General features: G+C 58.6%; 52 protein-coding genes (2 of these 52 running past the window's edge). 34 read left to right on the top strand and 18 right to left on the bottom strand.

The genetic code is table 11. From position 1 onward, the window contains the following. The 3 genes in view from katB to radA are tightly spaced (at most 59 nt apart) and all read left to right on the top strand, a layout consistent with a single transcriptional unit that may run on beyond the window. Positions 1-1288: the 3' portion of a catalase KatB gene (gene katB, locus AC1D2P_RS01160; RefSeq protein WP_477757938.1), read on the top strand. 254 nt of this gene lie to the left of the window's left edge; the window shows 1288 of its 1542 coding nt (coding positions 255-1542); its start codon lies beyond the left edge, outside the window; the stop codon is at positions 1286-1288. A 59-nt stretch (positions 1289-1347) separates the two neighbouring features. Next, positions 1348-1890: an ankyrin repeat domain-containing protein gene (locus AC1D2P_RS01155; RefSeq protein WP_109786312.1), complete on the top strand. Its 543-nt coding sequence runs from the start codon at positions 1348-1350 to the stop codon at positions 1888-1890. 45 nt (positions 1891-1935) lie between these two features. Next, complete coding sequence (gene radA / locus AC1D2P_RS01150) at positions 1936-3303, top strand: DNA repair protein RadA (protein WP_008028888.1); 1368 nt, start codon at positions 1936-1938, stop codon at positions 3301-3303. Positions 3304-3334: 31 nt separating this feature from the next. Here the strand turns inward: radA and AC1D2P_RS01145 are convergent, their stop codons facing one another. After that, entirely contained in the window at positions 3335-3703 is a 369-nt protein-coding gene (locus tag AC1D2P_RS01145) for a PilZ domain-containing protein (RefSeq protein WP_046028598.1), read from the bottom strand. Between the two features lie 160 nt (positions 3704-3863). Here AC1D2P_RS01145 and AC1D2P_RS01140 point away from each other — a divergent pair, with 160 nt between their 5' ends. The 3 genes from AC1D2P_RS01140 (at position 3864) to yjiA (ending at position 7277) form a co-directional block, all read left to right on the top strand. Then, on the top strand, positions 3864-5930 hold the full coding sequence (locus AC1D2P_RS01140; protein ID WP_046028595.1) for a carbon starvation CstA family protein: 2067 nt from the start codon (positions 3864-3866) through the stop codon (positions 5928-5930). Between the two features lie 15 nt (positions 5931-5945). Continuing rightward, positions 5946-6143, top strand: coding sequence for a YbdD/YjiX family protein (locus tag AC1D2P_RS01135; protein ID WP_003228401.1), 198 nt, complete (start codon positions 5946-5948; stop codon positions 6141-6143). Positions 6144-6305: 162 nt separating this feature from the next. Further along, positions 6306-7277 carry a GTPase gene (gene yjiA, locus AC1D2P_RS01130; protein ID WP_477757937.1) on the top strand — a complete coding sequence of 324 codons (972 nt, stop codon included), beginning with the start codon at positions 6306-6308 and terminating at the stop codon, positions 7275-7277. Between the two features lie 128 nt (positions 7278-7405). Here yjiA and AC1D2P_RS01125 read toward each other — a convergent pair whose 3' ends face one another. From AC1D2P_RS01125 to AC1D2P_RS01110, 4 genes are all read right to left on the bottom strand, one after another. After that, positions 7406-7972: a hypothetical protein gene (locus tag AC1D2P_RS01125; protein WP_477757936.1), complete on the bottom strand. Its 567-nt coding sequence runs from the start codon at positions 7970-7972 to the stop codon at positions 7406-7408. Positions 7973-8050: 78 nt separating this feature from the next. Further along, entirely contained in the window at positions 8051-8581 is a 531-nt protein-coding gene (locus tag AC1D2P_RS01120; protein WP_109786309.1) for a hypothetical protein, read from the bottom strand. 217 nt (positions 8582-8798) lie between these two features. Further along, a complete protein-coding gene (gene glyA, locus AC1D2P_RS01115; RefSeq protein ID WP_109786308.1) occupies positions 8799-10052 on the bottom strand; it encodes a serine hydroxymethyltransferase in 1254 nt (417 codons plus the stop codon). Between the two features lie 249 nt (positions 10053-10301). Beyond that, positions 10302-14150: a sensor domain-containing protein gene (locus tag AC1D2P_RS01110; protein WP_223522721.1), complete on the bottom strand. Its 3849-nt coding sequence runs from the start codon at positions 14148-14150 to the stop codon at positions 10302-10304. A 285-nt stretch (positions 14151-14435) separates the two neighbouring features. Here AC1D2P_RS01110 and ettA point away from each other — a divergent pair, with 285 nt between their 5' ends. Then, entirely contained in the window at positions 14436-16100 is a 1665-nt protein-coding gene (gene ettA / locus AC1D2P_RS01105) for an energy-dependent translational throttle protein EttA (RefSeq protein ID WP_046028585.1), read from the top strand. 368 nt (positions 16101-16468) lie between these two features. Continuing rightward, the gene (gene gdhA / locus AC1D2P_RS01100) at positions 16469-17806 is read left to right on the top strand and encodes an NADP-specific glutamate dehydrogenase (RefSeq protein WP_223522722.1); all 1338 of its coding nucleotides are present in this window, start codon (positions 16469-16471) and stop codon (positions 17804-17806) included. On the opposite strand, the gene AC1D2P_RS01095 is transcribed toward gdhA, so the two are convergent. The 3 genes from AC1D2P_RS01095 to AC1D2P_RS01085 all read right to left on the bottom strand — a co-directional run bounded on the left by AC1D2P_RS01095 (position 17803) and on the right by AC1D2P_RS01085 (position 20912). Continuing rightward, positions 17803-18297, bottom strand: a complete 495-nt coding sequence (locus tag AC1D2P_RS01095) for a GreA/GreB family elongation factor (protein WP_109786305.1) — start codon at positions 18295-18297, stop codon at positions 17803-17805. The genes gdhA and AC1D2P_RS01095 overlap by 4 nt on opposite strands. Positions 18298-18477: 180 nt before the next feature. Then, on the bottom strand, positions 18478-20331 hold the full coding sequence (locus AC1D2P_RS01090) for an Lnb N-terminal periplasmic domain-containing protein (protein WP_477757935.1): 1854 nt from the start codon (positions 20329-20331) through the stop codon (positions 18478-18480). Between the two features lie 92 nt (positions 20332-20423). Beyond that, positions 20424-20912, bottom strand: coding sequence for a DUF3015 domain-containing protein (locus AC1D2P_RS01085; RefSeq protein WP_109786303.1), 489 nt, complete (start codon positions 20910-20912; stop codon positions 20424-20426). 278 nt (positions 20913-21190) lie between these two features. Here AC1D2P_RS01085 and AC1D2P_RS01080 point away from each other — a divergent pair, with 278 nt between their 5' ends. Continuing rightward, positions 21191-23629 carry a Lon protease family protein gene (locus tag AC1D2P_RS01080; protein WP_109786302.1) on the top strand — a complete coding sequence of 813 codons (2439 nt, stop codon included), beginning with the start codon at positions 21191-21193 and terminating at the stop codon, positions 23627-23629. Positions 23630-23952: 323 nt separating this feature from the next. Beyond that, entirely contained in the window at positions 23953-24294 is a 342-nt protein-coding gene (locus AC1D2P_RS01075; RefSeq protein WP_046028575.1) for a PA4575 family protein, read from the top strand. A 5-nt stretch (positions 24295-24299) separates the two neighbouring features. Here AC1D2P_RS01075 and AC1D2P_RS01070 read toward each other — a convergent pair whose 3' ends face one another. Then, the gene (locus AC1D2P_RS01070) at positions 24300-26129 is read right to left on the bottom strand and encodes a hypothetical protein (RefSeq protein ID WP_477757934.1); all 1830 of its coding nucleotides are present in this window, start codon (positions 26127-26129) and stop codon (positions 24300-24302) included. 170 nt (positions 26130-26299) lie between these two features. Between AC1D2P_RS01070 and AC1D2P_RS01065 the strand changes: the two genes are divergently transcribed. The 3 genes from AC1D2P_RS01065 (at position 26300) to AC1D2P_RS01055 (ending at position 28048) form a co-directional block, all read left to right on the top strand. After that, positions 26300-26788: a TIGR00645 family protein gene (locus AC1D2P_RS01065; protein WP_046028571.1), complete on the top strand. Its 489-nt coding sequence runs from the start codon at positions 26300-26302 to the stop codon at positions 26786-26788. Between the two features lie 210 nt (positions 26789-26998). Beyond that, on the top strand, positions 26999-27310 hold the full coding sequence (locus AC1D2P_RS01060) for a DUF6482 family protein (protein WP_046028569.1): 312 nt from the start codon (positions 26999-27001) through the stop codon (positions 27308-27310). A 120-nt stretch (positions 27311-27430) separates the two neighbouring features. Then, a complete protein-coding gene (locus AC1D2P_RS01055) occupies positions 27431-28048 on the top strand; it encodes an FKBP-type peptidyl-prolyl cis-trans isomerase (RefSeq protein WP_008028844.1) in 618 nt (205 codons plus the stop codon). A 113-nt stretch (positions 28049-28161) separates the two neighbouring features. On the opposite strand, the gene AC1D2P_RS01050 is transcribed toward AC1D2P_RS01055, so the two are convergent. The 3 genes from AC1D2P_RS01050 to AC1D2P_RS01040 form a co-directional block, all read right to left on the bottom strand. Continuing rightward, the gene (locus AC1D2P_RS01050; protein WP_046028565.1) at positions 28162-28419 is read right to left on the bottom strand and encodes a PA4570 family protein; all 258 of its coding nucleotides are present in this window, start codon (positions 28417-28419) and stop codon (positions 28162-28164) included. Between the two features lie 205 nt (positions 28420-28624). Further along, on the bottom strand, positions 28625-28966 hold the full coding sequence (locus tag AC1D2P_RS01045; RefSeq protein WP_046028563.1) for a zinc ribbon domain-containing protein YjdM: 342 nt from the start codon (positions 28964-28966) through the stop codon (positions 28625-28627). A gap of 107 nt (positions 28967-29073) precedes the next feature. Then, entirely contained in the window at positions 29074-30042 is a 969-nt protein-coding gene (locus AC1D2P_RS01040) for a polyprenyl synthetase family protein (RefSeq protein WP_046028560.1), read from the bottom strand. Positions 30043-30282: 240 nt separating this feature from the next. On the opposite strand from AC1D2P_RS01040, the gene rplU reads away from it, so the two are divergent. The 5 genes from rplU to AC1D2P_RS01015 all read left to right on the top strand — a co-directional run bounded on the left by rplU (position 30283) and on the right by AC1D2P_RS01015 (position 34122). Further along, a complete protein-coding gene (gene rplU, locus AC1D2P_RS01035) occupies positions 30283-30597 on the top strand; it encodes a 50S ribosomal protein L21 (RefSeq protein ID WP_003176051.1) in 315 nt (104 codons plus the stop codon). A gap of 34 nt (positions 30598-30631) precedes the next feature. Next, positions 30632-30907: a 50S ribosomal protein L27 gene (gene rpmA / locus AC1D2P_RS01030; protein WP_007943982.1), complete on the top strand. Its 276-nt coding sequence runs from the start codon at positions 30632-30634 to the stop codon at positions 30905-30907. A 194-nt stretch (positions 30908-31101) separates the two neighbouring features. Continuing rightward, a complete protein-coding gene (gene cgtA, locus AC1D2P_RS01025; RefSeq protein ID WP_027924200.1) occupies positions 31102-32325 on the top strand; it encodes an Obg family GTPase CgtA in 1224 nt (407 codons plus the stop codon). 201 nt (positions 32326-32526) lie between these two features. Then, positions 32527-33645, top strand: a complete 1119-nt coding sequence (gene proB / locus AC1D2P_RS01020; protein WP_477757933.1) for a glutamate 5-kinase — start codon at positions 32527-32529, stop codon at positions 33643-33645. A gap of 12 nt (positions 33646-33657) precedes the next feature. Then, entirely contained in the window at positions 33658-34122 is a 465-nt protein-coding gene (locus tag AC1D2P_RS01015; protein WP_046028557.1) for a CreA family protein, read from the top strand. 183 nt (positions 34123-34305) lie between these two features. Here AC1D2P_RS01015 and rpsT read toward each other — a convergent pair whose 3' ends face one another. After that, complete coding sequence (rpsT, locus tag AC1D2P_RS01010; RefSeq protein ID WP_007942340.1) at positions 34306-34584, bottom strand: 30S ribosomal protein S20; 279 nt, start codon at positions 34582-34584, stop codon at positions 34306-34308. 252 nt (positions 34585-34836) lie between these two features. Between rpsT and murJ the strand changes: the two genes are divergently transcribed. From murJ to ispH, 6 genes are all read left to right on the top strand, one after another. After that, positions 34837-36375: a murein biosynthesis integral membrane protein MurJ gene (murJ, locus tag AC1D2P_RS01005; RefSeq protein WP_046028555.1), complete on the top strand. Its 1539-nt coding sequence runs from the start codon at positions 34837-34839 to the stop codon at positions 36373-36375. A gap of 128 nt (positions 36376-36503) precedes the next feature. After that, entirely contained in the window at positions 36504-37454 is a 951-nt protein-coding gene (gene ribF, locus AC1D2P_RS01000) for a bifunctional riboflavin kinase/FAD synthetase (protein ID WP_046028554.1), read from the top strand. Continuing rightward, entirely contained in the window at positions 37455-40286 is a 2832-nt protein-coding gene (gene ileS, locus AC1D2P_RS00995) for an isoleucine--tRNA ligase (RefSeq protein WP_046028553.1), read from the top strand. Continuing rightward, on the top strand, positions 40279-40791 hold the full coding sequence (gene lspA / locus AC1D2P_RS00990; protein ID WP_046028552.1) for a signal peptidase II: 513 nt from the start codon (positions 40279-40281) through the stop codon (positions 40789-40791). The genes ileS and lspA overlap by 8 nt, the downstream gene beginning before the upstream one ends. 7 nt (positions 40792-40798) lie before the next feature. After that, positions 40799-41236 (top strand): FKBP-type peptidyl-prolyl cis-trans isomerase, encoded by a 438-nt coding sequence (gene fkpB, locus AC1D2P_RS00985; RefSeq protein WP_175649033.1) that lies wholly within the window; start codon positions 40799-40801, stop codon positions 41234-41236. Between the two features lie 149 nt (positions 41237-41385). Continuing rightward, positions 41386-42333 (top strand): 4-hydroxy-3-methylbut-2-enyl diphosphate reductase, encoded by a 948-nt coding sequence (ispH, locus tag AC1D2P_RS00980; protein WP_046028548.1) that lies wholly within the window; start codon positions 41386-41388, stop codon positions 42331-42333. Here the strand turns inward: ispH and AC1D2P_RS00975 are convergent. Continuing rightward, a complete protein-coding gene (locus AC1D2P_RS00975; protein ID WP_109786298.1) occupies positions 42302-42859 on the bottom strand; it encodes a GspH/FimT family pseudopilin in 558 nt (185 codons plus the stop codon). The two genes, ispH and AC1D2P_RS00975, sit on opposite strands and share 32 nt — an antisense overlap. A 130-nt stretch (positions 42860-42989) precedes the next feature. Between AC1D2P_RS00975 and AC1D2P_RS00970 the strand changes: the two genes are divergently transcribed. Genes AC1D2P_RS00970 through thiO form a run of 7 tightly spaced genes read left to right on the top strand, consistent with a single transcriptional unit; the run spans position 42990 to position 49738 of the window. Then, positions 42990-43463 carry a GspH/FimT family pseudopilin gene (locus tag AC1D2P_RS00970; RefSeq protein ID WP_109786297.1) on the top strand — a complete coding sequence of 158 codons (474 nt, stop codon included), beginning with the start codon at positions 42990-42992 and terminating at the stop codon, positions 43461-43463. Beyond that, on the top strand, positions 43460-43909 hold the full coding sequence (gene pilV, locus AC1D2P_RS00965) for a type IV pilus modification protein PilV (RefSeq protein ID WP_046028543.1): 450 nt from the start codon (positions 43460-43462) through the stop codon (positions 43907-43909). The genes AC1D2P_RS00970 and pilV overlap by 4 nt, the downstream gene beginning before the upstream one ends. Beyond that, positions 43906-44619 carry a prepilin-type N-terminal cleavage/methylation domain-containing protein gene (locus AC1D2P_RS00960; protein WP_477757932.1) on the top strand — a complete coding sequence of 238 codons (714 nt, stop codon included), beginning with the start codon at positions 43906-43908 and terminating at the stop codon, positions 44617-44619. The genes pilV and AC1D2P_RS00960 overlap by 4 nt, the downstream gene beginning before the upstream one ends. Continuing rightward, positions 44616-45086 (top strand): pilus assembly PilX family protein, encoded by a 471-nt coding sequence (locus AC1D2P_RS00955; protein ID WP_477757931.1) that lies wholly within the window; start codon positions 44616-44618, stop codon positions 45084-45086. Before AC1D2P_RS00960 ends, AC1D2P_RS00955 begins: the two co-directional genes overlap by 4 nt. Further along, on the top strand, positions 45073-48165 hold the full coding sequence (locus AC1D2P_RS00950) for a pilus assembly protein (protein ID WP_477757930.1): 3093 nt from the start codon (positions 45073-45075) through the stop codon (positions 48163-48165). Before AC1D2P_RS00955 ends, AC1D2P_RS00950 begins: the two co-directional genes overlap by 14 nt. A 14-nt stretch (positions 48166-48179) precedes the next feature. Continuing rightward, entirely contained in the window at positions 48180-48581 is a 402-nt protein-coding gene (locus tag AC1D2P_RS00945; RefSeq protein WP_223522730.1) for a type IV pilin protein, read from the top strand. Between the two features lie 56 nt (positions 48582-48637). After that, positions 48638-49738 carry a glycine oxidase ThiO gene (gene thiO / locus AC1D2P_RS00940; RefSeq protein ID WP_477757929.1) on the top strand — a complete coding sequence of 367 codons (1101 nt, stop codon included), beginning with the start codon at positions 48638-48640 and terminating at the stop codon, positions 49736-49738. Between the two features lie 21 nt (positions 49739-49759). On the opposite strand, the gene AC1D2P_RS00935 is transcribed toward thiO, so the two are convergent. The 4 genes from AC1D2P_RS00935 to AC1D2P_RS00920 all read right to left on the bottom strand — a co-directional run bounded on the left by AC1D2P_RS00935 (position 49760) and on the right by AC1D2P_RS00920 (position 54059). Continuing rightward, entirely contained in the window at positions 49760-51100 is a 1341-nt protein-coding gene (locus AC1D2P_RS00935; protein ID WP_046028532.1) for a sigma-54-dependent transcriptional regulator, read from the bottom strand. A 2-nt stretch (positions 51101-51102) separates the two neighbouring features. Further along, the gene (locus AC1D2P_RS00930) at positions 51103-52692 is read right to left on the bottom strand and encodes a sensor histidine kinase (protein ID WP_223522747.1); all 1590 of its coding nucleotides are present in this window, start codon (positions 52690-52692) and stop codon (positions 51103-51105) included. After that, a complete protein-coding gene (locus tag AC1D2P_RS00925) occupies positions 52682-52915 on the bottom strand; it encodes a PP0621 family protein (RefSeq protein WP_046028530.1) in 234 nt (77 codons plus the stop codon). The genes AC1D2P_RS00930 and AC1D2P_RS00925 overlap by 11 nt, the downstream gene beginning before the upstream one ends. Positions 52916-53036: 121 nt before the next feature. Continuing rightward, complete coding sequence (locus tag AC1D2P_RS00920; protein WP_046028529.1) at positions 53037-54059, bottom strand: outer membrane protein assembly factor BamD; 1023 nt, start codon at positions 54057-54059, stop codon at positions 53037-53039. Positions 54060-54210: 151 nt separating this feature from the next. On the opposite strand from AC1D2P_RS00920, the gene rluD reads away from it, so the two are divergent. From rluD to clpB, 3 genes are all read left to right on the top strand, one after another. After that, entirely contained in the window at positions 54211-55173 is a 963-nt protein-coding gene (gene rluD / locus AC1D2P_RS00915) for a 23S rRNA pseudouridine(1911/1915/1917) synthase RluD (protein WP_046028527.1), read from the top strand. Further along, complete coding sequence (gene pgeF, locus AC1D2P_RS00910) at positions 55170-55895, top strand: peptidoglycan editing factor PgeF (protein WP_109786289.1); 726 nt, start codon at positions 55170-55172, stop codon at positions 55893-55895. Before rluD ends, pgeF begins: the two co-directional genes overlap by 4 nt. Positions 55896-56025: 130 nt before the next feature. Next, positions 56026-56812, top strand: partial view of an ATP-dependent chaperone ClpB gene (gene clpB / locus AC1D2P_RS00905; RefSeq protein WP_109786288.1) — the 5' end (the start) only. Its footprint extends 1778 nt past the window's final position; the window shows 787 of its 2565 coding nt (coding positions 1-787); it begins with the start codon at positions 56026-56028; its stop codon lies off the right edge, out of view.

The raw sequence follows: 56812 nt of genomic DNA, 5'->3' as shown, positions 1-56812 counted from the left end.
CGGGGCCCATGGCACGTTCACCGTGACCAATGACCTGAGCGACCTGACCAAGGCGAAAGTGTTTGCTGGTGGCCAGAGCACACCGGTGTTCGTGCGTTTCTCCGCCGTTGTTCATGGCAACCATTCGCCGGAAACCCTGCGCGACCCTCGCGGTTTCGCCACCAAGTTCTACACCGCCGACGGCAACTGGGACCTGGTGGGCAACAATTTTCCGACCTTCTTCATCCGTGACGCGATCAAATTTCCAGACATGGTCCATGCGTTTAAACCAGACCCTCGCACCAACCTCGACGATGATTCGCGGCGTTTCGACTTCTTCTCCCATGTCCCGGAAGCCACTCGCACCCTGACCGAGTTGTATTCCAACTCTGGTACTCCCGCCAGTTATCGGGAAATGGATGGCAACGGTGTGCACGCCTACAAGTTAGTTAACGCCAAAGGCGATGTGCACTACGTGAAGTTTCACTGGAAAAGTTTGCAGGGGATTAATAATCTCGATCCAAAGTCCGTGACAGAAGTTCAAGGTAAAGATTACAGTCATATGACAAATGACTTGGTTGCGCATATTAATAAGGGTGACTTTCCGAAGTGGGACTTGTACGTTCAGGTTGTAAAATCACAAGATCTGTACAAGTTTGATTTCGATCCATTGGATGCGACCAAGATCTGGCCTGGAGTTCCTGAGCGAAAAGTTGGACAAATGGTCTTGAATCGTAATCCTTCGAATGTCTTCCAGGAAACCGAACAAGTTGCCATGGCCCCCGCCAATCTTGTTCCCGGTATCGAGCCTTCGGAAGATCGCTTATTGCAAGGGCGAGTGTTCTCCTACGCCGATACGCAACTCTATCGTCTGGGCGCCAATGCGCTGCAGTTGTCGATCAATGCGCCAAAAGTTGCCGTGAATAACGGTAATCAGGACGGCGCGATGAACATCGGTCAAAGCAGTACAGGCGTGAATTATCAGCCGAGTCGTCTAATGCCCCGCGAAGAACCGCAAGCCGCGCGCTACAGCCAATCGGCGCTGACGGGCAGCACCCAGCAGGCGAAGATCCAGCGCGAGCAAAACTTCAAGCAGGCTGGTGATCTGTATCGCTCCTTCAGCAAAAAAGAGCGAAATGACCTGATCGAGAGTTTTGGCGGTTCGCTCGCGACAACCGATGACGAGAGCAAGCACATCATCCTGTCGTTCCTCTACAAGGCTGACCCGGAATACGGGACGGGCGTGACCAAGGTGGCCAAGGGTGACCTGAGCCGGGTCAAGGCGCTGGCGGCCAACCTGGTCGACTGACCGCGTTTGCCTGAAAAGCGGGACCTCGGGTGAGGTCCCGTCGAGCCAAGGAGATTGCGATGCGTGATTATCTGTTTCTGGTGCTGGCGTTGCTTTCGACCAGTGCCTTTTCCTCCACAAGTGACGATGCGGCCGAGCTGTCTGCTCAATTGCAGGATTACTACTTCGACGCCGCCCGCCGTGGTGATGTGCCAATGCTCGACACGTTCATCGAGGCTGGATACTCGCTCGATACCCGCGATGGCAAGGGTTATACCGCGTTGATACTGGCGGCCTATCACGGCCAGACCGGCGCAGTCGATCGCTTGCTCGCCGCCGGCGCGGATGCCTGTGCTCAGGACCAGCGAGGCAACACGGCATTGATGGGGGCGATTTTCAAAGGCGAAGTGCAAATCGCCCGGACCTTGTTGTCGGCCGGTTGCAGTCCGGACCAGCGCAACGGCGCGGGGCAGACTGCGGCGATGTACGCCGGATTGTTCAAACGTGCCGAGCTGCTCGATGCACTCAAGGCCAAAGGCGCGGACCTGAACGCCGAAGATCCGTTAGGCAACAGCGCCACGCGTCTGGCCAGCGGCGAAATCCGTACCGCCGCGCCGCGCTGATCGGTGTCAGCTGAGCTATCATCGCGGTTTTTGCCGGGAGTTCAGATGGCCAAGGCCAAGCGCATGTACGGCTGCACCGAGTGTGGCTCAACCTTCCCCAAGTGGGCCGGCCAATGCGGCGAGTGCGGGGCCTGGAACACGCTGACCGAAACCATGGTGGAAAGCGGTGGCGCCGCCGCCCCGAGCGGTCGCACTGGCTGGACCGGTCAGCAGGCCCAGATCAAGACACTGGCCGAAGTCAGTGTCGAAGAAATACCGCGGTTTTCCACAGCCTCCAGTGAACTCGATCGGGTGCTGGGCGGTGGCCTGGTCGACGGTTCGGTAGTGCTGATCGGCGGTGACCCTGGCATCGGTAAGTCGACCATCCTGTTGCAAACCTTGTGCAACCTCGCCAAAAGCATGCCGGCGCTGTACGTCACCGGCGAAGAATCGCAGCAACAAGTGGCCATGCGCGCCCGCCGGCTGGGTTTGCCGCAGGACCAACTGCGGGTGATGACCGAAACCTGCATCGAAACCATCATCGCCACGGCCCGGGTGGAAAAACCCAAGGTCATGGTGATCGACTCGATCCAGACGATCTTCACCGAACAACTGCAATCGGCACCGGGCGGTGTCTCGCAGGTTCGCGAGAGCGCAGCGCTGCTGGTGCGTTATGCCAAGCAGAGCGGCACGGCGATTTTCCTGGTCGGCCACGTGACCAAAGAAGGTGCTCTGGCCGGTCCGCGCGTGCTGGAGCACATGGTCGACACCGTTTTGTATTTCGAAGGCGAATCCGATGGGCGTCTGCGTTTACTGCGGGCGGTGAAAAACCGTTTTGGCGCAGTTAACGAATTGGGTGTGTTCGGCATGACCGACAAGGGCTTGAAAGAAGTCTCCAATCCCTCGGCGATTTTTCTCACCCGCGCTCAGGAAGAAGTTCCGGGCAGTGTGGTCATGGCGACGTGGGAAGGCACACGACCGATGCTGGTGGAAGTCCAGGCCTTGGTGGACGACAGTCATTTGGCCAACCCGCGCCGGGTAACACTGGGGCTGGATCAGAATCGCCTGGCGATGCTGCTCGCGGTTTTACACCGTCATGGCGGCATTCCGACCCACGATCAGGACGTATTCCTCAATGTGGTGGGCGGGGTGAAGGTGCTGGAAACAGCATCAGACCTGGCGTTGATGGCGGCCGTCATGTCCAGTTTGCGTAACCGGCCACTGCCGCATGATCTGTTGGTGTTTGGCGAAGTCGGCCTGTCGGGCGAAGTGCGCCCGGTGCCAAGCGGTCAGGAACGCCTGAAAGAAGCCGCCAAGCACGGCTTCAAGCGCGCCATCGTGCCCAAGGGCAATGCGCCGAAAGAATCACCGCCGGGGTTGCAGATAATTGCAGTGACACGTCTGGAACAGGCACTGGACGCGTTGTTCGAGTAACCCGCAATTCCTGTAGGAGCCGGGGGTGAATTCAGATCTCGATCAACGCCCCCAGCTCACGTTCCAGCTCTTGCGAGTCTCCCACGTTGAGTTCAATCAACCGCCGCAGGCGTTCAATCGATTCCAGGCTGATGTGTTTGCAGACGAAGCCAAGCTGGCCATGATCATCGTGGGTCAGTTGCACATCCATCTTGATGGCAACGTCATCGGTGAGGTGAATATCGACCAGGAAATGCCACTCTCGATTACCCAGCCACGGCTCGGGCTTCTCGATCAGCAGTCCCTTGAGCGACAGGTCGATCAGCTTCACCGGCCAGATGTATTCCCCTTGGCTCAACTCGGTTTTGGCATCGAACGCGATACGTTTGAAGCGGCGGCGATCGGCGGCGTGCTCGCTCATGGCGTAATCCTCGAAAAGGTACGCTGACTATAGACCCGCAATATCAAAGCCTGCCAGCGCAGACAGGCGTTTAGACCAATGTTGGGGTATGGCCTTTGCCGTCAGGAGAGCTAAACTCGGGGTGGCTTTCTTTCTTGTCCACTCTGGCTGGAATCATAAAATGAAAAATAATAATAGCCTGCTAAGCCACTTACCCTGGCTGCTGCTGGCAATCGTCGGTGCGTGCGCACTTGGGGTAGTGGCACTGCGCCGCGGAGAGGCAATCAACGCCTTGTGGATTGTGGTCGCGGCGGTGGCCATATATCTGGTTGCGTATCGCTACTACAGTCTGTTCATCGCTAACAATGTGATGCAACTCGACCCGCGACGGGCGACCCCCGCCGTACTCAATAATGATGGTCTGGACTATGTGCCGACCAACAAACACATTCTTTTCGGCCACCACTTCGCGGCCATCGCTGGCGCTGGTCCTCTGGTCGGTCCGGTATTGGCGGCGCAGATGGGTTACCTGCCGGGTACTCTGTGGATAATCGCGGGCGTGGTACTGGCCGGTTCTGTTCAGGACTTCATGGTGTTGTTCATGTCGACCCGCCGCAACGGTCGGTCCCTGGGCGACATGGTCCGTGAAGAAATGGGCCGCATCCCGGGCACCATCGCACTGTTTGGCTGCTTCCTGATCATGATCATCATCCTCGCGGTGCTGGCACTGATCGTCGTGAAAGCCCTGGCTGAAAGCCCTTGGGGCATTTTCACGGTGATGGCGACCATCCCGATCGCGATGTTCATGGGCATCTATATGCGCTACATCCGCCCGGGCCGCATCGGTGAAATCTCCGTGGTCGGCGTGTTGCTGCTGCTCGGTTCGATCTGGCTGGGCGGGCAGATTGCCGCTGACCCGGTCTGGGCCAAGGCGTTCAGCTTCACCGGCATCCAGATTACCTGGATGTTGATCGGCTACGGTTTTGTGGCCGCCGTGTTACCGGTGTGGCTGATTCTGGCCCCGCGTGACTACCTGTCGACCTTCCTGAAAATCGGCACCATCGTCGCCCTCGCGATCGGCATTCTGGTGACCATGCCCGAGCTGAAAATGCCCGCGCTGACCCAGTTCATCGACGGCACCGGCCCGGTGTGGAAGGGCGGTCTGTTCCCGTTCCTGTTCATCACCATCGCCTGTGGCGCGGTCTCGGGTTTCCACGCGCTGATCTCTTCCGGCACCACGCCAAAACTGCTGGATAACGAAACCAACGCCCGTTACATCGGTTACGGCGGCATGCTGATGGAGTCCTTCGTGGCGATCATGGCCATGGTTGCCGCCTCGGTGATCGAACCAGGCGTGTACTTCGCGATGAACAGTCCGGCGGCCGTGGTCGGCGGTGATGTGGTAGCGGTGGCGCAAGCGGTCAGCGGCTGGGGTTTTGCCATTACCCCGGAAGCCCTGCAAGCCGTGGCCCATGACATCGGCGAAACCACCATCCTGGCCCGTGCCGGTGGTGCGCCGACCCTGGCGGTCGGTATCGCGCAGATCCTGCACAGTGTCCTGCCGGGTGAAAACACCATGGCGTTCTGGTACCACTTTGCGATCCTGTTCGAAGCGCTGTTCATCCTGACGGCTGTCGACGCCGGTACCCGTGCCGGTCGTTTCATGCTTCAGGATTTGCTGGGCTCTTTCGTGCCGGCGCTGAAACGTACGGAATCCTGGACCGCCAACCTGATCGCCACCGCCGGTTGTGTAGCGATGTGGGGTTGGTTGCTGTATCAGGGCGTCATCGATCCGTTGGGTGGCATCAACACCTTGTGGCCGCTGTTCGGCATCTCCAACCAGATGCTGGCCGGTATCGCGCTGATGCTCGGCACCGTTGTGCTGATCAAAATGAAACGCCAGCGCTACATCTGGGTGACGTTGGTGCCAGCGGTCTGGCTGCTGATCTGCACCACCACCGCAGGCTTCATCAAGCTGTTCGACGCCAACCCGGCGATCGGCTTTCTGTCGCTGGCCAAGAAGTACAGCGATGCGCTGGCCAACGGTCAGATCCTCGCCCCGGCCAAGGACATCACGCAGATGCAGCACGTGATCTTCAATGCCTACACCAACGCTACGCTGACGGCGCTGTTCCTGTTCGTGGTCTTCAGCATCCTGTTCTATGCACTCAAGGTCGGCATTGCCTCCTGGGGTAAAAAAGAGCGCACGGATAAAGAATCACCATTCCACGCCCTGCCTGACGCGTAATCGAGGATTGCAAACATGTTCAATGACCTGAGTCGCCTCGGTAAATACCTCGGTCAGGCCGCGCGCCTGATGGTCGGCATGCCCGACTACGACACCTACGTCGAGCATATGCAAACCAAACACCCGGACAAACCGGTGATGAGCTACGAAATGTTCTTCCGCGAACGTCAGGAAGCGCGTTACGGTGGCAAGGGTGGGCCGAAGTGCTGTTGATCCGACAGCCAGATTGATGCAACCCCTGTGGGAGCGGGCTTGCCCGCGATGACGGACTATCAGTCAGCATTGATGTTGAATGGTAAATCGCTATCGCGGGCAAGCCCGCTCCCACATTTGTTTTTGTGTTCACTTTTTATTTTATGAAGCAGGAGATTCAGTTTGTCCTCTCCCATCCCCGTCACGATCCTCAGCGGCTTCCTTGGCGCCGGCAAGACCACGCTGTTGCGTCACCTGTTGAAAGCAGAGCCCGGCCTGAAAATAGCCGTGATCGAAAACGAATTCAGTGATGCCGGTATCGATACCCAACTGTTGGGCGACGAGCCGGTACAAGTCATGACGCTGTCCAACGGCTGCGTCTGCTGCACCATCCACACCGACCTGACCAAGGCGCTGTACCTGTTGCTCGAACGCCTGGACAGCGGCGACATCGCCTTCGATCGCCTGGTGATCGAATGCACTGGCCTGGCGGACCCGGCTCCGGTGGCGCAAACGTTCTTCATCGACGAAGAACTGCGTGAACGCTACCTCCTCGACGGCATCATCACCCTGGTCGACGCGGCGCATGCCGACACGCACCTGGCTCAAACCATTGCCCAGGCGCAAATCGGTTTCGCAGACCGCTTGCTGGTGAGCAAGCGCGATCTGGTGGATGAGCCGACGTTCATCGCATTGAGTGAACGGCTGACCCGTATCAACCGGCGTGCGCCGATCCGCGTGGTCGATCACGGCCAGATCGATCTGGCCGAATTGCTCGACGTGCGCGGTTTCAATCTGAATGCCGACCTTGGCGGTGGCGTGAGTCTGCGTCCGGTAAGCAAGGCGCCATCCATCGACCGTATCTCCAGCCTGGTGCTGCGCACCGACAAACCGCTGGATATCGACAAGCTCAGCGAGTTCATGAATGAATTGCTCGAAGAGCATGGCAAGCAACTGCTGCGCTACAAAGGTGTATTGAACATCCTCGGTGAGTCTCGGCGCATGGTGTTTCAGGGGGTGCTGAAACTGTATGGTTTCGATTGGGATACCGAGTGGGCAGACGATGAGGCCCGCGAAAGCGTGATCGTGTTTATTGCCGATGACTTGCCGCAAGAGAAGATTCGCGAAGGATTTGCACGGGTGGCAGCGCAGTAGTGTGCAGAATTTGGGTTGTTTTCAGGTGAGGCGGCGGTGATCACCGCCTCACCCCGACTATGCCCCTCCCGGTTTTGAGTCGGGAGGGGACGTCCGCCGCGGCTCAGCGGTATTGAATGCCTGGATCGTCAGACCTCATCGGGGCTGCTGACGTAAGGGGCATTTCTTTCCAGGATGTGCAGATTGAAAGCCAAGGGGGAACCCCCTTTGTCTGCGACATAAAGATAGGTTGAATCATGCTCTTTGTGTTGATGTAGAAGTCCAGACTCCTTCGGCTGCAGATAAATACTGAGCGATTCACTTTTTATAGTATCAAGGGTCAGCATGTTTCCGCGTTCGTCTCTCAGCGCAAAGATGTTCGAGTCATCAGAAGGGAATGCCCCAAGTAATCCGTTGTCACTCATGCTGAGACATTTTCCATAATAATCTCCTGCTGTTCGGACATAGAGCCTGTAATGACGTTGCGTATGCCTGAAATAAAGCTGTAGGCGAGGTTTGGCGTCTACCGGGACATCGGGGCGAAAACCAATTAAGTGTGAATCATTCCGGCTTTGACGCTTTCCGGTGAAAAATCCACCGCTGGCAAGTCCTGAGTTGACTATTGCCCGTTTGCCAAGTGCGATGTCCAGGAAATTCAATAACGTTGTTTCTGTGCCAAAGGTTGCGGTGAAAGATAGTTGTCGGTCGGTTTTCATTTCAGGCAGTCCATGCTTGATTTTAGTTCGTCCATGTTGATTTTTTTGCATTCAATATTGGCAAGTCGGGAGAATGACTCAGAGAGTGCCTCGGGTCAGTATTTCAAGTTTGAAGTCCAGAGGCTGTGCTGTGACTTTGCCTGTGCAAACCAGGCCGCCTACCGCTGTATTGCCCCGTACGCTGAGCGTCCGGCCGCCCCGCGTCTGAATCCTGAGTGTCGGAGTGTCGTTGTCGATCTGGTCGAGGGTTATGATGTTTCCGTTTTTATCTAGCAAGTTAAAGGTTGTCTGGTCATGGTCAGGGCGGAAGGCACTGATGAAATCTTTGTCTTCATTGCTCAGTGCATACCGGTGATACGGGCCGTCAGTGATCAGATAAATGGAGTAATAGTCGTCGATGCAATGAAACTCGAATTTTAGCTGCTTGGGTGCAGTGTTTGCTTTAACGCAAAGATAACTGGATACGTCCATGTTGGCTTCAAAAGACCATGTGTCAAAATCAAGTTTTTTGATGCGTGTTGTTTTACCGTGGGTGATACCTGGTAAATGCAAGTTGCCATGGCTGGTTGTCATTGTGGCAATAAAGGACCGCTCTTTGTTTTGGCTCATGTTGTTCATTCCCTGTGTGTGGTTTTAATTTGTAAAGTTGGCCGAAGTTGTCGGCTGGTTATTAAGCTAACAGTCGAGGGACGAGAATGAGTAGTTGTTTTTGGACTTTGATGTTTCAGTAGTTTTCAATTAAAGAAGTGTCGAAGTTTGCAGGGGTGCAAAAATAACAGTCAAAAAAAACCCGGCTGTCAGGCCGGGTTTATTCAAGCTGCTGCTATCAAGCGCCGTAAACCGGCAACTTCTTGCAGATGGCCTTGACCTTCTCACGAACGGCGTCGATCACCGCTTCGTTGTTCAGGTCAGCCAGGATGTCGCAGATCCAGCCGGCCAGTTCCTTGCACTCGGCTTCCTTGAAGCCGCGAGTGGTCACAGCCGGAGTGCCGAAGCGCAGGCCGGAGGTGACGAACGGGGAGCGTGGATCATTTGGTACGGAGTTCTTGTTCACGGTAATGAATGCTTTGCCCAGAGCGGCGTCGGCGTCTTTACCGGAGATTTCCTGCTTGATCAGTGACAGCAGGAACAGGTGGTTTTCAGTACCGCCGGAAACGACGTCGAAACCGCGTTCGATGAACACGCCGGCCATGGCCTTGGCGTTTTTCACCACTTGTTGCTGGTAGGTCTTGAACTCAGGCTGCAGTGCTTCCTTGAAGCAGATCGCTTTAGCGGCGATCACGTGCTCCAGCGGGCCACCCTGGGCGCCCGGGAATACCGCGGAGTTTAGCTTCTTCTCGATGTCGGCATTGGCGCGAGCCAGGATCAGGCCGCCACGTGGACCGCGCAGGGTCTTGTGCGTGGTGGTGGTCACGACGTCAGCGAATGGCACCGGGTTCGGGTAGACGCCAGCGGCGACCAGACCGGCCACGTGGGCCATGTCGACGAACAAGTAGGCGCCAACCTTGTCGGCGATTGCACGGAAGCGCGGGAAGTCGAGGATCTGCGAGTAAGCAGAGAAACCGGCCACGATCATTTTTGGCTTGTGTTCAACCGCCAGGCGCTCGACTTCGTCGTAGTCGATCAGGCCGTTGGCGTCGATGCCGTACTGGATGGCGTTGTACAGCTTGCCGGAGGACGAAACGCTGGCGCCGTGGGTCAGGTGACCACCGTGGGCCAGGCTCATGCCCAGGATGGTGTCGCCGGCTTGCAGCAGTGCCAGGTAAACCGCGCTGTTGGCTTGCGAACCGGCGTGTGGCTGAACGTTGGCGTAATCGGCGCCGAACAGTTCCTTGGCACGATCGATGGCCAGCTGCTCAACGACGTCGACGTACTCGCAACCACCGTAGTAGCGCTTGCCCGGGTAGCCTTCGGCGTACTTGTTGGTCAGAACCGAGCCTTGAGCCTCCATCACCGCTGGGCTGGTGTAGTTTTCCGAAGCGATCAGCTCGATGTGTTCTTCCTGGCGCTGAGCTTCTTGCTCCATGGCGGCAAAAAGATCGGCGTCGTACTTGGCAATAGTCAAATCACGGCTGAACATGGCGGTCCTCAAGGATCGGGGGCAGAAAAGGGGGGCATTCTAACCCAACGGGTTTTGGATGGCATATGAAACGACATCATGTCGCAGACAAGTGGGCTTCATGAAGGGATCAGCGGTGATCATGCAGGCCTCATCGCGGGCAAGCCCGCTCCCACAAGTTCTCGGGTGTACATAAAATGCGCGAACACTGAAGATCCACTGTGGGAGGGAGCTTGCTCGCGATGGGGTCATCAGCCTCTCAGCAGGACTTCAGTCGAGCATGAAGAGGGCATCATTGCTGAACTGTGCTTCAAAGCGGCTGGGCGGCATCGGCCGGCCGAACAGATAGCCCTGAACCTCATCGCAACCATGCTCGCGCAGGAAGTCGAGTTGCTCTTGGGTTTCCACGCCCTCGGCGATCACCGCCAGGTTCAGGCTGTGTGCCATGGCGATGATCGCCCGGGCAATTTGCGCATCCTGTTCACCGGACGGCAGGCCATCGACAAACGTGCGGTCGATTTTCAGAACGTCGATCGGGAACTGCTTGAGATAGTTGAGCGATGAGTAGCCGGTGCCGAAGTCATCGACCGCAATGCTCAGACCTAGGTTTTTCAACCCGGCGAGAATCTGCATCGCCTCGCTGACTTCGCGCATCAGGATACTTTCGGTCAGCTCCAGCTCCAGGCACGCCGGCGGCAGGCCGGTTTCCTTGAGGATGGTGGCGATCCGCGTGCCCAACTGGCCGTCGGAGAACTGCCGCGCCGAGATGTTCACCGATACTTTTGGCACGCGGACTTTCGTCTGGTGCCAGGTCTTGAGCTGGCGGCACGCTTCGCCGATGACCCAGTCGCCGACATCCACCACCAGGCCGAGCTCTTCGAGCACCGGAATGAAATCCCCCGGCGGCACCAGCCCGCGTCGTGGATGACTCCAGCGCAACAGGGCTTCGGCACCGGTCAAGCGTTTGCCGTCGCCGCTGAATTGCGGCTGGTAATACAGCACGAATTCGTTCTGTTCCAGGGCGTGTCGCAGATCACTTTCCAGCTCCAGGCGTTCCAGTGCGCTGGCGTTCATGTCCGCCTGATAAAACTGGAAGTTGTTCTTGCCGCGTTCCTTGGCGTGGTACATCGCCGTGTCGGCATTTTTCATCAATTGGCTAAGTTCATTGCCGTCCTGCGGGCTCAGGGCGATGCCGATACTGGCCGTGACGAAGAACTCGCGGCCCTCCAGTACAAAGGGTTTCACCAGGCTGGCCAGAATCTGTTCCGCCACGTGGATCGCCCGGTTCAGCGCGATTTCGCGGTTGACCCGGGGTTGCAGCAGCAAGGTGAATTCGTCGCCACCCATGCGGGCCACGGTGTCGTCATCATCGACGCAGCCGAGCAGGCGCGTGGCCATTTCCTTGAGCATGCGGTCGCCGGCGGCGTGGCCGAGGGAATCGTTGATCGGCTTGAAACGGTCGAGGTCGAGGAACATCAGCACCACCCATGACTTCTGCCGGTCCGCCGATTGCAGCGCCGTGTGCAGGCGATCCTGGAACAGCGTGCGGTTGGGAAGATGAGTCAGGGCGTCGTAGTAGGCGAGGCGGTGAATCCGCTGTTCACTGGCCTTGCGCTCGCTGATGTCGCTGAAGAAGCACACATAACTGGCCAGGTCGCCTTCGTCGTCCAGCACCGCCGTGATTCCGACCCAGGCCGGGTAGTGTTCGCCGTTGCGGCGCTTGAGCCAGACTTCGCCTTCCCACGTACTGTTCTGATGCAGTTGCTTGAGCACGTAGCGCAGATGAGCGTCCTGCTGCTCGTCGACAGTCAGCATGTTCGGTAACTGGTCGAGCACTTGTTCCACGGCATAGCCGCTGACGCGACTGAACGCTTCGTTGGCCTGAACGATGTAACCGGCCGGGTCGGTGATCAGAATCGCCGAGGTCGAGTGTTCAAATACCGTGGCCGCCATGCGCAGGTCTTTTTCGGCGCGGCGTTGCTGGCTGATGTCACGACCGACCCCCAGCACGCCTTCAAACGCGCCGTGTTCGTCCCAGACCAGCACCAGTCGCAACTCGATGGGAATCTTGCGGCCATCGGCGCGCAGGCAATCGAACAGGAACAGTTGGGTCTGCACCTGGCTGCGCAACAGCGCCAGTTGCTCGGGTTTATCCAGCGCTTTGCTGACCCGGTCCATCAGGTGGAAGATGCCGGTCAATTGTTGCGGGTTGGCGACGATCGATTGCCAGCCGTTCTGGAAGATCCACTCTGCGTCATAACCCAGCACGGCTTGCACCGAGGGGCTGACGTAGTTGAGTGACAGTTTGCTGTCGGTGGAGAAAATCACGTCGCTGATGCTTTCGGCGAGCATCCGGTAACGCTGTTCGCTGTCGCGCAACGATTCACTGGCTTCGATCTGATCGGTGATGTCCTTCGCCACCCCGATGATGCGCGTGACCTGATTGTGCTTGTCCCGTGCCAGGGCCTGTTCACGAATCTCGAACCGCCGCCATTTGCCATCACGATGACGGAAGCGCAGTTGGCACTGCATCAATTGGCTGTAACCCGCCTGACGCTGGATCTGGCGCGAGCGATGGTAGAAATCGGCATCCTCGGGGTGCAGCAGGATTTCCCAGAAATACTCACCCATCTGATGCAGTTCGGTAGGGTCGTATCCGAGGGTCTGGCCGAGGTGGTGGTTGCTGAAAATCATCCGCTGGCTGATTACGTCCTGCACGTACAGGTGATCCGGCACGGTGCGCACCACATCGGACCAGAACCCTTCGCGTTCCAGCAGTGACAGCTCGATCAGCTTGCGGCTGGTGATGTCGGTAATGCTCAGGATCACCGCTTTATAGTCGTTCTGATCGACCGGCAGGCGCAGGACCAGCCACAAGTGCTGATCGCGGTCGTTGGCACCCTGCAGTTTGATTTCCAGCTCAAGCTGTCGCTGCTGGTTAAACACCGCTTCGAGCACTTGATTGCCAATGGCCGTGCCGTTCTGTGCATTGCCGTCGATCAACAGGTTCCAGGCCTGCCCGCAAGCGTTGACGTTGAGCAGTTGCAGGGCAACCTGGTTGACCTCGGTGATGCGCAACTCCTGAAGCAGTTGCCGGCGTTGTTCCGGGCGCTCAAGCCAGGCCTGCAATTGTTCGTTGCTCTGCAACTGCGCCTTGTCGAAAGCGCCCTTGAGCCCCGATACGTCGAGTACACAGAGTGCAACGCCGGTGCCTTCGAAAATGTCCTGGTAGCGTCGACGCCCCTCATTCAACTGGCGTTGGCGGCGGCGCATGTTCAGCAGCGCAATGAACGGTAGCAGCGAAAACGCCAGGCCCAGCAGGCATTTGCCAATGAACGCCGGCAGCAGCTCTTCGAGCACCCGTTGCCGATCGAACAACCCGCGCATTTGCCAGTCGCTGCTGCTCAACGGCACGGTCAGCACACTGCTGGCCAATTCATCCGGCGTCAGCACGGCTGGCGTGCTGGAGGGCACGGCATCATCGCGGCTGATGATCTGGCGATTAATGCGGTTTTCCACCAGCCACAGCGGACGGATGCCGGCCTCGCTCTGTTTGGTCAGCGTCGAGAAAAAGGTCGGTGTCAGGCGCAGGGCCCAATAGCCTCGGGAGCTGCCGCTGGCTTGATGCAGCAGTAGATGCACCACCGAACCGTCATCGGCGTTGCTGAAGTAGTGGGCCTGGGCATGACTGCGCCGGACCAGTTCACTCAGGTAGTCGGCGTCCTGACTGTCATCGGCGCTGTCGTTGAGGATTTTCCCGGAGGGGCTGAGCAACGCCAGGCTGCGTAGTTCCGGTAATGACTGTTGCAGCTTGCGCAGTAACGCCCGCTGTTCGTCGGCGCTTTGCGGTTGTTCGACGATCGGTAGCAGGTTGAGGGCGATTTGCGCGTTGAGCGCCATGTTCAGGCTGACTTGCGCAGCCAGGTCGGCGGTGTAATCGATGGTGTATTGGCGCTGGTGTTTCTGGGTTTCGCGAAGTTGATCCAGCAACTGCCAGAACAGCAGGGCGAGCAGCAACAGAACAAGTGTCGCCAGCGCGCCTTTCAGGGTTCCACGCAGGGGCGAGCCGGTCGCAGGACTGGGAGCGCTCACGAAAGCTGGCGGAGTGGCATTAGACAAACTGGAATCCTGCGGTTTGACTGGACTGGCGCGACGTGCACTATAAGCCTGACGCCCGAAGGGCGGCTAGCATGCCTTGAGTTGTGGCTAAGTGCCAGCCCCTGTCGGCTGGACTGCCTTCCGTCAATCAGGTAGCTTTGCCGGTTACGCGGGAGCGTTCCAGCTCCTAGACTCAGACTTTTTCAGCGTGCACGTATTGATCGCCATCAATCGGACGACGCGCACAGTCTGGCCAGGCTTCGCCTGCGCTCCAATCATTCATCTGTCACTGACCCAAGGTTCTCCATGGCTCAATACGTCTTCACCATGCATCGGCTGGGCAAAGTGGTTCCGCCGAAGCGGGAAATCCTGAAAAACATTTCTCTGTCGTTCTTCCCTGGCGCCAAGATCGGCGTACTCGGCCTCAACGGTTCGGGTAAGTCCACGTTGCTGAAAATCATGGCCGGCGTCGACACCGAGTTCGAAGGCGAAGCCCGTCCGATGCCGGAACTGAACATCGGCTACCTGCCACAGGAACCGATCCTGGACCCGACCAAAACCGTGCGTGAAGTGGTTGAGGAAGCGGTCAGCGTGATCAAGAACGCCCAGGCGCGCCTGGACGAGGTCTACGCGGCTTACGCTGAAGAAGATGCCGACTTTGACAAGCTGGCGGCTGAACAGGCCAAGCTCGAAGCCATTCTGCAGGCCAGCGACGGTCACAACCTTGAGCGTCAACTGGAAGTCGCCGCCGATGCGCTGCGCCTGCCAGCATGGGACGCGAAAGTCGAATTCCTGTCCGGTGGTGAAAAGCGTCGCGTGGCCCTGTGCCGCCTGCTGCTGTCCGCTCCGGACATGCTGCTGCTCGACGAACCAACCAACCACCTGGACGCCGATTCCGTCGCCTGGCTGGAGCACTTCCTGCACGATTTCCCGGGTACCGTGGTTGCGATCACGCACGACCGTTACTTCCTGGACAACGTCGCCGGCTGGATTCTGGAACTCGACCGCGGTGCCGGCATCCCGTACGAAGGCAACTATTCGGGTTGGCTTGAAGCCAAGTCCAATCGTCTGGCTGCCGAATCCAAGCAGCAGTCGGCCCACGAAAAAGCCATGAAGGAAGAACTGGAGTGGGTGCGCCAAGGCGCCAAGGCCCGCCAGTCCAAATCCAAGGCTCGTCTGCAACGCTTCGAAGAAATGCAATCGCAGGAATTCCAGAAGCGCAGCGAAACCAACGAGATCTACATCCCGGCCGGTCCGCGCCTGGGCGACAAGGTCATCGAATTCAAGAACGTTTCCAAGGGGTATGGCGATCGCGTGCTGATCGACAACCTGTCGTTCTCCATGCCTAAAGGCGCCATCGTTGGCGTGATCGGTGGTAACGGTGCCGGTAAATCGACCCTGTTCCGCATGCTGATGGGCAAGGAAACGCCGGATTCGGGCAGCATCGAAGTCGGCGAAACCGTGCAACTGGCGTGCGTCGATCAGAGCCGCGAAGACCTGGACGGCAGCAAGACTGTGTTCCAGCAAATCTCCGACGGTTCGGATCAGATCCGCATCGGCAACTACGAGATTCCGTCGCGTACCTACGTGGGGCGTTTCAACTTCAAGGGCGGCGATCAGCAGAAGTTCGTCAAGGACCTGTCCGGTGGTGAGCGCGGTCGCTTGCACCTGGCCCTGACCCTGAAGGAGGGCGGCAACGTCCTGCTGCTCGACGAACCGTCCAACGACCTCGACGTTGAAACCCTGCGTTCCCTGGAAGAAGCACTGCTGGACTTCCCGGGCGCCGCCATTGTGATCTCTCACGATCGGTGGTTCCTTGACCGCGTCGCGACTCACATCCTGGCGTACGAAGACGACTCGCAAGCGGTGTTCTTCGAAGGCAACTACACCGAATACGAAGCCGATCGCAAAAAGCGTCTCGGCGAAGCAGCTGCCCAGCCGCATCGTGTACGGCACAAAAAACTGGCCTGATACCGGGTCGGTTGCATGAAAAACGGAGCCTTCGGGGCTCCGTTTTTTTATGCGTTTTTCAGTGGGATCGCGGTGAATTCATCGCAGGAAAGCCCGCTCCCACGGGAATGTGGATTGCCCGGGATACGCAAAGCTTCACGGACACAGTGGGAGCGGGCTTGCCCGCGAAGACGGTGTACCTGATGGTGCAAGACTTGAGTTGTGAATCCCCATTCAGGTGCAAAAAAGCTAAAAAACCAGATTAATTTATATCCTGCGCACCATTTAATTTCATAAATGCGACGTTATGCGCTGTTCTCGTGCATGAATCGTTTGTTACAGTCCGGCTCAATCTCCTCCAACGACAATAAATTTGCCGAGACTTTTCCATGATCGAATCCGTCGAATCCTTCCTTGCGCGCCTGAAAAAACGCGACCCGGATCAACCCGAGTTTCACCAAGCGGTTGAAGAGGTCTTGCGTAGCCTGTGGCCGTTTCTCGAAGCCAATCCACACTATCTGACCTCCGGCATTCTGGAGCGTATTTGTGAGCCGGAGCGGGCGGTTGTTTTTCGGGTTTCCTGGGTCGACGATCAGGGCAAGGTGCAGGTCAATCGCGGGTTCCGCGTCCAGATGAACAGCGCGATCGGCCCGTACAAGGGTGGCTTGCGCTTCCATCCCTCGGTGAATCTGGGCGTGCTGAAGTTCCTCGCTTTCGAGCAGACGTTCAAAAACTCCCTGACTTCACTGCCAATGGGCGGTGGCAAGGGCGGTTCGGATTTCGACCCTAAGGGCAAAAGCGACGCCGAAGTCATGCGCTTCTGCCAGGCGTTCATGAGCGAGTTGTACCGCCACATCGGTGCCGATGTGGATGTGCCGGCCGGTGACATTGGTGTCGGCGCCCGGGAGATCGGCTTCCTGTTCGGCCAGTACAAGCGCCTGAGTAACCAGTTCACCAGCGTGCTGACCGGTAAAGGCCCGAGCTATGGCGGCAGTCTGATTCGCCCGGAAGCCACCGGTTTTGGTTGTGTCTACTTCGCCGAAGAGATGCTCAAGCGTCGCGGATTGACGGTCGAGGGCAAACGCGTGGCGATCTCCGGCTCCGGCAACGTCGCGCAATACGCTGCACGCAAGGTGATGGACCTTGGGGGCAAGGTTATTTCGCTGTCTGATTCCGAAGGCACGCTGTACTGCGAAAGCGGTTTGACCGAAGAGCAGTGGCTGGCCGTGCTGGAGCTGAAAAACGTCCAGCGCGGTCGTATCCGCGAACTGGCCAGCCGTTTTGGTCTGGAATTCCGTGGCGGCGAACTCCCGTGGTCCCTGAGCTGTGACATCGCACTGCCGTGCGCGACACAAAACGAGCTCGATGCCGAGGCCGCTCGCACCTTGTTGCGTAACGGCTGCATGTGCGTGGCGGAAGGCGCGAACATGCCGACGACCCTTGAGGCCGTGGACGTGTTCATTGAAGCAGACATTTTGTTCGCGCCAGGCAAGGCGTCGAATGCCGGCGGCGTTGCCGTGAGCGGGCTGGAAATGTCGCAGAACGCCATGCGCCTGTTGTGGACCGGCGGTGAAGTGGACAACAAGCTCCACGCGATCATGCAGTCGATCCATCACGCCTGCGTGCATTACGGCGAAGAGAACGGGCGGGTCAATTACGTAAAAGGTGCGAACATCGCCGGCTTCGTTAAAGTCGCCGACGCCATGCTTGCCCAAGGCGTGGTTTAAGCCGGTTCGATGCGGATAACTTCAATGAATTGATCTCCGGCGGGGCGTTGCCACAGCACTTCATCTTGCAGTGGTGCACCCAGCAACGCGCGCCCCAGTGGCGAGTCCCAATTGATCAGGCCATGCGCGGCATCGGCCTGATCCTCGCCGACCAATTGCACACGGTGTTCGGTGTCGTGTTCGTCGGCGTAAGTGACCCAGCTGCCGATCTGCACTTTTACCGTCGAGGTGGCGAGCGGCACGACTTGAGCGCTGCTTAGGCGTTGTTTGAAGTAGCGCAGGTCCCGTTCCAGATCTGCCACGCGCTGTTTGTCGGCCTGTTCGCCCTTGGCGGACTGCTCGGCATGCAGGGCTTGCAGTACAGCGACCTTGCCCTGTAACAGGCTCAAGCCTTGGGGCGTGACGTAATTGGGCTGCGCACTGACCTGCCGTTCGACCGGCTGATCGGCTTGCGCGGCAGCGTTATCTTCGTTGACGAATGCGCGGCTCATGGTGATCTCCCGTTATAGGGTTTGGGCCATGGTTGCAGGCTTTTAGTTTCGGTGGATGTCTGCGTACGACTCATGGCGAGCGATGGGCGCGGACGAGGCTGTTCAATGGGCTATCAGTCAGTATTGATGATGAATGGTAAATCGCTATCGCGGGCAAGCCCGCTCTCACAGGGATTTACGTCAATAGTGATACCACTTCACCTCTAGCATCACTTCATTCTCGGGTGTGGCGAGGTGACTGAATTCGCGCTGGGCACTCAGGCGCAGGCCCAGGTTACGCGACAGTTCCCACTGCTGATTCAGGCTGATGTTTCGGCGCACTTCGCCATTGGTGAAGAAGTCGCCTTTGGTCTCCAGGCTGAAATTGCCCAGCGGGTTGTTCCACAGTACACCGGTGTTGAAGCCCGCCGCCGGGGCGATGAAAGCGGCGAAGTCGTTATTGTGTTCAACGCGCACGGTGCCCAAGGCAAAGCCGAGCAGGTCGTCACCCAGTTGCCAGGTGCCGCCGCCACCGCCATTGACGTGGCTGACCAGGGTTTCGTCGTCATGCTTGCCCGGCACGCGCTCCAGACCGCCGGTCACCTGCCACGACAGCGGTTGCAGCAGCTCGTTGCGCGGGGTCAGTGAGCGAATCGTTGCCAGGTCTAGCTGCTGAAACTGCCATTGATTGCCTTCGTACTGGCGCAGTTTCATTTGCAGGATTTCGATCTGTGCGCCGAGCGGGAAGCTTTCGGCGTTGTCGTTGAGATCGTGATAGGCCATGCGCAGGCCGTACTCGCCAAATGCTTTATCGCCCCGGGTGCCGATGCCGGCCTGCCAGGTGCGCGATTCATGGCCGTCCTCGGGCAGGCCGGGTCGCGGGATGTCCAGTTCCGGTGCGGGGTTCTGGTTGATCGCCCGCAGCAGTTCGAAACTGCGTTGCGCCCGCGCCGGGTCGCGTTCCTGGCCGTTGGCGCGGTAGCGTTCCAAGCGATAAGCGGCGTCGATGATCAGCGCCTGGCGGTCTTTGGGTTGAGCCTTGAAGGCGGGGGCCTGCAACTGTTTCTGATCCGCGCTGACGTTCAGCACCCATTGCTGTTCATCAGCGTTCAGCGGTTCGGCGCGACTCAACAATTCACGCTCGCGGGACGGGCGATACGTTATCGACTCGACCAGCCCGGCTTCCTTGACCGCTTTGACGGTGTCGGTGGGGATGGCGGTCAGCGGGAATTGCTCGGTCAGGCGCAGGCTCGGTCGCGCCACCTGCAGCAATTCGAGCAGGCGATAGGAGCAGTTTTCGTCGAAGAAGAAGTAATCGAACTTGATCTGTTTCAACTCCCAGACGTGCTCGACCATGCGTGCGGTTTCTGGCTGGGTCAGGTTCAGCCGGTATTCCCACAGGTCGCGGTTCTCCAGACTGCGGTATTCCGAGAGCTTCTCCTGATACGGCACCAGCGCAAACAGGCCCGGGTAACCGCCCATCAAGCCTTTCCAGGCGTAAAGGATGCTGTTGTCCGAACCTTCGATGTAGGCACCAAAATTGATGGCATAACTGAGCAGGGCGGTATGGTCGCTCTGCACGTCTTTCTGGTCGATGCGCAATAACGTGTGGCCAAACATTGAAGACGGACTGTTCAAGTACGCCGCCGGGAAAATCATCACCGCGCTGTCGGGCGAGACGTCCTTGAACCATTGCTTGAACTCGGCGCAGTCCAGTGTCGGCAGGTCCGTCAGATTGAGCTGGGCTTTCAACCAGCGGGTGCGGGCCGGGTAAACGCATTGGGCGTGTTGTTCGCCGGCACTGGCCGGGGCGTACAGCGCTTGCACGGTCGCGGCCAGTTCATGGTCGGGATGTTCGTTGCCATCAGGCGCAAGAAAGAACTTCTGGTCGCTGACATAGCTGCGCCAGCCGCCAAGCTTGGCGGTTTCGTAGTGGCCCAGGGAAATCCAGAAGGGGTCATTGGCCAGTTGCTGCAAACGTTGATTGTCCAGATGTGGCGCGGCGGACAACGGGGCACAGACACAGAGCGCCAGCCAGGCAAGGCGTTTGAGCATAGTGAGCAACTTAAAGTCGAAAAAAACAAAGACCCAAAGAGGGGCGGGCCAAAAAATAAATCCGCTCCCCGAAAGGAGCGGGCGGTTCGAGCTTAAGCTTGAGTGGCGTACTTGGCCAGACGCGGATCGCTCTTCAGAACGGCCAGGGTGTTGGTATGCACGTCTTCAGCGGTCACGTCAGCCTTGCTGAAAATTTGCTGGAAGTGTTCGTGAGTCACCGCAGCGAAATGCGCACGGTCTTCCGGCGCCACGCCCAGTACCACCGCGTAAGTGGTCAGCGCTTCGCCCTGACCTTTGGCCATGTCTTCGGACAGCTCGTTCATCATGCCATTCATGGCAATCCAGGATTTGCCGCCGTAGGTCAGCGATGCATTCGTTGCGCAGCCGTTGGTGCCGGAGGTCATACCGAAGGTTGCGTTGCCGGAGGTGCCGTTGGTGGTGGAGGCCATGAAGTGAGCCGGGGTGCCACGCTGACCTTCGAACAGCATGTTGCCCCAACCGCAATCCGGGCCGCCTGGAGCTTGCGCCATGGCGTTGAGGGATACAGCGGTGAAGAGAGTACCGAGAAGAATCCGTTTCATAGCTATGTTCTCTTTGTGTGCATACCGATGGACTAGGGGGTTCTGGCCCATTCTGGCGCCAGTGGGCCGGTTATTTATCCAGCCGCGCAGTTTGGAGTTTAGGCAGGATCACGGGGTTCCGTGATTTTTTGCAAAACATTCGTTGAAATCATTGGTTTAGCCCCGGCCCGCCTGGGGATGGCCCTTTGACTATGCTTTGGCTGGAGGTGCGCCTTGCAAGTGAGGTATGGGCAGCGCCAGAATGCCGCTATCTGCCCCGCCTGATGTAAGGAAGCCCGATGCCTGATCCTGTTGCTGCCAGCTTGCGTCTAGCGCCTGAAGCGCTGACCCGTCCGTTTTCCGCTGAACAGTTCAGCTTCTCTACCACCAATGATCTGGAGCCCTTTCGCGGTGTGCTTGGCCAGGAACGTGCGGTTGAAGCCTTGCAGTTCGGTGTGGCCATGCCACGCCCCGGTTACAACGTCTTTGTCATGGGCGAGCCCGGTACCGGCCGGTTTTCTTTCGTCAAACGCTACCTGAAGGCCGAAGGCAAACGCCTGCAGACCCCGGCGGACTGGGTCTACGTCAACAATTTTGATGAGCCGCGCGAGCCGCGCGCCCTGGAATTGCCGTCGGGCACCGCGGGTGCTTTCATCGGCGACATCAACGGCTTGATCGATAACTTGCTGGCGACCTTTCCGGCGGTGTTCGAACACCCGTCCTACCAGCAGAAGAAAAGCGCCATCGACCGCGCCTTCAATCAGCGCTACGACAAGGCGCTGGACGTCATCGAGCGCCTGGCCCTGGAAAAAGAAGTCGCCCTGTATCGCGACGCCAGCAACATCGCGTTTACCCCGATGAGCGAAGGCAAGGCGCTGGATGAAGCGGAATTCGCCCAGTTGCCGGAAGCTGATCGCGAACGTTTCCACGAAGATATTTCCGTCCTGGAGGAGCGCCTGAACGAGGAGCTCGCCAGCCTGCCGCAATGGAAGCGTGAGTCGAGCAATCAACTGCGCCACCTCAACGAAGAAACCATCACCCTGGCCTTGCAGCCGCTGTTGTCGCCGTTGTCGGAGAAGTACGCCGAGAACGCGGCGGTGTGCGGTTACCTGCAAGCGATGCAGGTTTATTTGCTGAAAACGGTTGTCGAGCAACTGGTCGACGACAGCAAAACCGACGCCATTGCCCGCAAGTTGCTGGAAGAGCAATACGCACCAAGCCTGGTGGTCGGGCATTCGGCCAGCGGCGGTGCGCCGGTGGTGTTCGAGCCGCACCCGACGTACGAAAACCTGTTTGGCCGGATTGAATACAGCACCGATCAGGGCGCGTTGTACACCACCTATCGGCAGCTGCGTCCGGGTGCCTTGCACCGGGCCAACGGCGGCTTCCTGATCCTTGAAGCGGAAAAAATGCTCAGTGAGCCGTTCGTGTGGGATGCGCTAAAGCGCGCCCTGCAATCGCGCAAGCTGAAAATGGAATCGCCGCTGGGTGAGCTGGGTCGACTGGCCACCGTGACCCTGACGCCGCAACACATTCCGTTGGCGGTCAAAGTCGTCATCATCGGTGCCCGCCAGCTGTATTACACGCTGCAAGACCTCGATCCGGACTTCCAGGAAATGTTCCGCGTCCTGGTGGACTTCGACGAAGACATCCCGATGGTCGACGAGAGCCTGGAGCAGTTTGCCCAGTTGCTCAAAACCCGCACCTCCGAAGAAGGCATGGCCCCATTGACGGCCGATGCGGTGGCGCGTCTGGCCACGTACAGCGCACGCCTGGCCGAGCATCAGGGGCGCTTGTCGGCGCGTATCGGTGATCTGTTCCAACTGGTCAGCGAGGCGGACTTCATTCGCCACCTGGCCGGCGATGAAATGACCGACGCCGGGCATATAGAGCGTGCGCTCAAGGCCAAGGCCACGCGTACCGGGCGCGTTTCAGCGCGGATTCTCGACGACATGCTGGCCGGTATCATCCTGATCGACACCGATGGCGCGGCGGTCGGCAAGTGCAACGGGCTGACGGTGCTGGAAGTCGGCGACTCGGCCTTCGGTGTGCCCGCGCGGATTTCCGCCACGGTGTATCCAGGTGGCAGTGGCATCGTCGACATCGAGCGCGAAGTTAACCTCGGCCAGCCGATTCACTCAAAAGGCGTGATGATCCTCACCGGGTATCTGGGCAGTCGTTACGCCCAGGAGTTCCCGCTGGCCATTTCCGCGAGCATCGCCCTGGAACAGTCCTACGGGTATGTCGATGGTGACAGTGCGTCGCTGGGCGAGGCGTGCACGCTGATTTCGGCCTTGTCGAAAACACCGCTCAAGCAGTGCTTTGCGATCACCGGGTCCATCAACCAGTTCGGCGAAGTGCAGGCCGTGGGCGGGGTCAACGAGAAGATCGAAGGTTTCTTCCGGCTTTGCGAAGCGCGCGGGCTGACCGGCCATCAAGGGGCGATCATTCCGCAGGCGAACGTTGCCACGCTGATGCTCGACGAGAAAGTGCTGGCCGCCGTGCGCGCGGGGCAGTTCCATGTCTACGCGGTGCGTCAGGCGGACGAAGCCTTGAGCCTGTTGGTGGGCGAACCGGCAGGTGCGCCGGATGAAAATGGCGAATTCCCCGAAGGCAGCGTCAATGCGCGGGTGGTGGAGCGTCTGCGGGTGATTGCCGAGATGATCAGCGAGGAAGACCTCAAGGAAGCCGAGAAAGAGATGGCGCAGGAGGCGTTGGCCGAAACAAAACCAGCGTGACGCGGTTTTGAGCTGAGTTCATACACCTCCTGTGGGAGCCGAGCTTGCTCGCGATGAGGCACTGACATTCAACATCTTTGTTGGTTGAAAGTCCGCTATCGCGAGCAAGCTCGGCTCCCACAATTTATTGTGGTGTATGCCGAAAGTGCCATCACTCTGGCGTCAATCTTCACACAATGACCATTCGGCGCCTTCTGGTCTCGCCTGGCGTGCTAGTCAAACTTTTCTTCTATTCTCTGGTTCAGGGATATCGACAGTAATCACAGGATCGAGACAGCCTTCCCGTGGGGGGCTGAATACCGGATCTACCGAGGGTCGCCGCCATGTCGCGCAACCTCTGCCTTACCCGTCAATGCCTGGGCCTTGTCACCCGTATCGAATGTGCTATCCGCCCTCTGGCGGGAGATACGGGCATGTGGACCCTGCTCTTCGCCGCCGGAATGGCTGGCGAGCAACCCTCGGCCATCAAGGCGCAAGGCCCGTTTCATGGCCCTTTCGTGGCTGAATCCATCCTCGACACCATCGTTGAAAGCTTGACCCTGCACGGCTACGAACTGGCCGACGATCCACAAATCTGGTGCCTGCACCTGCAAGCCCAACTGCGGGAAATCAATGGTGGCCGTTGCCGCAATCTCGGCGGGTTCGAGTATCGGCCCGATCACTGAGCGGCTTATTGATCAAGCTGGCTCATATCAGCCTTGGCCAGTTTGACTTCGAAACCGTACTGCACGGTGGCGAGGTCGGTTCGCTGATAACTTTCCAGTTGTGTGGGCTGGCCATAGAAGTAGTGCACGTCAAATAACGCCGGGCCATCGGCACTGGCGTCGTGCGTGACCGCAAGAATCTCCTTCAGGTAGTTCCCGCTGTCATCCTTGGTGAAAAATCGCCAGTCCTGCGCAGGAAACAACTTCACATCCACCATCAGCGCATTGCCTTTGAGCTCCAGGCCCTTGGGTAATTTGCGGGTGTCGAGCGTCTGTTTGTCGACGGTGGCCAGAAACAACGGCATGGAGCCCACTGCGAAGGCCGGTGTTTGCGTAAACAGGTTCAGGTCATAGGTGATCGTGCCGCGCAGAGGGTCGACCTGGTAAGCCTCTGGTGGCAGTTCGATCGGTTCATCGCGTTTGCCGTTACTGTCCGCGGTAAAAAAACTGACCGGGCTGTCGCCGGGGCTGAAAGAGTTGCCAAGCAATTCGTCATTGAAGCTTCTAGGGTGAGTGAACTCGATACGCGCTGCGCTCGGGTCCTCCACCGACTGATTGACGTTGATGCTTTTTTTCAGCTGTTCCTCACTCAGTGTCGCGCCCTTGAGCCAGTTCGGTACCTGATCGTCGTACACCACCACCGGCAAGGTCAGCGGCTGAATGGTTTTTGCCGTGGTATGCGTGTCGAAGCTCAGTACCGTCAGCTTCAGGTCCTTGCGGGTTACGGTGACGCTCGAGAAGTCCAGCAGGCTGACTTCAAGGGTCTCGATCGGCCCGTTGAAATACACCTTGGAATAGTGCTGGCCCTGCTGCTTCTCGAACGTGCGCTGTTCTTCATCGAGCTGATGTTCGAACGCCTCGCTCCAGGCCTTTTGTTGCTGCATTTTCGCCAGTTGTTTTTGATAGAAGGCAATTTGCGTGGCGGTTTCGTTGATCGAGCCGGCCCGCGAGAGAAATTGCCCGGTGGTGTCTTTGGCCTGGACAATCAGGGGGTTCAGCGGCGTTTCACCGACTTCGGGGGCCACTGGCGCGCTGTTGGTGTATTCGATCTCGGCGTAGTTCTTTTCAAGCTTCAACAGGGTCACGCTGAGGTTGTCGTTGGTGCGGGTCTGGCCAACGTCCTTTTTGCTCAGGTCGAAGCTATAGAGCCGGTGCGGTGCGATCACTTCGACTTTGCCTTGCAGGCTCACCGGTTGCGGCTGGTTTTTTTTGTCGACATCCAGGCCTTCGATGAAAGGGTAAGTCACCGTCAGGTCATCGGGGTTGGTCAGGTTGGAACTCGACGGGCTGAGTTGAATGCCGGGATCGGTTTCCGACCATTCGGGCTGGAAGGGGATGACTCGTTTGTTGCTCAGTGTCACCGACTGCCATTCCAGGCCATGGGGGAACAGGAACGCTGCCGGAATACTGAAATTGAAGGGGAACACCGGTTGCAGGTCGGTCAGGTAATCGGAGCTGGAATCCTTGTGCAGCACAAACAGGCCATTGATGTAGGTGTCGACCAGGGCCTGGGGCGTGGGGTAGTGCTTGAGCACGGCGAGGGCATCTTCGCCGTATTCGGTTTCCACCGGTTTGCTGTCGAGTTTGAGCTGCGCACGTTCAAGCAGCAGGAGTGAACCGCCGAGTTCGGAGACCGCGTCCTTGAGTTTCGGGTCCTGGATCTGATCCAGTGACTGCTCGAACTGCGCGGTTTTTTCCTCGAGGCTGACCTGATGCTTATCCTCGCCGGGCGAGCAGCCGCTCATCAGCAGAATCAGGCAGATACCGGCACTCGATAAAGGCAATCGCACATCCATTTTCCAGTCTTCCTGTCCGATGTCGCTGAGCGGTCAATAGTCTGGACACTAGCAGAAAAACTTTGTGACACACGCGCAGGTGGCGGATTTCTCGACGGTTTCTGGCTGCTTCTGGGTATAGACAGGTGGCTGATATACTCGCCGCCATTTCCAACCCTGTGTGAGATTCAATGGAACGCTTTATCGAAAACGCAATGTACGCCTCCCGCTGGCTGCTGGCGCCAATCTACTTCGGACTGTCCCTCGGGCTACTGGCTCTGGCGCTGAAGTTCTTTCAGGAAGTTTTCCACGTTATCCCTAACGTATTCTCGATGGCGGAGTCGGATCTGATTCTGGTGCTGCTGTCGCTGATCGACATGGCGCTGGTGGGCGGTTTGCTGGTGATGGTGATGATTTCCGGTTACGAGAACTTCGTCTCTGAACTGGACATCGACGAACACAAGGAAAAGCTCAACTGGCTGGGCACCATGGATTCATCTTCACTGAAGATGAAAGTGGCGGCTTCTATCGTGGCGATTTCCTCTATCCACCTGCTGCGGATCTTCATGGATGCCAAGAACGTCGATCCCGAGCATTTGAAGTGGTACGTGATCATTCACATGACGTTCGTGATATCGGCGTTCGCCATGGGCTACCTGGACAAGCTGACCAAGCACTGATTCGCCCAACCCCTGTAGGAGCAAGGCTTGCCTGCGATGGCTGCACCTCGGTCTGACGATAAACAGCGGTGATGCCATCGCGGGCAAGCCATGCTCCTACAAGGGTTATTCGGTCGAACCGGACGGGCGGTGTTGTTTCTGGCTTGTACTTTGATGCGCCGAAGCCTATCCCTGTAAGTAGTCTCGGCTCGTCACTGTAGGGGTGCCTCCATGAACCTTGTTGAATTACGTGCTTATGCCATCGCAGGGAAAATCGATGAGCTGAACCTGATCTCCATGGAAGGCGGGATCTACTTGCTGGAAGCACGCATGCATGGCGCAGCGTATCCCTTGAGTGATGCCCATGACCAAATGTTCAATCTGCGTTCGGTCGAGCATGCGCGTCAGATACTCCATGACTTCCCCACATTGCCATTCAACCTTGTGCATACCCTGGTTCATGATGAAATGTGCGGGCTTGTTTCCAATGCAGAGGAAAACCTGAAGGTGCAACTCGCCTTCCAGAGCGCATGGCACCACTGAGGTCCTAATCAACGCTACGGCATCTGTGCTAGTCTGCTGGCCCTTTTGGTTCCGGGCGCTCCGGGACGCGCTGTGCACGCACGGCAAGTTCCCGAGCCGTCCGCACAGCGGAGCAGTGTCATGTCCGAAGTAAATCTGTCCACCGACGAAACCCGCGTCAGCTACGGTATTGGCCGTCAGCTGGGCGACCAACTGCGCGACAACCCGCCACCGGGCGTTAGCCTGGACGCGATCCTGGCTGGCCTGACCGATGCCTTCGCCGGCAAGGAAAGCCGTGTTGGCCAGGAAGAAATGTCCGCGAGCTTCAAGGTGATCCGCGAAATCATGCAGGCCGAAGCGGCTGCCAAAGCTGAAGCGGCTGCTGGCGAAGGCCTGGCTTTCCTGGCTGAAAACGCCAAGCGTGATGGCATCACCACCCTGGCTTCCGGCCTGCAATTCGAAGTATTGACTGCCGGTGAAGGCGCCAAGCCAACCCGTGAAGATCAAGTGCGTACTCACTACCACGGCACCCTGATCGACGGCACTGTGTTCGACAGCTCCTACGAGCGCGGCCAGCCTGCAGAGTTCCCGGTTGGCGGCGTGATCGCTGGCTGGACCGAAGCCCTGCAACTGATGAACGCCGGTAGCAAATGGCGTCTGTACGTGCCGAGCGAACTGGCTTACGGCGCTCAAGGCGTTGGCAGCATTCCGCCGCACAGCGTACTGGTATTCGACGTCGAACTGCTCGACGTTCTGTAATCCCCCCTGTAGGAGCATGGCTTGCCCGCGATGGCATCAACTCGTTTTCAAGGCGAAACCAAATCGTCTGTATCGCGAGCAAGCTTTGCTCCTACAAGGATTTTCGGACTTTTTCATATCTCGATCCTGTGGTGCAGTTCACTGCTGGGGCGCAACGCCCGGGCATAGCAGAACAGAAACAGATTACGCACCAGTTCCTTTAGCACCAGTGGCTCGCTGGAACTCAGGCCATTGACGTCCAGGTCACCCTGATCCTGCAGTTCATTCAGCGCTTCTTCTTCAAGTACCGCACAGACTTCCCCGGTTTCCCGATGCAGGATCCTGAGGTAAGGGTGTGGGCGGTCGAGCCAGGCATCGATTAAGTAAGTCATGAGTCTCATCTCCATTGACGGATTTCAATGAGAATAATTCTTATTCATAAAATAGCAAGGGCCTATTGGCGGATCGGGATTTTTTCTGGGTAAAGACTGCGCAAGGTCAAACGGCTGGCGTTTGGCTATATCTCGTGTTTGCGGATTGAAACGGGGGAGGGCGAAGCACCATCCCACGCAGGGCGCGGGATGGAATACAGCAGGTTCAGACTTTTCTGACGAACTCGGATTTGAGCTTCATCGGGCCGATGCCGTCGATCTTGCAGTCGATGTCGTGGTCGCCATCGCACAGGCGGATGTTCTTGACCTTGGTGCCGACCTTGACCACCAGCGACGTGCCTTTGACCTTGAGGTCCTTGATCACGGTGATGGTGTCGCCGTCCTGCAGGACGTTGCCGACCGAATCCTTTTTCACCGTGTCATCGGACGCCACGTCAGCTTCACCGCTGGCAGACCATTCGTGCGCGCACTCGGGGCAGATCAGCTGTGCGCCGTCTTCATAGGTGTATTCGGAATTGCATTTTGGGCAGGGTGGCAACGTGCTCACTAAAGCTCCTTGGATTCAGGATCGCTAAAAAGCGCACATTATATAGGGTTTTTGGCGGATGGTGGGGCAGCGCGATCTTTGTAGGAGCCGGGTTCTAACAGGTGGGATCAGTGCGTGCGGGCGACCGCAAATTCGCTCAATTCGACCAGTGCATCGCGGTATTCGCTGGCAGGCAGTGCGTCGAGGCACTTGATAGCCCGGGCCACGTAATCACGAGCCAGTTGCGCGGTATATTCCAGCGAACCAGACGCTTCTACCGCTTCGCGGATGCTTTCCAGGTCTTCGATGCCGCCTTTCTGGATCGCCTTGCGCACCAGCGCAGCTTGCTCTGGCGTGCCTTCGCGCATGGTGAAGATCAGCGGCAGGGTTGGCTTGCCTTCGGCCAGATCGTCACCGACGTTCTTGCCCAGGGTTTCGGCATCGCCCTTGTAGTCCAGCAGGTCGTCCACCAGCTGGAAAGCCACGCCCAGGTGGTCGCCAAAGGTGCGCAGTGCTTCAGCCTGTTCCGACGTGGCTTCGCAAAGAGCGGCGGCGCTGTGGGTCGACGCTTCGAAGAGCATCGCAGTCTTGCCGCGGATGACTTCCATGTAGGTTTCTTCAGTGGTGCTGGCGTCACGGACCTTCGACAGCTGCAACACTTCGCCTTCGGCGATGATGCGGGTCGCTTGCGAAAGGATCTTCATGACCGGCATGGAGCCCAGTTCGACCATCATTTCGAAGGAACGCGAATAGAGGAAGTCGCCAACCAGCACGCTCGGTGCGTTGCCCCACATGGCGTTTGCCGTCGAGCGGCCACGGCGCATGCCTGACATGTCGACCACGTCGTCGTGCAGCAGGGTCGCGGTGTGCAGGAATTCGATGGTTGCCGCCAGCAGGCGCAGGTCATCGCCTTCACGGCCTAGCGCCTTGCCACACAGCAACACTAATAAAGGACGAAGGCGTTTACCGCCAGCCGAGGTAATGTAATCGCCGATTTTCGATACCAGCGGCACTCGGGAAGTCAGCTGCTTCTTGATGATGCCGTCGACGGCGCTAAAATCGTCCGCCACCGCGCGGTAGAAAGCTTGGGGTTGCATCAGCGACAGTTGCTCCAGAAGGGTTGCGCGGCATGCTAGGACCCACGTCGGCGGGTGTCAAGGCACGATAGACGGCCTCTTGCATCGCTCCGGCAGCTTGCGTACAATCGCGCACCCTGAACTTCCTGGGCAGCACCTGCCTTACGCAATTGCAAACAGGCCTTCCAGCCCTATGCAGCCATGCCAGCCAATACCTCTTCTTATAAAGAGCTGGGTGAGCAGGATTATCGGAGAAATACCATGTCGTACGCAGTAATTGTTACTGGTGGCAAGCAATACAAGGTCGCCCCAGGTGAATACCTGAAGATCGAAAAACTGGAAATCGCTACCGGCGAATCCGTTACTTTTGATCGCGTTCTGTTGGTCGCCAATGGCGATGACGTGAACATCGGCGCTCCAGTTGTTGCTGGCGCTACCGTTGTGGCTGAAGTGATCTCCCAAGGTCGTCACGATAAAGTCCGCATCATCAAGTTCCGTCGTCGTAAGCACCACATGAAGCGTATGGGCCACCGCCAGTGGTACACCGAGATCAAAATCACCGGTATTCAGGCTTAATTTCAGCCTAATTCCTCACTAGGAGAATTGACTCATGGCACACAAAAAAGCTGGTGGTAGTACCCGTAACGGTCGCGACTCAGAAGCCAAACGCCTTGGCGTGAAGATGTATGGCGGCCAGGTTATCATTCCGGGCAACATCATCGTGCGTCAGCGCGGCACCCAATTCCACGCCGGTTACGGTGTTGGCATGGGTAAAGATCACACTCTGTTCGCGAAAATCGACGGCGTGATCAAGTTTGAAGTAAAAGGCGCTTTCAACCGCCGTTACGTAAGCATTGTCCCGAAGACTGACGTCGTCGCGGCATAATTACGTGGTTGCTGGAAAAGCCCTGTCTTGCGACGGGGCTTTTTCGTTTGTGGGGTGAGTCTCTTGCAAAGCTGTTTGTGATGGGCTCCAGCGCACGTTTTTGCGGTCGTTGAATGAGGTCGCTGCGCTCATTTTTGCAAGAGTCTTATGTCTAGATTTTTTCGGCTCGTCCGTATGGCGAGAGGCGTTTTGTTATGAAGTTTGTTGATGAAGTATCGATTCGAGTAAAGGCTGGTGACGGCGGTAACGGTTGCATGAGCTTCCGTCGCGAAAAATTCATTGAAAACGGCGGCCCGAACGGCGGTGATGGTGGTGATGGCGGCTCGGTCTACATGATCGCCGACGAAAACCTCAACACCCTGGTCGACTACCGTTACACCCGTCACTTCGATGCCGAGCGCGGTTCCAACGGTGGTAGCACCGACTGCACTGGCAAAAAAGGTGAAGAGCTGGTGCTGCGCGTACCGGTTGGCACCACTGTCATCGATGCGGCCACTCAAGAAGTGATCGGCGACCTGACCAAGGCTGGTCAGAAGCTGCTGGTGGCTCACGGTGGCTGGCACGGTCTGGGTAACACCCGTTTCAAATCCAGTACCAACCGCGCTCCGCGTCAGACCACTCCGGGTAAGCCGGGTGAGGCGCGTGATCTCAAGCTGGAAATGAAAGTACTGGCTGACGTCGGTCTGCTGGGCTTGCCGAATGCCGGTAAAAGTACCTTTATCCGCTCGGTATCGGCCGCCAAGCCGAAAGTCGCCGACTACCCGTTCACCACGTTGGTGCCGAACCTGGGTGTGGTCAGCGTCGATCGCTGGAAGAGCTTCGTGGTTGCGGACATTCCGGGGCTGATCGAAGGTGCTTCCGATGGCGCCGGCCTGGGGATTCGTTTCCTCAAGCACTTGTCGCGTACCCGTTTGCTGCTGCACCTCGTGGACATGGCGCCACTGGATGACACCAGTGCGCCGGATGCTGCTGAAGTAATCGTCAGCGAGTTGACCAAGTTCAGTCCGTCCCTGGCTGAGCGTGATCGCTGGCTGGTGCTGAACAAGTGCGACCAGATCCTTGAAGAAGAGCACGATGCTCGCGTCAAGGAAATCGTTGATCGCCTGGAGTGGACTGGTCCGGTTTACGTGATCTCGGCCATCTCCAAGCTGGGCACTGAGCGTCTGTGTCACGACATCATGCGTTATATGGAAGACCGTGCTGATCGCCTGGCTGCCGACCCGGCCTACAAGGAGGAGTTGGCTGAGCTCGATCAGCGCATCGAAGACGAAGCGCGTGCTCAACTGCAGGCCCTGGATGACCAGCGTGCCCTGCGTCGTAGCGGCGTGAAGTCGGTCCATGACATCGGCGACGATGATTGGGATGAAGAAGATGTGGATGACGAAGACGGTCCGGAAATCATTTACGTGCGTGACTGATTCGGTAGGAGCCGGGCTTGCCCGCGATGGCGGTTTATCTGTCTGATCGCGGTGTTATCATCGCTGGCAGACCGGCTCTCTAAGCGCCGCTCAATTGAGCGGCGTTTTAGTATCTGGAAATCGGTAGTTGGTCACGAATAGCCACGAATAACGTCACGGGCAGTGCCAGGTCGCGCTGTCCTCAAGCTAAGGTTGAAGATGATGCGGAGCAAGGTGACAGGTGCGCAGCGTTGGGTCGTGAAGATCGGCAGCGCTTTGCTGACGGCGGACGGCAAAGGCCTGGATCGCGCGGCAATGAGTGTCTGGGTCGAGCAGATGGTGGCGTTGCATGAGGCTGGCGTCGAACTGGTGTTGGTGTCTTCCGGGGCTGTGGCTGCCGGCATGAGCCGCCTGGGCTGGAGCGTACGACCCAGTGCGATGCATGAATTGCAGGCTGCCGCTGCCATCGGTCAGATGGGGTTGGTGCAGGCTTGGGAGTCGAGCTTTGCCGAGCATGGCCGGCATACCGCGCAGATTCTCCTGACGCACGATGACTTGTCTGATCGCAAGCGCTACCTGAATGCCCGCAGCACCTTGCGTGCGTTGGTGGAGTTGAAGGTGATCCCGGTGATCAACGAAAACGACACCGTGGTGACGGACGAAATCCGTTTTGGCGACAACGACACACTGGCTGCACTGGTTGCCAACCTGGTCGAGGCCGACTTGCTGGTGATCCTTACGGATCGCGATGGCATGTTCGATGCTGACCCGCGCAACAACCCTGATGCCAACCTGATTTACGAGGCGCGCGCCGATGATCCGGCGCTGGACGCGGTGGCTGGCGGTACCGGCGGCGCGTTGGGGCGTGGCGGCATGCAAACCAAGCTGCGTGCTGCGCGTCTGGCGGCTCGCTCCGGGGCGCATACCATCATCGTCGGCGGGCGCATTGAGCGCGTGCTGGATCGCTTGAAGGCGGGTGAGCGCATCGGCACCTTGCTATCGCCTGAGCGCGGCATGCTGGCGGCGCGCAAGCAGTGGCTGGCCGGACATTTGCAGACCCGCGGCACGCTGGTGCTGGATGCGGGGGCCGTGACGGCGCTGTCCCAGGGCAATAAAAGTTTGCTGCCGGTGGGCGTGAAGCTGGTGCAAGGCAGCTTCCGCCGTGGCGAAATGGTGGTGTGCGTGTCGCCGGACGGTCGTGAAATTGCTCGCGGCCTGGCCAATTACAGTGCCTTGGAGGCACAAAAAATTATCGGTCAGTCGTCTGAGGCGATTGTCGGTCTGTTGGGTTATATGGCTGAGCCGGAACTGGTTCACCGCGATAACCTGATTCTGGTCTGAAGGAATATCTGAATGCGCGTGGCAAAAGGATTATTGGGGCTGCTGCTGGCAATCCCGCTGCTGGCTTCGGCTGAGGAAATTGGCCAGGTGTCGACGGTGTTCAAATTCGTCGGCCCGAACGACCGCATCGTCGTCGAGGCGTTTGATGACCCCAAGGTTGAAGGCGTGACCTGCTACCTCTCGCGCGCCAAGACCGGCGGCGTGAAGGGTGGTCTGGGTTTGGCTGAAGACCGTGCGGAGGCATCTATCGCTTGCCGTCAGGTCGGGCCCATCAGCTTCAAGGGTGAGCTGAAAGATGGTGATGAGGTGTTCAAGGAGCGCACATCGCTGGTGTTCAAGACCATGCAGGTGGTGCGTTTCCTCGACAAGAAGCGCAATACGCTGGTGTATCTGGTCTATAGCGATCGTTTGATCGAGGGTAGCCCCCAGAACGCGGTGACGGCGATTCCAATTCTGCCCTGGGCGCACGCTCAGTAAGCTAGCGAAGACCCAAATTGTGGGAGTGAGCCTGCTCGCGATAGCGGTGTAACAGTCGACATCAGTGTTGAATGTTGCACCGCTATCGCGAGCAGGCTCACTCCTGCTTTTTTGTGTTGTGTCTGCCAAATCGCAGGCAATAAAAAACCGACCCTGAGGTCGGTTTTTCAACAAGCTTATCGCTTATGCGGCAACAGCAAGGTTCAGAGCCTTGACGTGACCGTTCAGGCGGCTCTTATGACGAGCAGCCTTGTTCTTGTGGATGATGCCTTTATCGGCCATACGGTCGATAACTGGCACGGCCAGAACGTAAGCAGCTTGAGCTTTAGCAGCGTCTTTTGCGTCGATGGCCTTAACTACATTCTTGATGTAGGTACGAACCATGGAACGCAGGCTGGCGTTGTGGCTGCGACGCTTCTCAGCCTGTTTTGCACGTTTTTTGGCGGAAGGTGTGTTGGCCACCGTCGAGCTCCTCGAAAGACTTTTTAGGAAATAGCAAACAAAATAGGCCGCGAATCATGCCGATGAGTTGATGTCTTGTCAAGGGCGGTTGAGACGTTCCGCTAAGTGGTAGGTGTAAAGAGGCGGGATATTTATTTCCGGCGCTTGACCTGTAAACTCGCGAGCTTTGGCTCTGTGCTGTTGCGGCGCGGAGTATCGCATAAGTAGGCGCTTTGTTCGCCTGCTGTTTATCGACAGGCACAAACTCTTTCAATGAATCTGCTCAAATCGTTGGCCGCCGTCAGCTCTATCACGATGATTTCCCGGGTTTTGGGGTTCGTTCGTGACACGCTCATCGCACGTATATTTGGTGCCGGGATGGCGACAGACGCCTTCTTTATCGCCTTCAAACTGCCCAACCTGCTGCGGCGGATCTTCGCCGAGGGGGCTTTTTCCCAGGCATTCGTGCCGATTCTGGCCGAATACAAAAGCCAGCAAGGTGAGGAGGCGACGCGAACGTTCATTGCCTACGTGTCGGGCCTGCTGACGCTGGTGTTGGCGCTGGTCACGGCGTTGGGCATGCTGGCTGCGCCCTGGGTGATCTGGGCGACCGCGCCGGGTTTTACCGATACACCGGAAAAATTCGAGCTGACGACCAGCCTGTTGCGGGTGACTTTTCCCTACATCCTGTTGATTTCCCTTTCGTCCCTGGCCGGGGCGATCCTCAATACCTACAACCGTTTTTCGGTGCCGGCCTTCGTGCCGACGCTGCTCAACGTCAGCATGATCGTCTTTTCAGTGTTCCTGACCCCGTACTTCGATCCGCCGGTCATGGCGCTGGGGTGGGCAGTTCTGGTGGGTGGTCTGGCGCAATTGCTCTATCAACTGCCGCACCTGAAAAAAATCGGTTTGCTGGTATTGCCACGCCTGAACCTGCGTGACAGTGGCGTCTGGCGGGTCATGAAACAAATGCTGCCCGCGATTCTCGGCGTATCGGTCAGCCAGATTTCGCTGATCATCAACACTATTTTCGCGTCGTTCCTGGTGGCCGGTTCCGTGTCCTGGATGTATTACGCCGACCGCTTGATGGAGTTGCCGTCCGGCGTTTTGGGTGTCGCGTTGGGCACGATTTTGCTGCCGACCCTGGCCAAAACCTACGCCAGCAAGGACCGTCACGAGTATTCGCGCATTCTCGACTGGGGCCTGCGCCTGTGCTTCGTACTGGTGTTGCCGTGTTCCCTGGCGTTGGGAATTCTTGCCGAGCCGCTGACCGTTTCCCTGTTCCAATACGGGCAGTTCAGCGCTTTCGATGCGTCCATGACGCAACGGGCGCTGATCGCCTACTCGGTCGGATTGCTCGGAATTATCGTGATTAAGGTGCTGGCACCGGGGTTTTATGCGCAACAAAACATCCGCACGCCGGTAAAAATCGCAATTTTCACCCTGGTGGTCACGCAGCTGTTCAACCTGATGCTGATAGGTCCTCTGGCCCACGCCGGCTTGGCCCTCGCCATCAGCGCGGGTGCGTGTATCAACGCGAGTTTGTTGTTTTATCAACTGCGCAAGCAGCAGATGTACCAACCGCAGCCGGGCTGGGCGAAGTTCGGCTTCAAGCTGGTGATTGCCGTGCTGGTGATGTCTGCCGTGTTGTTGCTCGGCATGCATTTCATGCCAGCGTGGGATCAAGGGCATATGCTTGAGCGGTTCCTGCGCCTGGGCGCTTTGGTCGCGGCCGGCATCGTTAGCTATTTCGGGATGTTGCTTCTGATGGGCTTCCGTTTGCGCGACTTCAATCGCAAGGCGCTGAGCTGAGGTCGCGACCTCGATAAACACGGGCGAGCCGGCAGTTTTGTCGGCTCGATCACTTTGGTTACGGTGTTGCCTGTCGTCGGCCGCCGGGTGTGGTTATAATCGACCACTTTATGAGCAAGAAGCGCGTTATGCAGCTGGTTCGAGGCCTCCACAATCTGCGCCCCCAGCATCGGGGCTGTGTCGCCACTATTGGCAACTTTGACGGTGTTCACCGTGGTCACCAGGCTATCCTGGCAAGGCTGCGTGAGCGCGCGCTCGAGTTGGGCGTGCCCAGCTGCGTGGTGATTTTTGAGCCGCAGCCGCGAGAATTCTTCGCCCCGGACACGGCTCCGGCCCGTCTGGCCCGGCTGCGGGACAAACTGCAGCTGCTGGCCGACGAAGGTGTCGACCGCGTCCTGTGCCTGGCCTTCAATCAGCGGCTGAGCAAGCTCAGCGCCAGTGAATTCGTTGATACCATTCTGGTGGACGGCCTTGGCGTCCAGCACCTGGAAGTCGGCGACGACTTCCGGTTCGGCTGTGACCGGGTAGGGGACTTCGATTTCCTGCAACAAGCCGGCAGTGTTCAGGGCTTTACCGTCGAAGCGGCGCAAACCGTCGAGCTGGACGGCATTCGCGTCAGCAGCACCCAGGTCCGTAATGCCCTGGCCGCAGCTGATTTTGCCTTGGCCGAGCGACTGCTCGGGCGGCCGTTCCAGATTACCGGGCGGGTGCTGCACGGCCAGAAGCTGGCGCGCCAGTTGGGTACGCCCACGGCCAACATACAACTCAAGCGCCGTCGCGTTCCGCTTTCCGGGGTTTACCTGGTCAACGTCGACATCGACGGCAAGACCTGGCCAGGTGTCGCCAATATCGGCGTGCGGCCAACGGTTCAAGGTGATGGCAAGGCCCACCTCGAAGTGCATCTTTTAGATTTTGCCGGCGATCTGTATGACCGGCGTTTGACGGTGGTCTTCCACCACAAGCTGCGTGAAGAGCAGCGTTTCGCCTCTCTGGAGGCGCTTAAGACGGCGATCAATGCGGATGTCGCCGCCGCCCGTGCCCTGTCGCACCTAGCGCCAATCGCTAATGAAGAGCCTTAAATGACCGACTATAAAGCCACGCTAAACCTTCCGGACACCGCCTTCCCAATGAAGGCCGGCCTGCCACAGCGCGAACCGCAGATTCTGCAGCGCTGGGACAGTATTGGCCTGTACGGTAAGTTGCGCGAAATTGGCAAGGATCGTCCGAAGTTCGTCCTGCACGACGGTCCTCCGTACGCCAACGGCACGATTCACATCGGTCATGCGCTGAACAAGATTCTCAAGGACATGATCATTCGCTCGAAGACCCTGTCGGGTTTCGACGCACCTTATGTGCCGGGCTGGGACTGCCACGGTCTGCCGATCGAGCATAAAGTCGAAGTGACCCACGGCAAGAACCTGGGCGCGGACAAAACCCGCGAACTGTGCCGTGCCTACGCCACCGAGCAGATCGAAGGCCAGAAATCCGAATTCATCCGTCTGGGCGTGTTGGGCGACTTCGCCAACCCGTACAAGACCATGGACTTCAAGAACGAAGCCGGTGAAATCCGTGCCCTGGCAGAAATCGTCAAGGGCGGCTTCGTGTTCAAGGGCCTCAAGCCTGTGAACTGGTGCTTTGACTGCGGTTCGGCCCTGGCCGAAGCGGAAGTCGAGTACGAGAACAAGAAATCCTCGACCATCGACGTGGCCTTCCCGATTGCCGACGAAGCTGAGCTGGCTGCCGCGTTCGGCCTGCCGTCGCTGGCCAAACCGGCTTCGATCGTGATCTGGACCACCACCCCATGGACCATCCCGGCCAACCAGGCGCTGAACGTTCATCCAGAGTTCAATTACGCCCTGGTCGACGTCGGCGACAAACTGCTGGTGCTGGCTGAAGAGCTGGTCGAGTCGTGCCTGGCCCGTTACAGCCTGCAAGGCTCGGTCATCGCGACCACCACCGGCAAAGAGCTGGAACTGATCAATTTCCGTCACCCGTTCTACGACCGTTTGTCGCCAGTTTACCTGGCCGAATACGTTGAACTGGGCGCCGGCACCGGTGTGGTTCACTCCGCGCCAGCGTACGGCGTGGACGACTTCGTGACCTGCAAGAAGTACGGCATGGTCAACGACGACATCCTCAATCCGGTGCAGAGCAACGGTGTTTACGCGACCTCGCTGGAGTTTTTCGGCGGCCAGTTCATCTGGAAAGCCAACCCGGCCATCGTCGACAAACTGACTGAAGTCGGTGCGCTGCTGCACACCACCATCATCGAACACAGCTACATGCACTGCTGGCGTCACAAGACCCCGTTGATCTACCGCGCCACCGCGCAGTGGTTCATCGGCATGGACAAAGAGCCTGCGACCGGCGAGACCCTGCGCAAGCGGGCGATCAAAGCCATCGAAGACACCAAGTTTGTTCCGGCCTGGGGCCAGGCGCGCCTGCATTCAATGATCGCCAATCGTCCGGACTGGTGCATTTCCCGTCAGCGCAACTGGGGCGTGCCGATCCCGTTCTTCCTGAACAAGGAAAGCGGCGAGCTGCACCCACGTACCGCCGAGCTGATGGAAGAAGTCGCCAAGCGCGTCGAAGTCGAAGGCATCGAAGCCTGGTTCAAGATGGACGCCGCCGAGTTGCTCGGTGACGAAGCGCCGCAGTACGACAAGATCAGCGACACCCTGGACGTCTGGTTCGATTCGGGCACCACGCATTGGCACGTTCTGCGCGGTTCGCACCCGATGGGCCACGAAACTGGTCCACGTGCCGACCTGTATTTGGAAGGCTCGGACCAACACCGTGGCTGGTTCCACTCGTCCCTGCTGACCGGTTGCGCCATCGACAACCACGCGCCGTACCGCGAGCTGTTGACCCACGGCTTCACCGTCGATGAGTCCGGCCGCAAGATGTCCAAATCGCTGGGCAACGTGATCGCGCCGCAAAAGGTCAACGACACCCTGGGCGCCGACATCATGCGTCTGTGGGTGGCTTCCACCGACTACTCCGGTGAAATGGCGGTTTCCGAGCAGATTCTGCAACGCAGCGCGGACGCCTACCGGCGTATCCGTAACACCGCGCGCTTCCTGCTCTCCAACCTGACCGGTTTCAACCCGGCCACCGACATCCTGCCCGCTGAAGAAATGCTCGCGCTGGACCGTTGGGCCGTGGACCGCACCTTGCTGCTGCAACGCGAGTTGCAAGAGCACTATGGCGAATATCGCTTCTGGAACGTCTACTCCAAGATCCACAACTTCTGCGTGCAGGAGCTGGGCGGTTTCTACCTCGACATCATCAAGGACCGTCAGTACACCACTGGCGCCAACAGCAAGGCTCGCCGTTCGGCGCAAACCGCGCTGTATCACATCTCCGAAGCGCTGGTGCGCTGGATCGCACCGATCCTCGCCTTCACCGCTGACGAACTGTGGGAATACCTGCCGGGCGAGCGTAACGAATCGGTGATGCTCAACACCTGGTACGAAGGTTTGACCGAGTTGCCGGAAGGCTTCGAGCTGGGTCGCGCCTACTGGGATCGCATCATGGAAGTGAAGGTTGCAGTCAACAAGGAAATGGAAATCCAGCGCGCGGCCAAGGCCGTCGGTGGCAACCTGCAAGCCGAAGTGACGCTGTTCGCCGAAGAAGCGCTGAGCGCCGACCTGGCCAAGTTGAGCAACGAATTGCGCTTCGTATTGATTACTTCGACCGCCACCGTTGCGCCGTTTATCAAGGCACCAGGGGACGCGGTAGTCACCGAAGTCAGCGGCTTGAAGCTGCAAGTGGTCAAGTCGAGCCACGCCAAGTGCGCCCGTTGCTGGCACTGCCGTGAAGACGTCGGCGTGAACCCGGAGCATCCGGAAATCTGCGGTCGTTGTGTCGACAACATCAGCGGCGATGGCGAGGTCCGTCACTATGCCTAATGCCGTTGGCCGCTTTGGGCGGCTGGGCTGGCTCTGGTTGAGTTTGCTGGTCCTGGTCATCGACCAGGCCAGCAAGTTCCACTTCGAAAGCTCGCTCACCATGTACCAGCAAATCGTGGTGATCCCCGATTATTTCAGCTGGACCCTGGCCTACAACACCGGTGCCGCGTTCAGCTTTCTGGCCGACAGCTCGGGTTGGCAGCGCTGGTTGTTTGCCCTGATCGCAGTGGTGGTCAGTGCGGTGTTGGTGGTGTGGCTCAAGCGTCTGGGGCGCAATGAAACCTGGCTGGCGATTGCGCTGGCCCTGGTTTTGGGTGGTGCGCTGGGCAACCTGTACGACCGCATTGCCTTGGGTCATGTGATCGATTTCATCCTGGTGCACTGGCAGAACCGCTGGTATTTCCCGGCGTTCAACTTTGCCGACAGCGCTATTACTGTCGGTGCCGTGATGCTGGCACTGGATATGTTCAAAAGTAAAAAGACCGGAGAAGCCGTTCATGACTGAACAGGTATTGGCTGAGCAACGCATCCGCCAGAACACGGAAGTCACCTTGCACTTTGCACTGCGCCTGGAGAATGGCGACACCGTCGACAGCACCTTCGACAAAGCCCCGGCGACCTTCAAGGTCGGCGACGGCAACCTGTTACCAGGTTTCGAAGCGGCACTGTTCGGCTTCAAGGCTGGCGACAAGCGCACGCTGACGATTGCGCCGGAAAACGCTTTCGGCCAGCCAAACCCGCAGAACGTACAGATCATTCCGCGTTCGCAGTTCAAGGACATGGATCTGTCGCCGGGTTTGCTGGTGATCTTCAACGATGCGGCGAATACTGAGTTACCCGGCGTGGTGCAGGAATTCGATGACGAGCAAGTGACCATCGACTTCAACCACCCGCTGGCCGGTAAGACATTGACGTTTGACGTAGAAATCATCAGCGTCAGATCGTTGTAACTGACCGAACACGGTCACCTGTAGGAGCAGAGCTTGCTCGCGAAGGCGTCACCACATTCAGCATCAATGTTGACTGACACACCGCTTTCGCGAGCAAGCTCAGCTCCTACAATGTTTTAATTTCTTGCGCGCAAGACACGAGGCACAGCATGCAAATCAAACTCGCCAACCCCCGTGGCTTCTGCGCCGGTGTGGACCGCGCAATCGAAATCGTCAACCGCGCCCTGGAAGTGTTCGGGCCGCCGATCTATGTGCGCCACGAAGTGGTTCACAACAAATTTGTCGTCGAAGACCTGCGTGCTCGTGGGGCGATCTTTGTCGAAGAGTTGGATCAGGTGCCGGACGACGTCATTGTGATCTTCAGTGCCCACGGCGTTTCCCAGGCCGTGCGTACCGAGGCTTCGGGCCGTGGATTGAAAGTATTCGATGCGACCTGTCCGCTGGTGACCAAAGTGCACATCGAAGTTGCGCGATACAGCCGTGATGGCCGTGAATGCATCCTCATCGGCCACGCCGGTCATCCGGAAGTCGAAGGGACCATGGGCCAGTACGATGGCAGCAATGGCGGCGCGATTTACCTGGTCGAAGACGAGAAAGACGTCGCCGCGTTGCAAGTGCACAACCCTGAAAAACTCGCCTTCGTGACCCAGACCACCCTGTCCATGGACGACACCAGCCGCGTGATCGACGCGTTGCGTGCGCGCTTCCCGGCGATCGGTGGTCCGCGCAAGGATGACATCTGCTACGCCACGCAAAACCGTCAGGACGCCGTGAAGCAACTGGCTGACGAGTGCGACGTGGTGCTGGTGGTCGGCAGCCCGAACAGTTCCAACTCCAATCGCTTGCGTGAACTGGCCGAGCGCATGGCCACTCCGGCTTACCTGATCGACGGTGCTGAAGACCTGCAAAAGAGCTGGTTTGACGGTGTCGAGCGTATCGGCATTACCGCTGGTGCCTCTGCTCCTGAAGTATTGGTGCGTGGTGTGATCCAGCAATTGCAGGCCTGGGGTGCGACCGGTGCCGATGAGCTGGCAGGTCGTGAAGAGAACATCACGTTCTCCATGCCTAAAGAGCTGCGCGTGCGTTCGGTGCTTTAAAACGCTTCCCTCCCGGACATAGCGCCTGCTCAGCCTTAACGCTGCGCAGGCTGATGCGACCTGTAGCCGCCAGCACCACCTGGAGCTGGCTGACCGGTTCGCGGGCTGCACAAACGTGCAATGTCCCCGCTTGAAAGGCCCGCCCGGGCATCTGTGGTTCGCCTGCCCCATTGAATCGAACGTATTGCCTGACCGGCCAATTGCCGACAATCGGCACCCGAGCGCCACTCTCGCGCTCAACCAGCAGCGGATTGCTGCTGTCCTCCGGCCCTTTGCCACTGATGTCCAGAATGATCCGCCAGCCTTGTCCCCAGTCCCCGTTGATCCCATGAACTATAACGGTCTGGTGGCGTGTGATGGCGATTGTCCTCGCGTTGCGTAGACCGCTGGCCAGCGCCTGTGCTGCCTGCTCCCGGTGGTTCGATTCAGTGAGTGATGCGAACGCCGGACTGACCAACAGCAGAACAATTGCGGCAATTGCCAGTCCCATAAACAGTTCGATCAGGCTGAAGCCCTGTTGATGCATGGCATTTCCCTCCCTGGAGCGTTGTGTACCGCGCATTCCTTGCGCGAGTCATAGCCAAACAACCTGCCTGCGCCGGTCGAATGTTCTAGCGTGTAGAGGCAGGTATAGCCGACGGCAACGGAGGGCATCGATGGATCATCGTACAAAAGGTTTCACGCTGATCGAGTTGTTGGTCACGCTCGCGGTGTTTCTGATCCTGGTGACCCTGGCCGTGCCCGCGTTTACCCGTTCGGTACAAACCACGAGGGCCGACACTGAGGTCGGCGACCTTCAACGGGGACTCAATTTCGCCCGACTGGAGGCCATCGACCGAGGCATCACCACCCGGGTTCGTCCAACGGCCGGCGGTAGCGTATGGACCGGTGAGTTGACGGTTTATGACGGTACCGGCACGCCAGCCAATGTATTGCGGGTTGTTCCAGCGATGAGCAGTGGCGCCACTCTGACGCTAACCTCAGGTGTGACCGCTCTGGACTTCAACAGTCTGGGCGGTTTGTCGACGCCGTCCACCGCCGTGGTCATCAACTATGTACTGGGGACGCAAAGCAGGACGCTGAACGTGTGTTTGAACGGACGAACTCTATTGGGTGGAAGTTGCGGATGAGGGTATGGAGCAAGCGTGCACAGGAGGGCATGACGCTGATCGAAGTCTTGGTTGCGTTGTTGATATTGACGGTGGGGCTACTGGGGGCGGCGGCGATTCAGCTCAATGCGTTGAAGTACACCGACAGTTCACGGATGACGAGTCAGGCCAGTTTTATCGCCTACGACATGATGGATCGCATCCGCGCCAACGCCGCTGCCGATTACACGGTCGCGCCACCGACCTCGGGCAACCTGAGTGTCGCGCGGGACCAGGACCTCTACGATTTCACCACCAACATCATCAATTTCGGCGGCCCGACGGCTACCGGCAGCGTGGCACTGAACCAGCGGGTCTACACCATCACCATCAATTGGGATGACTCGCGCGCCGCCAATTCCGCCAACTCGCGCCGCAGTTTCGTGCTGACCAGTCGCGCCACCGTCGACCCGGTTTCCACGCCATGAGCCGCTGCAGCCGAGGGTTCGGCCTGATCGAGTTGCTGATCGCGCTGGCATTGAGCCTGATCGTGGTACTGGGTGTGGCGCAGATTTTCATCGCAGCGAAAAATACCTACGTCAGCCAGAACGTCTCCGCCGGCATGCAGGAGGACGCGCGTTTTTTGTTGAGCAAAATGATTCAGGAAATCCGTATGGTCGGCATGTTCGGCTGTCTGGGCGCCATCACTGACGCCACTTCGGCAGGTGATTTCAACGCGAGTCAGATAACCCCCATCAGTTGGGATAACGCGAGCCTCAAGCTGACCCTGGTGACGGCGGATGTCGGCGGCACGGGCGCAGTGCCGACCTGGACAGTGGTGTCTGACTGCCGAAACTCGGCGACCGCGTACACAGGCGTGCGGACACCTGCGACGGGATTTCTGGCGTTTCCGATACGGCGATGGGTCTACAGCTTCAGCAATAACCAGATCCTGATGGGGACCGGCGCCGGCACGCCAACCCAGTTCGTGCTGGTGAACAACGTGAGTGCGTTTAACGTGAGCTTTGGCCTCGCCAGTTCGGCCACCGATGTCGCGGCCTCCAGCTACAGCAGTAATCCGTCGGACCCTGCGCGTATTCGCAGCGTACGGCTGAGCCTGACCCTCGCCGATCCGAACAACCGGGTGCGCAATCAAACCTTCAGCGTGGTTGCCGCCTTGCGCAACCGCTTGCCATGAGGGCCACTGCCATGACGTCTTACGCTCAGCGTGGCATGGCGCTGCTGGTCAGCCTGGTGTTTCTGCTATTGCTGACGCTGATCGGCCTTTCTTCGATGCAAAACGCCACCCTGCAGGAGAAAATGGCCGGCAGCGTGAGTTTGCGCAACCAATCGTTCCAGGGCGCCGAAGCGGCGTTGCGCGTGGGTGAAAGTGCAGTGCAACTCGACACCTTTTCTCTGCCGGTTTGCAGCCAGTGCGCACCGCCGCCCGAGGCCTCGGTCATCACTGCCGCCGGCCTCAACTCCAGCTCCGGGGTGACGTGGGTCGCTTCCGGCAGTGGTTTTTACGGGGTGCAAAACATCGGCACCACGCTCACCGCCGTCAATGTGTCGAGCAATACCTCGGCGACGCTTTACCGGGTGACCGCCGTCGGCATCGCGGGCAACTCGCGCAGCGTCGTGGAGAGTATTTATGCGAAGTACTGAAAGGCTTGCCAGGGTTTGGCGGCTGCTGTGTGGCGCGGTGTTCGGGTTGTATCTATCAGCCCCGGTCTATGCCTTCACGCCTTCGGATTCACCGCTGTTAAGCGCCGCGGCAGTCGCGCCGAACGTGATGTTGTTGATCGACGATTCGGGCAGCATGAACAGCATCATTTATGCCGCCGGGTTCGATCCCACGGTCACTGGACGGACCCCCGCCAGGCAGTGCAATTATTTCGCCGGGCTGTGTTCGAACGGGAGCGATATCGTCGGTGATTCAATCTTCCTTTCCAGCCTGCCGCAGTCCGGTTGTTCCGGTGGCGGCTACGCGTTTTACAACAACAGCGTGGCGCCGCTGTGCCTGAAGCTGCCCGACCCGGTCGGTAATGAAAATACTCGGTACTCCGACGATTACCTGTCTTATCTGGTGGGGCTGGCCAACGGCAGCAACCGCGACTTCACCACAGGCTCGATTCCCAACGATTACCGCATGAACGTGGCGCGAAATGTGTCCACAGCCCTGGTGAGCAGCAACCGCGGATTGCGCATGGGCCTGGCGACCTTCAATCCGGCCAATAACAACAACTCTGGCAATGGCGGTTTCATCGCCCGGTCGGTCAGCGACCTGTCGGTAGTGAGCGGCAGCGTCACGCAGTCTCAGGCCGATACCAATTACAACAACCTGATCGCCTCCATCAATGGTTTGAGTGCCGTGGCCAACACGCCATTGGCGGAAACCTATTACGAAGTCACCCGGTATTTCCGGGGGCTGGCGCCTTACTACAACTCGACGCCCACCACTTACACCAGCCCGATCCAGTACCGCTGCCAGAAAAACTACGGCGTAGTCATCACCGATGGCCTGCCGACATTTGATCGGACCTTTCCGGCCAACGACCCCTTGGCAAAAACTTCACTGCCGAACTGGGATGGCGTGAACAACGATGGCAACAACCCCGAAGGTGATCGCGAAGGGGACACCCTTTACCTCGACGACATCGCCAAGTTCGCTTTTGACATCGACATGCGCTCCACCGGCACCGACGCGGCGGGCAAGAGCTGGAACGCCGTGGATTTCCCGAAGCAGAACATGAACACCTACACCGTAGGGTTTACCGCCGCGAATCAGATGTTGTCGGACGCGGCCGGTTATGGGCAGGGCAAGTACTATCAGGCAACCGATAGCACGGGGCTCAACAGCGCCTTGTCTTCGGCATTGAGCGACATCACCTCCAAGGCCGGGTCTGGTGGCAGCGGCGTCTCCAGCGGCACGACCCTGGCCAGTGGTTCGAGTTACTTCCAGACCAGTTATGACCCGAAAGACTGGCGCGGCACCGTCAAGTCCTTCGGTTTTAATTCGGCGGGCGCGGTGAATACTTCGGCCGTACTGTGGACAACTGACACGACCATCGTCCCGGGTGCCACGGCTCCCACCTACCAATCCTGGAACACCCTGAACAACGCTGCCGTCACGCTGACTTACAGCAGCTTTTCCCCGGCGCAGCAGACGTCGTTGAATCAAGGCTTGCCCACCGGCATCACCGGCAATGATCTGGTCGAGTGGAGCAAAGGCATCAACAAAACCGGGCTCAAGGTACGCAGCGTATTGCTCGGAGACATCATCAACTCACCTCTGGTGCTGGCGTCCCCGACGGAAAAAACCGCCTCCGATCTGGCGGGGGACACCACTTACAGCACTTACCTGAACACCAAGGCCACCACAATGAATGCCAGTCTGGTGGTGAACGCCAACGACGGCTTCGTGAATGTCATCAACTCGGCCACGGGTGCCCGGCGTTATGCCTACATGCCTTCCAGCGTTTTGCCATCGCTGCGTTACATCGCCGATCCGACTTATATCAACGGCGTGAGCCACAAGTTTCTGGTTGACGGTCAGGTCGGCGTGTTCGACGCCCAGCTCGGCGGCGCCTGGAAAACCCTGGCCATCGGCGGCACCGGGGCGGGCGGCAAAACCTTTTATGCCCTGCAATTGTTCGATGCAGCGGCGGGGAACGTCTTTAAAGCGCTGTGGGAAATCACTGCGCCTGCCATAGCCAGTACGGCGAACGTTTTCAATGATCTGGGTTATGCCTATGCGCGGCCGGAGGTGGCACGCTTGGCCGATGGTCGATGGGCGGCGTTTATTTCCAACGGCTACGGCAGCAACTCCGGAGTCGCGGCGCTGTACGTGGTGGATGTTCGTGACGGTTCGCTGATCAGGAAAGTCGTGGTCGACAGCAGCGAAACCAACAATGGCCTGTCTTCGGTGAAACTCCGGGTGAACTCGCAGAACGTGGTGCAGGCCGCTTATGGCGGAGACTTGAAGGGGCGGCTGTGGAAATTCGATCTGAGTGCCACGGCGCCCGATAGCTGGGGCGTGGCCTTTTCAGGTAAGCCGCTGTTTACCACTGCGGGCGGCTCCACTCAGCCCATCACGACGCAGCCATTGCTGGCGGACAATTCACTGGGCGGCAAGGAGGTGTTTTTTGGTACCGGAAAGTTCAACGAGACCGCCGACAAGACCAACAAGGATCTGCAGGCGTTTTATGCGGTGTGGGATGCGGACGGAGGATCGGGTCAAATCACTGTCTCCAGTTTGCAGGCCCAGGCGGTGACGGGGGGGGGCTCGGGCAGCACCGGTCAATTCATCACCACCAGTCAGAACGACGTAACTTACCCGGCGGAGAAGGGCTGGTATTTGCCATTGGTGTACAACAACGCGCTGCTCGGCGAACGGGTGCTCAATCAGGCAAGCCTGGTGCTGGGACGAATCATTTTCACCACGGCAGGTGTCGATACCACGGACCCGTGCGCCAGTTTCGGTACCGGCAAACTGGTCGAGCTGGAGGCATTCAGCGGTAAGATGCTCAACTATGCGGTTCTCGATACCAATGGCGACGGCGTGGTAGACAGCACCGATGCGGTGTCGAGCGGGGTGATTTTTACCGGTGGCATTCCGACCCTGAACGCCATCGTCAACGGAGCAACCCGTAAAATCGTGAACGATTCCAGTGGCGGTATCACCACGCTGGTGGAAAAATCCGGCGGCGGCAGCCGTCGCATCATGTGGCGCCAAATACAGTAAGTGAGAATTGAGGCATGCGTAGATCCAACCGAGGTTTCACCCTGATCGAAATCATGATCGTGATTGCGATCATCGGCATCGTCATGACCATCGCCGCACCGAGCATTACCGAGTACCTGAAGAAGGGCCGGCGCAGCGAAGTCGCCGGGCTGCTATCCGAACAGGCGCAGATCCTTGAACGGTTCTACTCCAAGAACAATGTCTACACCAATGCGACCGGCCTGAGCGCTGGAAACGACTACTACACCATCACCCCGACCCTTGCCGATCAGACTTTCCTGCTGACAGCGGTGCGCAAGGCTGGTACCAGCATGGCAACCGACAAGTGCGGGGATTTCACCCTCACCAATACCGGTGTCAGGAGCATGGTCAGCGCGACAGCCGGTTTGACCACCAAGGATTGCTGGGGGCGTTGAAATCTTCTTTCGGGTGTCTTTTGCGCCCTCTGTCTATTTAACGGTTGGATCTGAACATGACCAGGCAACAGCAAGTGGTGATTGTCGGCGGCGGCGTGATTGGGCTGCTGACGGCGTTCAATCTCGCGTCCGAAGTGCACAGTGTCGTGCTGCTGGATCGCTCGAACGTCGGGCAGGAGTCTTCATGGGCGGGGGGCGGGATTGTTTCGCCGCTGTACCCGTGGCGCTACAGCCCGGCGGTCACGGCGTTGGCGCATTGGTCACAGGATTTTTATCCACAGCTTGGTGAGCGACTGTTCGCCGCGACGGGTGTTGATCCTGAAGTTCATACCACCGGCCTGTACTGGCTCGATCTGGATGATGAGGCCGAGGCACTGGCGTGGGCCAGGCGCGAGAATCGTCCGCTGCGTGCTGTGGATATCTCGGCCGTGCACGACGCGGTGCCGGTGATGGGGGCAGTTTTTTCGCGGGCAATCCATATGGCCGATGTGGCCAATGTGCGCAATCCGAGGCTGGTGAAGTCGTTGAAGGCTGCATTGCAGGCACTGCCGAATGTGACGATCCATGAACAGTGCGAAGTCAGCGGGTTTATCCGTGACGGCGATAAAGTCGTCGGAGTGCAGAGTTCGGCGGGCGCGATTCGCGGTGATCAGGTGGTCTTGACGGCAGGTGCCTGGAGTGGTGATCTGCTGAAAAGTCTTGGGCTGGTGCTGCCGGTCGAGCCGGTGAAAGGGCAGATGATTCTCTACAAGTGCGCGGCGGATTTCCTGCCGAGCATGGTGCTGGCCAAGGGGCGCTATGCCATTCCCCGGCGCGACGGTCATATCTTGATTGGCAGCACGCTGGAGCATGAAGGCTACGACAAGACACCGACAGAGGCAGCATTGGAAAGCTTGAAAGCGTCAGCAGTCGAGTTGATTCCTGCGCTGGCGGACGCCGAGATCGTAGGGCATTGGGCCGGATTACGGCCAGGTTCGCCTGAAGGCATTCCCTACATCGGGCGGGTGCCAGGGTTCGATGGGCTCTGGCTCAATTGCGGGCATTACCGCAATGGCCTGGTGCTGGCGCCGGCGTCGTGTCAGTTGTTGGCCGATGTGATGCTGGATCGCAAGCCGATCATTGATCCTGATCCCTATGCTCCCATCGGGCGGATTTAATCGCGGCCGATGAAAAGGGCCTCAATCCAGTCCGAATTTCTTCAGTCGGTAACGCATCGACCGAAATGACAGGCTCAACCGCTGAGCCGCCGCCGTGCGGTTCCAGCGGGTTTCCTCCAGCGCCTGGAGGATGAGTTTGCGTTCGACGTTTTCCAGATAGTGTTCAAGATTATCGATCTGCGTCAGGTCCGGCACGCCGGTCTCTGCCGTGCAATTGCCTTCGGCCAGGCGCAGGTCGCTGGCTTCGATCTGCTTGTTTTCACACAGGGTGTAAGCCCGTTCGAGCACGTTCTCCAGTTCCCGCACGTTACCCGGGAATCGGTAGCTTTTCAGTGCCTCCAGGGCCAGAGGGTGGAGCTTTGCGGCAGGTTGGCCGCTGCTGGCTGCCAAGCGCTTGAGCACGTGGCTGGCCAGTGGTTCGATGTCGTCACGGCGTTCGCGCAAGGGCGGAACCGGCAGCTCGATCACGTTGAGCCGGTAATACAAATCCTGACGAAAACGTTCTGCAAAGACTTCGGCATCAAGGTCTTTGTGGGTGGCGCAAAGGATGCGCACATCGACCACCGTTTCCTGTGATTCGCCGATGCTGCGAACCGCTTTCTCCTGAATCGCGCGCAGCAGTTTGACCTGCATCGCCAAAGGTAGATCCGCGACTTCGTCGAGAAACAACGTTCCGCCATGGGCTGCCTGGAACAACCCTCGCTTGTCTTCGATGGCGCCACTGAAACTGCCTTTGCGATGGCCGAAGAACTCGCTCTCCATCAGCTCTGACGGAATCGCCCCGCAGTTGACCGGGACAAATGGATGATGGGCTCGCGGTCCTTGCTCGTGAATCAGCCGTGCGACCAACTCCTTGCCACTGCCGGATTCGCCGCTGATGTACACCGGTGCCTGGCTGCGGGCGAGTTTGTCGATGTGTTTGCGCAGACTGCGCATAGGCAGTGAGTCACCCAGCAGGCGACGATCACTGGCCGTACTGGCTCCGCCCGGTGCAGGCAGGCGCAGGGCACTGGTGACCAGTTCCCGCAGGCGAGTGAGGTCGACCGGTTTCGTCAGGAAGTCGAAGGCGCCAGCCTTGAGCGCGTTGATCGCAGTTTCGAGACTGCCGTAGGCGGTGATCATCGCCACCGGCACTTGCGGATAACGCTGCTGGATATGCTGCACCAGTTCGAGGCCGGTGCCGTCAGGCAAGCGCATGTCGGTCAGGCACAGGTCGAATGTTTCCCGGGCCAGCAAGGCTTGGGCATCGCCCAGGTTACGGGCACTGAAGGTATCGAGTTTCATCCGTCCGAGGGTGATTTCGAGGAGTTCGCGGATATCCGGTTCGTCGTCGACGATCAGGACTTTTGGCCGTGGGCTCATGTTCAACTTTGTTTCCGTCCGTGAGCAAAAGTGATGCGAAAGCAGCCGCCGCCTTGGCGTGGTTGGAAGTCTAGGCGGGCCTGGTTGCTTTCGCACAGCTCACGGGACAGATAGAGCCCCAGGCCTGTGCCTTGGCTACTGGTGGTAAAGAACGGTTCGAACAAATGCACCTGCTGGTCCGGTGCCACGCCGGGCCCATCGTCCAGCACTTCCAGTATGGGCAACTGGCTGTCGACATCGACAAACAGCTCAAGCCAGACCTGGGCTTCGTCGTGATTGAGGGCGCTATGGCGCCAGGCATTGCGCAACAAATTGTCCAGAATCTGGGTGAGCTGGTTCGGGTCCATCAAGGTGTTGAAGTCGCCTGGCCCGGTACGCAGGTGAATGTGCTGACCCAGAGGGGCACCCTCACGGGTTTCGGTGACGAATCGTTCCAGCCACGGCTTCAGATCGAGCCGTTGCGGTACGGTTTGCTGGCGGCGGGACAGTTGCAGGACGTTTTCGATAACCCGATTCATTCGCGCTGAGTGATCTTGAATAATCTGGGTCAGACGCCGATCCACGCCATTGAGTTCCTCGGATTCGCGCAGCAATTGCGCGGCATGACTGATGGCACCCAGCGGGTTGCGGATTTCATGGGCAATACCTGCCGTCAGTCGACCGAGGGCGGCGAGTTTCAACTGCTGTGCCTGTTGTGCGACCTGAGCGAGGTCCTCGAGAAACACCAGGGTCTGATGGTTTGGGCTCTGGTCCAGAGCGATGAAACTGGGTTGCAGTTCCAGGCCACTGCGGGCGTTTTTCAGGCTTTGCGGGCGCAACGTCGGATTGTTGAGCCAGAGCTGAAGACGTTCGACCAGTGCGGGTGAAAAGTCGTCGATCCGATGTCCATCGAGTGCTTTATGCCCCAGCAAGGTCAAGGCGCTGTGATTGGCCAGTTGCACACGTCGTTGTTCATCCAGCACCAGAATGCCGGTGCGCATGCGTTGCAGGATCAGCGCATTGAGTGCTTCGAGGCCTACCACTTCGCTGGCTCGCTGTTCGGCGAGGTGTTCGCTGACCTCCAGTCGCCTGGTCAAGCCTTGTACCAGCCATGCTGCGGCAAAGCACAGTGCGCCGAGCGTGCTGACTTGCAGGTAGTCGTTGGGGCTGGTCGGGTGGCTGAAGCTCAGGAGGAAACTCAAGCCGACGATCCCCAGTGCGCCGACAGCGGCTATCAACAGGCCGGTACGTCCACGCAGCAGGGCATTGCTGATGGCCACCGACACGATCAATAGATTGCCGATGGCGCTGGCCACGCCGCCTGCGGCGTAGAACAAACCACAGAGCAGCAAGACGTCGACCAGTGCCAGACTGAAGAGCTGTGCTGGTTTTTGGGTGTTTTCCAGAAACACCACCAGCAGAATATTCAGCACCAGGTACAACCAGCTGCCATTGCGCAGCAGGTCGTCTCTGGCGAACGTCAGTAACTGGTTGTCCAGGTTGCTGGTAGTCAGCAACACCAAGGTGATGCCGACGCTTAAGCGATAGAGGTGATAAAGGCGCAGCAGCCGCTGAGCCTGTTTGCCGCCGGGACTGGACGTCTCAGCGACCACTCGGGCCCGGGCCTTGCTCAAGGTGAGCCTGGCTGCAATACCATTGCTGTTGAAGACTCAGCGCACGGTCGCGAGGCAGGTGCACGCCACAATGGGCGCAGCGGACCATGGGGGCGGCCTCCAGCTCAGGGGAGGACTTGGGGGCGGAAGCCGAGCCCTTGAATTTGCGCCAGAACCATACCGCAGCGGCAATCAGGGCGATCCAGAACAGTAAACGAAGCATGATGAGCTGCTATTTGGCGAGTGATTCAGCAGTTTAGCCAAGGACATGCCGAGCGCACAGCCTAATAATCACGCCCACAAAAAAGGAGCCTCGCAAGGCTCCTTTTGTACAACCTGAGGTGTCAGTCGAACACGCCAAAGGTCATGTAGCTGAACCAGGAACGGTCGCTGTTGTTGCCTTCGGCCTCGTGATTCTCTTCTTCGATCGCGTCGCCATTTCCGTCTTTAGGCTTCAACTCGCTCGGAATTGCGTCCTTGGCGTCCTGGAACTGTCGCTGCACGTCCTGGTTGGCGCGGGTTTCGCCCGGCGGCAGCGGTGGGCTGGATTCGATCAGGCCCAGCGTGGCCTTGCTCAACCACGAACGGTTGTCGGCTTCGGCGACCGAAGGCTTGAACTGACCGTCTTCCAGGCTTGGGTGGTTCGGGTAGTTGAGCTTCAGGGTTTCAAGGCTGGTGGCCGCCAGCTCGTCCAGGTGCATGCGCATGTAGGCTTCAGTCATGACCGCCAGGCCGTCACCGACCGAAGGCGTCTCCTGGAAGTTTTCTACCACGTAACGGCCACGGTTTGCGGCGGCGACATAGGCCTGACGGGTCAGGTAATAGTCGGCAACGTGAATCTCGTAGGCCGCCAGCAGGTTACGCAGGTAAATCATGCGCTGCTTGGCGTCTGGCGAGTAACGGCTGTTCGGGAAGCGGCTGGTCAGCTGGGCGAACTCGTTGTAGGAGTCGCGGGCAGCGCCCGGGTCACGCTTGGTCATGTCCAGCGGCAGGAAACGCGACAGCAGGCCAACGTCCTGATCAAAGGAAGTCAGACCTTTCAGGTAGTAGGCGTAATCCACGTTCGGGTGCTGCGGGTGCAGACGAATGAAACGCTCGGCAGCAGACTTTGCAGCTTCTGGCTCGGTGTTCTTGTAGTTGGCGTAGATGAGCTCGAGTTGAGCCTGATCAGCGTAGCGACCGAACGGATAACGCGATTCCAGAGCCTTCAGCTTCGCGATGGCGCTGGTATAGCTACTATTGTCGAGATCTTGCTGAGCCTGCTGGTACAGCTCGACTTCGCTAAGGTTTTCGTCTACGACTTCCTTCGATGAGCAAGCAGCGGTCAATGCGAGGATGGCGATCAGCAGCAGGTGTTTCACTTGCATGGCGGCTTGCGTCCCTATGACGGCCGCTGTCTTGGGCGAGGCCGTCCTGTTATGATGAGCGCCCCGTTGAATAGCCTCGGGGCAAAAGACGCCGTATTTAACCACAAGCGCGCAGCCGAAACCAAAGGCTGTGCCGACGCCTAGTCTGAGCATGTCCGATAAAATTGAACTTCGCGCAGAGGTGCCGTCCGAATTGGGCGGCCAACGCCTCGATCAAGTCGCCGCACAATTATTCGCTGAGCACTCGCGCTCGCGCCTTTCCGCCTGGATCAAAGACGGCCGCCTGACTGTGGATGGGGCGGTTATCCGCCCGCGAGACATCGTTCACGGTGGCGCCATTCTTGAACTGACTGCCGAGCAGGAAGCTCAGGGCGAATGGATCGCTCAAGACATCGAGCTGGACATCGTCTATGAAGATGACGACATCCTGGTGATCAACAAGCCTGCGGGCCTGGTGGTGCATCCGGCTGCCGGTCACGCTGATGGCACCTTGCTCAACGCCTTGCTGCACCACGTGCCGGACATTATCAATGTGCCCCGCGCCGGTATCGTGCATCGCCTGGACAAGGACACCACCGGTCTGATGGTGGTGGCCAAGACCATTCAAGCGCAGACACAGCTTGTCACGCAATTGCAGAGCCGCAGCGTAAGCCGGATCTACGAATGCATCGTGATCGGTGTGGTGACGGCGGGTGGCAAGATCAACGCGCCCATCGGTCGTCACGGTCAGCAACGCCAGCGCATGGCCGTGATGGAAGGGGGCAAGCAAGCCGTCAGCCATTACCGCGTGCTCGAGCGTTTCCGCTCCCACACCCACGTTCGGGTGAAGCTGGAAACCGGTCGTACCCACCAGATTCGTGTGCACATGGCTCACATCAACTTCCCGTTGGTCGGAGACCCTGCCTACGGCGGTCGCTTCCGCATCCCGCCGGCAGCTAACCCGACCATGGTCGAATCGTTGAAGGCGTTCCCGCGCCAGGCCCTGCATGCACGGTTCCTGGAGCTGGATCACCCGACTACTGGCGTGCGCATGAGCTGGGAATCGCCACTGCCGGACGATTTCGTCTGGTTGCTGACCCTGCTCAAGCAAGACCGTGAGGCGTTCATCGGATGAGTGACTGGCTGATTCCCGACTGGCCTGCGCCTGCCGGGGTGAAAGCCTGTGTGACCACCCGTGCGGGCGGCGTCAGTCTGGCGCCGTTCGACAGCCTCAATCTCGGCGATCACGTCGATGACAGCCCTGAAGCTGTTGCCGAAAATCGCCGTCGCCTGACCGATCACTTTTCTATTCAACCGGCCTGGTTGCAGCAGGTTCACGGCATCGTCGTGGCTCATGCAGACCCAAGCCAGGTCGCCACGGCTGACGCCAGCTGGACGGCAACACCCGGCATCGCCTGCACGGCGATGACCGCCGACTGTTTACCTGCGCTGTTTTGCGACCGCGCCGGCACTCGCGTGGCGGCGGCCCATGCCGGTTGGCGTGGATTGGCGGCGGGTGTGCTCGAAGCGACGCTCGACAGCCTGGACGTGCCGCCCGCCGACGTACTGGTCTGGCTTGGCCCGGCCATCGGCCCGCAAGCCTTTGAAGTCGGCCCGGAAGTGCGCGAAACCTTCGTTGAGCAATTGCCGGAAGCCGCCAAAGCCTTTGTGCCGAGTGCCAATGCTGGCAAATTTATGGCTGACATCTATGAGCTGGCGCGTTTGCGTCTGGCGGCCCGTGGTGTCACCGCTGTCTACGGTGGCGGTTTCTGCACCGTGACCGATCCGCGCTTCTTTTCTTATCGTCGCAGTCCTCGCACGGGTCGCTTTGCCTCCCTTATCTGGCTCGAACGCTAAACTTCTCTGATCTGCATCAACTGATCGACGCTTGAAACTCCCAGAATCGACCGCATCTATAACGGTATCTGGCAGGTTTCTTCATTCAGGATGTTTTATAGGTCCGGCCTGCTCAAAAGGAAGGTGACCCATGCGTATAGATCGTTTAACCAGCAAATTGCAGTTAGCACTATCCGACGCCCAATCTCTGGCCGTCGGCCTTGACCATTCCGGCATTGAACCGGCGCACTTGATGCAAGCCATGCTTGAACAGCAGGGTGGTTCGATCAAACCCCTGCTGATGCAGGTCGGTTTCGACGTCAACAGTTTGCGCAAAGAGCTGACCAAAGAGCTCGATCAACTGCCGAAAATCCAGAACCCGACCGGCGACGTGAACATGTCGCAGGACTTGGCGCGCCTGCTCAATCAGGCTGATCGCCTGGCCCAACAGAAGGGCGATCAGTTCATCTCCAGCGAACTGGTGCTGCTGGCCGCCATGGACGAGAACAGCAAGCTCGGCAAATTGCTGCTGGGTCAGGGCGTGAGCAAGAAAGCCCTGGAAAACGCGATCAACAACCTGCGTGGTGGCGAAGCGGTCAACGATGCCAACCACGAGGAATCGCGCCAGGCGCTGGATAAGTACACCGTCGACCTGACCAAGCGCGCCGAAGAAGGCAAGCTCGACCCAGTGATCGGCCGAGACGACGAAATTCGCCGGACCATTCAGGTCCTGCAACGTCGCACCAAGAACAACCCGGTACTGATCGGTGAACCTGGCGTGGGTAAAACCGCCATTGCCGAAGGTCTGGCCCAGCGCATCATTAATGGTGAAGTGCCGGATGGCCTGAAGGGCAAGCGCCTGCTGTCCCTCGACATGGGGGCGCTGATTGCCGGTGCCAAGTATCGCGGTGAGTTTGAAGAGCGCCTGAAATCGCTGC

This window comes from Pseudomonas sp. P1_F1_2, from assembly GCF_056405815.1.
Note: the sequence above shows the minus strand (reverse complement) of the source record. Positions and strands in the feature narration are given on the sequence as shown.

Bases quoted from the DNA above. Each gene is read 5' to 3' on its own strand.
- AC1D2P_RS01155 (WP_109786312.1), top strand. From the start codon at position 1,348: ATGCGTGATTATCTGTTTCTGGTGCTGGCGTTGCTTTCGACCAGTGCC.
- radA (WP_008028888.1), top strand. From the start codon at position 1,936: ATGGCCAAGGCCAAGCGCATGTACGGCTGCACCGAGTGTGGCTCAACC.
- AC1D2P_RS01145 (WP_046028598.1), bottom strand. From the start codon at position 3,703: ATGAGCGAGCACGCCGCCGATCGCCGCCGCTTCAAACGTATCGCGTTC.
- AC1D2P_RS01140 (WP_046028595.1), top strand. From the start codon at position 3,864: ATGAAAAATAATAATAGCCTGCTAAGCCACTTACCCTGGCTGCTGCTG.
- AC1D2P_RS01135 (WP_003228401.1), top strand. From the start codon at position 5,946: ATGTTCAATGACCTGAGTCGCCTCGGTAAATACCTCGGTCAGGCCGCG.
- AC1D2P_RS01125 (WP_477757936.1), bottom strand. From the start codon at position 7,972: ATGAAAACCGACCGACAACTATCTTTCACCGCAACCTTTGGCACAGAA.
- AC1D2P_RS01120 (WP_109786309.1), bottom strand. From the start codon at position 8,581: ATGAGCCAAAACAAAGAGCGGTCCTTTATTGCCACAATGACAACCAGC.
- glyA (WP_109786308.1), bottom strand. From the start codon at position 10,052: ATGTTCAGCCGTGATTTGACTATTGCCAAGTACGACGCCGATCTTTTT.
- ettA (WP_046028585.1), top strand. From the start codon at position 14,436: ATGGCTCAATACGTCTTCACCATGCATCGGCTGGGCAAAGTGGTTCCG.
- gdhA (WP_223522722.1), top strand. From the start codon at position 16,469: ATGATCGAATCCGTCGAATCCTTCCTTGCGCGCCTGAAAAAACGCGAC.
- AC1D2P_RS01095 (WP_109786305.1), bottom strand. From the start codon at position 18,297: ATGAGCCGCGCATTCGTCAACGAAGATAACGCTGCCGCGCAAGCCGAT.
- AC1D2P_RS01090 (WP_477757935.1), bottom strand. From the start codon at position 20,331: ATGCTCAAACGCCTTGCCTGGCTGGCGCTCTGTGTCTGTGCCCCGTTG.
- AC1D2P_RS01085 (WP_109786303.1), bottom strand. From the start codon at position 20,912: ATGAAACGGATTCTTCTCGGTACTCTCTTCACCGCTGTATCCCTCAAC.
- AC1D2P_RS01080 (WP_109786302.1), top strand. From the start codon at position 21,191: ATGCCTGATCCTGTTGCTGCCAGCTTGCGTCTAGCGCCTGAAGCGCTG.
- AC1D2P_RS01075 (WP_046028575.1), top strand. From the start codon at position 23,953: ATGTCGCGCAACCTCTGCCTTACCCGTCAATGCCTGGGCCTTGTCACC.
- AC1D2P_RS01070 (WP_477757934.1), bottom strand. From the start codon at position 26,129: ATGGATGTGCGATTGCCTTTATCGAGTGCCGGTATCTGCCTGATTCTG.
- AC1D2P_RS01065 (WP_046028571.1), top strand. From the start codon at position 26,300: ATGGAACGCTTTATCGAAAACGCAATGTACGCCTCCCGCTGGCTGCTG.
- AC1D2P_RS01060 (WP_046028569.1), top strand. From the start codon at position 26,999: ATGAACCTTGTTGAATTACGTGCTTATGCCATCGCAGGGAAAATCGAT.
- AC1D2P_RS01055 (WP_008028844.1), top strand. From the start codon at position 27,431: ATGTCCGAAGTAAATCTGTCCACCGACGAAACCCGCGTCAGCTACGGT.
- AC1D2P_RS01050 (WP_046028565.1), bottom strand. From the start codon at position 28,419: ATGACTTACTTAATCGATGCCTGGCTCGACCGCCCACACCCTTACCTC.
- AC1D2P_RS01040 (WP_046028560.1), bottom strand. From the start codon at position 30,042: ATGCAACCCCAAGCTTTCTACCGCGCGGTGGCGGACGATTTTAGCGCC.
- rplU (WP_003176051.1), top strand. From the start codon at position 30,283: ATGTCGTACGCAGTAATTGTTACTGGTGGCAAGCAATACAAGGTCGCC.
- rpmA (WP_007943982.1), top strand. From the start codon at position 30,632: ATGGCACACAAAAAAGCTGGTGGTAGTACCCGTAACGGTCGCGACTCA.
- cgtA (WP_027924200.1), top strand. From the start codon at position 31,102: ATGAAGTTTGTTGATGAAGTATCGATTCGAGTAAAGGCTGGTGACGGC.
- proB (WP_477757933.1), top strand. From the start codon at position 32,527: ATGCGGAGCAAGGTGACAGGTGCGCAGCGTTGGGTCGTGAAGATCGGC.
- AC1D2P_RS01015 (WP_046028557.1), top strand. From the start codon at position 33,658: ATGCGCGTGGCAAAAGGATTATTGGGGCTGCTGCTGGCAATCCCGCTG.
- murJ (WP_046028555.1), top strand. From the start codon at position 34,837: ATGAATCTGCTCAAATCGTTGGCCGCCGTCAGCTCTATCACGATGATT.
- ribF (WP_046028554.1), top strand. From the start codon at position 36,504: ATGCAGCTGGTTCGAGGCCTCCACAATCTGCGCCCCCAGCATCGGGGC.
- ileS (WP_046028553.1), top strand. From the start codon at position 37,455: ATGACCGACTATAAAGCCACGCTAAACCTTCCGGACACCGCCTTCCCA.
- lspA (WP_046028552.1), top strand. From the start codon at position 40,279: ATGCCTAATGCCGTTGGCCGCTTTGGGCGGCTGGGCTGGCTCTGGTTG.
- ispH (WP_046028548.1), top strand. From the start codon at position 41,386: ATGCAAATCAAACTCGCCAACCCCCGTGGCTTCTGCGCCGGTGTGGAC.
- AC1D2P_RS00975 (WP_109786298.1), bottom strand. From the start codon at position 42,859: ATGCATCAACAGGGCTTCAGCCTGATCGAACTGTTTATGGGACTGGCA.
- AC1D2P_RS00970 (WP_109786297.1), top strand. From the start codon at position 42,990: ATGGATCATCGTACAAAAGGTTTCACGCTGATCGAGTTGTTGGTCACG.
- pilV (WP_046028543.1), top strand. From the start codon at position 43,460: ATGAGGGTATGGAGCAAGCGTGCACAGGAGGGCATGACGCTGATCGAA.
- AC1D2P_RS00960 (WP_477757932.1), top strand. From the start codon at position 43,906: ATGAGCCGCTGCAGCCGAGGGTTCGGCCTGATCGAGTTGCTGATCGCG.
- AC1D2P_RS00955 (WP_477757931.1), top strand. From the start codon at position 44,616: ATGAGGGCCACTGCCATGACGTCTTACGCTCAGCGTGGCATGGCGCTG.
- AC1D2P_RS00950 (WP_477757930.1), top strand. From the start codon at position 45,073: ATGCGAAGTACTGAAAGGCTTGCCAGGGTTTGGCGGCTGCTGTGTGGC.
- AC1D2P_RS00945 (WP_223522730.1), top strand. From the start codon at position 48,180: ATGCGTAGATCCAACCGAGGTTTCACCCTGATCGAAATCATGATCGTG.
- thiO (WP_477757929.1), top strand. From the start codon at position 48,638: ATGACCAGGCAACAGCAAGTGGTGATTGTCGGCGGCGGCGTGATTGGG.
- AC1D2P_RS00935 (WP_046028532.1), bottom strand. From the start codon at position 51,100: ATGAGCCCACGGCCAAAAGTCCTGATCGTCGACGACGAACCGGATATC.
- AC1D2P_RS00925 (WP_046028530.1), bottom strand. From the start codon at position 52,915: ATGCTTCGTTTACTGTTCTGGATCGCCCTGATTGCCGCTGCGGTATGG.
- AC1D2P_RS00920 (WP_046028529.1), bottom strand. From the start codon at position 54,059: ATGCAAGTGAAACACCTGCTGCTGATCGCCATCCTCGCATTGACCGCT.
- rluD (WP_046028527.1), top strand. From the start codon at position 54,211: ATGTCCGATAAAATTGAACTTCGCGCAGAGGTGCCGTCCGAATTGGGC.
- pgeF (WP_109786289.1), top strand. From the start codon at position 55,170: ATGAGTGACTGGCTGATTCCCGACTGGCCTGCGCCTGCCGGGGTGAAA.